Annotated in this window: 47 protein-coding genes (1 of these 47 running past the window's edge); 26 read left to right on the top strand and 21 right to left on the bottom strand. The window is 63.9% G+C overall.

Annotated features, from left to right (window positions below):
• From mgtE to V7116_RS08885, 4 genes are all read left to right on the top strand, one after another.
• Positions 1 to 1070, top strand: the 3' portion of a protein-coding gene (mgtE, locus tag V7116_RS08900) for a magnesium transporter (RefSeq protein ID WP_324391554.1). Its footprint begins 280 nt before the window's first position; the window shows 1070 of its 1350 coding nt (coding positions 281-1350); its start codon lies beyond the left edge, outside the window; its stop codon occupies positions 1068 to 1070.
• A gap of 46 nt (positions 1071 to 1116) precedes the next feature.
• A complete protein-coding gene (locus tag V7116_RS08895; protein WP_324391553.1) occupies positions 1117 to 2145 on the top strand; it encodes a M23 family metallopeptidase in 1029 nt (342 codons plus the stop codon).
• Between the two features lie 115 nt (positions 2146 to 2260).
• On the top strand, positions 2261 to 2575 hold the full coding sequence (locus V7116_RS08890; protein WP_324391552.1) for an isoamylase early set domain-containing protein: 315 nt from the start codon (positions 2261 to 2263) through the stop codon (positions 2573 to 2575).
• Positions 2576 to 2736: 161 nt separating this feature from the next.
• Positions 2737 to 4776: an amylo-alpha-1,6-glucosidase gene (locus tag V7116_RS08885; RefSeq protein ID WP_324391551.1), complete on the top strand. Its 2040-nt coding sequence runs from the start codon at positions 2737 to 2739 to the stop codon at positions 4774 to 4776.
• A 382-nt stretch (positions 4777 to 5158) separates the two neighbouring features.
• On the opposite strand, the gene glgC is transcribed toward V7116_RS08885, so the two are convergent.
• The 5 genes from glgC to V7116_RS08860 form a co-directional block, all read right to left on the bottom strand.
• Positions 5159 to 6424: a glucose-1-phosphate adenylyltransferase gene (glgC, locus tag V7116_RS08880; RefSeq protein ID WP_324391550.1), complete on the bottom strand. Its 1266-nt coding sequence runs from the start codon at positions 6422 to 6424 to the stop codon at positions 5159 to 5161.
• A 159-nt stretch (positions 6425 to 6583) separates the two neighbouring features.
• A complete protein-coding gene (locus V7116_RS08875; RefSeq protein ID WP_324391549.1) occupies positions 6584 to 7102 on the bottom strand; it encodes a hypothetical protein in 519 nt (172 codons plus the stop codon).
• A 35-nt stretch (positions 7103 to 7137) separates the two neighbouring features.
• The gene (locus V7116_RS08870) at positions 7138 to 8613 is read right to left on the bottom strand and encodes a glycogen synthase (protein WP_324391548.1); all 1476 of its coding nucleotides are present in this window, start codon (positions 8611 to 8613) and stop codon (positions 7138 to 7140) included.
• Positions 8614 to 8698: 85 nt separating this feature from the next.
• Entirely contained in the window at positions 8699 to 10849 is a 2151-nt protein-coding gene (locus tag V7116_RS08865; RefSeq protein WP_324391547.1) for a WD40 repeat domain-containing protein, read from the bottom strand.
• Between the two features lie 172 nt (positions 10850 to 11021).
• The gene (locus tag V7116_RS08860; protein ID WP_324391546.1) at positions 11022 to 13046 is read right to left on the bottom strand and encodes a WD40 repeat domain-containing protein; all 2025 of its coding nucleotides are present in this window, start codon (positions 13044 to 13046) and stop codon (positions 11022 to 11024) included.
• Positions 13047 to 13201: 155 nt separating this feature from the next.
• On the opposite strand from V7116_RS08860, the gene V7116_RS08855 reads away from it, so the two are divergent.
• Positions 13202 to 13801, top strand: a complete 600-nt coding sequence (locus V7116_RS08855) for a flavodoxin domain-containing protein (protein ID WP_324391545.1) — start codon at positions 13202 to 13204, stop codon at positions 13799 to 13801.
• Positions 13802 to 13882: 81 nt separating this feature from the next.
• On the opposite strand, the gene V7116_RS08850 is transcribed toward V7116_RS08855, so the two are convergent.
• Positions 13883 to 15781, bottom strand: a complete 1899-nt coding sequence (locus tag V7116_RS08850; RefSeq protein ID WP_324391544.1) for a glycoside hydrolase family 57 protein — start codon at positions 15779 to 15781, stop codon at positions 13883 to 13885.
• Between the two features lie 438 nt (positions 15782 to 16219).
• Here V7116_RS08850 and V7116_RS08845 point away from each other — a divergent pair, with 438 nt between their 5' ends.
• The 8 genes from V7116_RS08845 to V7116_RS08810 all read left to right on the top strand — a co-directional run bounded on the left by V7116_RS08845 (position 16220) and on the right by V7116_RS08810 (position 25634).
• Positions 16220 to 17776 carry a DUF1593 domain-containing protein gene (locus V7116_RS08845; RefSeq protein ID WP_324391543.1) on the top strand — a complete coding sequence of 519 codons (1557 nt, stop codon included), beginning with the start codon at positions 16220 to 16222 and terminating at the stop codon, positions 17774 to 17776.
• 125 nt (positions 17777 to 17901) lie between these two features.
• Positions 17902 to 19485, top strand: a complete 1584-nt coding sequence (locus V7116_RS08840) for a DUF1593 domain-containing protein (RefSeq protein WP_324391542.1) — start codon at positions 17902 to 17904, stop codon at positions 19483 to 19485.
• A gap of 332 nt (positions 19486 to 19817) precedes the next feature.
• On the top strand, positions 19818 to 20768 hold the full coding sequence (locus V7116_RS08835; protein ID WP_324391541.1) for a hypothetical protein: 951 nt from the start codon (positions 19818 to 19820) through the stop codon (positions 20766 to 20768).
• Positions 20769 to 21057: 289 nt separating this feature from the next.
• Complete coding sequence (locus V7116_RS08830) at positions 21058 to 21666, top strand: SH3 domain-containing protein (protein ID WP_324391540.1); 609 nt, start codon at positions 21058 to 21060, stop codon at positions 21664 to 21666.
• Positions 21667 to 21968: 302 nt separating this feature from the next.
• Positions 21969 to 22925 carry an ABC transporter ATP-binding protein gene (locus V7116_RS08825; protein WP_324391539.1) on the top strand — a complete coding sequence of 319 codons (957 nt, stop codon included), beginning with the start codon at positions 21969 to 21971 and terminating at the stop codon, positions 22923 to 22925.
• Positions 22926 to 22929: 4 nt separating this feature from the next.
• Positions 22930 to 24063: an ABC transporter permease gene (locus V7116_RS08820; protein WP_324391538.1), complete on the top strand. Its 1134-nt coding sequence runs from the start codon at positions 22930 to 22932 to the stop codon at positions 24061 to 24063.
• A gap of 18 nt (positions 24064 to 24081) precedes the next feature.
• Positions 24082 to 24291 carry a hypothetical protein gene (locus V7116_RS08815; protein ID WP_324391537.1) on the top strand — a complete coding sequence of 70 codons (210 nt, stop codon included), beginning with the start codon at positions 24082 to 24084 and terminating at the stop codon, positions 24289 to 24291.
• Entirely contained in the window at positions 24288 to 25634 is a 1347-nt protein-coding gene (locus V7116_RS08810; RefSeq protein WP_324391536.1) for an ABC transporter permease, read from the top strand. The genes V7116_RS08815 and V7116_RS08810 overlap by 4 nt, the downstream gene beginning before the upstream one ends.
• A gap of 253 nt (positions 25635 to 25887) precedes the next feature.
• Here V7116_RS08810 and V7116_RS08805 read toward each other — a convergent pair whose 3' ends face one another.
• The 4 genes from V7116_RS08805 to V7116_RS08790 form a co-directional block, all read right to left on the bottom strand.
• Positions 25888 to 28449 carry a hypothetical protein gene (locus V7116_RS08805; protein ID WP_324391535.1) on the bottom strand — a complete coding sequence of 854 codons (2562 nt, stop codon included), beginning with the start codon at positions 28447 to 28449 and terminating at the stop codon, positions 25888 to 25890.
• 139 nt (positions 28450 to 28588) lie between these two features.
• Positions 28589 to 29401, bottom strand: coding sequence for a hypothetical protein (locus V7116_RS08800; RefSeq protein ID WP_324391534.1), 813 nt, complete (start codon positions 29399 to 29401; stop codon positions 28589 to 28591).
• Between the two features lie 271 nt (positions 29402 to 29672).
• The gene (locus tag V7116_RS08795) at positions 29673 to 30455 is read right to left on the bottom strand and encodes a hypothetical protein (protein WP_324391533.1); all 783 of its coding nucleotides are present in this window, start codon (positions 30453 to 30455) and stop codon (positions 29673 to 29675) included.
• 57 nt (positions 30456 to 30512) lie between these two features.
• Positions 30513 to 31016: a hypothetical protein gene (locus tag V7116_RS08790; protein WP_324391532.1), complete on the bottom strand. Its 504-nt coding sequence runs from the start codon at positions 31014 to 31016 to the stop codon at positions 30513 to 30515.
• 624 nt (positions 31017 to 31640) lie between these two features.
• Between V7116_RS08790 and V7116_RS08785 the strand changes: the two genes are divergently transcribed.
• The 4 genes from V7116_RS08785 to V7116_RS08770 all read left to right on the top strand — a co-directional run bounded on the left by V7116_RS08785 (position 31641) and on the right by V7116_RS08770 (position 35539).
• Positions 31641 to 32387, top strand: coding sequence for a helix-turn-helix domain-containing protein (locus tag V7116_RS08785; RefSeq protein ID WP_324391531.1), 747 nt, complete (start codon positions 31641 to 31643; stop codon positions 32385 to 32387).
• Positions 32388 to 32603: 216 nt separating this feature from the next.
• Positions 32604 to 34484, top strand: a complete 1881-nt coding sequence (locus V7116_RS08780; protein ID WP_324391530.1) for a glycosyltransferase family 39 protein — start codon at positions 32604 to 32606, stop codon at positions 34482 to 34484.
• Positions 34485 to 34559: 75 nt separating this feature from the next.
• Positions 34560 to 35195: a hypothetical protein gene (locus V7116_RS08775; protein ID WP_324391529.1), complete on the top strand. Its 636-nt coding sequence runs from the start codon at positions 34560 to 34562 to the stop codon at positions 35193 to 35195.
• 23 nt (positions 35196 to 35218) lie between these two features.
• Entirely contained in the window at positions 35219 to 35539 is a 321-nt protein-coding gene (locus V7116_RS08770) for a nucleotidyltransferase family protein (RefSeq protein ID WP_324391528.1), read from the top strand.
• A gap of 268 nt (positions 35540 to 35807) precedes the next feature.
• Here the strand turns inward: V7116_RS08770 and V7116_RS08765 are convergent, their stop codons facing one another.
• A complete protein-coding gene (locus tag V7116_RS08765) occupies positions 35808 to 36179 on the bottom strand; it encodes a VOC family protein (protein ID WP_324391527.1) in 372 nt (123 codons plus the stop codon).
• Between the two features lie 225 nt (positions 36180 to 36404).
• Between V7116_RS08765 and V7116_RS08760 the strand changes: the two genes are divergently transcribed.
• The 6 genes from V7116_RS08760 to V7116_RS08735 all read left to right on the top strand — a co-directional run bounded on the left by V7116_RS08760 (position 36405) and on the right by V7116_RS08735 (position 42813).
• Positions 36405 to 36983, top strand: coding sequence for a tetratricopeptide repeat protein (locus tag V7116_RS08760; protein WP_324391526.1), 579 nt, complete (start codon positions 36405 to 36407; stop codon positions 36981 to 36983).
• Complete coding sequence (locus V7116_RS08755; protein WP_324391525.1) at positions 36980 to 37738, top strand: alpha/beta hydrolase family protein; 759 nt, start codon at positions 36980 to 36982, stop codon at positions 37736 to 37738. Before V7116_RS08760 ends, V7116_RS08755 begins: the two co-directional genes overlap by 4 nt.
• A 26-nt stretch (positions 37739 to 37764) precedes the next feature.
• Positions 37765 to 39441: a serine/threonine-protein kinase gene (locus V7116_RS08750; RefSeq protein ID WP_324391524.1), complete on the top strand. Its 1677-nt coding sequence runs from the start codon at positions 37765 to 37767 to the stop codon at positions 39439 to 39441.
• A 99-nt stretch (positions 39442 to 39540) separates the two neighbouring features.
• Positions 39541 to 40713, top strand: coding sequence for a serine/threonine-protein kinase (locus tag V7116_RS08745; RefSeq protein WP_324391523.1), 1173 nt, complete (start codon positions 39541 to 39543; stop codon positions 40711 to 40713).
• 193 nt (positions 40714 to 40906) lie between these two features.
• The gene (locus V7116_RS08740) at positions 40907 to 42112 is read left to right on the top strand and encodes a glycosyltransferase (RefSeq protein ID WP_324391522.1); all 1206 of its coding nucleotides are present in this window, start codon (positions 40907 to 40909) and stop codon (positions 42110 to 42112) included.
• On the top strand, positions 42109 to 42813 hold the full coding sequence (locus V7116_RS08735) for a YceI family protein (protein WP_324391521.1): 705 nt from the start codon (positions 42109 to 42111) through the stop codon (positions 42811 to 42813). Before V7116_RS08740 ends, V7116_RS08735 begins: the two co-directional genes overlap by 4 nt.
• Before the next feature lie 140 nt (positions 42814 to 42953).
• On the opposite strand, the gene V7116_RS08730 is transcribed toward V7116_RS08735, so the two are convergent.
• Both V7116_RS08730 and fusA read right to left on the bottom strand, forming a co-directional pair.
• Complete coding sequence (locus V7116_RS08730; RefSeq protein WP_324391520.1) at positions 42954 to 43313, bottom strand: hypothetical protein; 360 nt, start codon at positions 43311 to 43313, stop codon at positions 42954 to 42956.
• 94 nt (positions 43314 to 43407) lie between these two features.
• Positions 43408 to 45480 (bottom strand): elongation factor G, encoded by a 2073-nt coding sequence (gene fusA, locus V7116_RS08725; RefSeq protein WP_324391519.1) that lies wholly within the window; start codon positions 45478 to 45480, stop codon positions 43408 to 43410.
• 214 nt (positions 45481 to 45694) lie between these two features.
• Between fusA and ygfZ the strand changes: the two genes are divergently transcribed.
• Complete coding sequence (gene ygfZ, locus V7116_RS08720; protein ID WP_324391518.1) at positions 45695 to 46678, top strand: CAF17-like 4Fe-4S cluster assembly/insertion protein YgfZ; 984 nt, start codon at positions 45695 to 45697, stop codon at positions 46676 to 46678.
• Positions 46679 to 46944: 266 nt separating this feature from the next.
• The gene (locus V7116_RS08715) at positions 46945 to 47484 is read left to right on the top strand and encodes a hypothetical protein (RefSeq protein WP_324391517.1); all 540 of its coding nucleotides are present in this window, start codon (positions 46945 to 46947) and stop codon (positions 47482 to 47484) included.
• 92 nt (positions 47485 to 47576) lie between these two features.
• Here V7116_RS08715 and erpA read toward each other — a convergent pair whose 3' ends face one another.
• The 8 genes from erpA to V7116_RS08675 form a co-directional block, all read right to left on the bottom strand.
• Positions 47577 to 48011, bottom strand: a complete 435-nt coding sequence (erpA, locus tag V7116_RS08710) for an iron-sulfur cluster insertion protein ErpA (protein WP_324391516.1) — start codon at positions 48009 to 48011, stop codon at positions 47577 to 47579.
• Positions 48012 to 48383: 372 nt separating this feature from the next.
• The gene (locus V7116_RS08705) at positions 48384 to 49535 is read right to left on the bottom strand and encodes an MFS transporter (protein ID WP_442891800.1); all 1152 of its coding nucleotides are present in this window, start codon (positions 49533 to 49535) and stop codon (positions 48384 to 48386) included.
• A gap of 110 nt (positions 49536 to 49645) precedes the next feature.
• The gene (locus V7116_RS08700) at positions 49646 to 50545 is read right to left on the bottom strand and encodes a homoserine kinase (RefSeq protein WP_324391515.1); all 900 of its coding nucleotides are present in this window, start codon (positions 50543 to 50545) and stop codon (positions 49646 to 49648) included.
• A 245-nt stretch (positions 50546 to 50790) separates the two neighbouring features.
• On the bottom strand, positions 50791 to 51834 hold the full coding sequence (locus V7116_RS08695; protein ID WP_324391514.1) for an NAD-dependent epimerase/dehydratase family protein: 1044 nt from the start codon (positions 51832 to 51834) through the stop codon (positions 50791 to 50793).
• 38 nt (positions 51835 to 51872) lie between these two features.
• Positions 51873 to 52640: a class I SAM-dependent methyltransferase gene (locus V7116_RS08690; RefSeq protein WP_324391513.1), complete on the bottom strand. Its 768-nt coding sequence runs from the start codon at positions 52638 to 52640 to the stop codon at positions 51873 to 51875.
• A 172-nt stretch (positions 52641 to 52812) separates the two neighbouring features.
• A complete protein-coding gene (locus V7116_RS08685; protein WP_324391512.1) occupies positions 52813 to 53589 on the bottom strand; it encodes a GNAT family N-acetyltransferase in 777 nt (258 codons plus the stop codon).
• A complete protein-coding gene (locus V7116_RS08680; RefSeq protein ID WP_324391511.1) occupies positions 53586 to 54332 on the bottom strand; it encodes a sensor histidine kinase in 747 nt (248 codons plus the stop codon). Before V7116_RS08680 ends, V7116_RS08685 begins: the two co-directional genes overlap by 4 nt.
• Before the next feature lie 242 nt (positions 54333 to 54574).
• The gene (locus V7116_RS08675; protein ID WP_324391510.1) at positions 54575 to 56497 is read right to left on the bottom strand and encodes a sugar phosphate nucleotidyltransferase; all 1923 of its coding nucleotides are present in this window, start codon (positions 56495 to 56497) and stop codon (positions 54575 to 54577) included.
• A 186-nt stretch (positions 56498 to 56683) separates the two neighbouring features.
• On the opposite strand from V7116_RS08675, the gene V7116_RS08670 reads away from it, so the two are divergent.
• A complete protein-coding gene (locus V7116_RS08670) occupies positions 56684 to 57571 on the top strand; it encodes a TIGR03560 family F420-dependent LLM class oxidoreductase (RefSeq protein ID WP_324391509.1) in 888 nt (295 codons plus the stop codon).
• Positions 57572 to 57671 lie beyond the last annotated feature (100 nt).

The raw sequence follows: 57671 nt of genomic DNA, 5'->3' as shown, positions 1-57671 counted from the left end.
CCGACGAGGCCGCCGACCTGCTGGGCGACATCGATCCCGATCAGGCGCGCGACGTGCTCGCCGTGCTGGACGACAGCGACGAGATCCACCCGCTGATGCTGCACGCCGACGACAGCGCGGGCGGCCTGATGACCTCGGACTTCCTCGCGCTGCGCCGCCGCATGAACGCCGGGGAAGCCCTCCAGGCGATCCGCAACTGGCAGCCCGAAACCGAGTCGATCTATCACCTGTTCGTCGTAGACGCGCAAAACGTGCTCGCGGGCGTGGTCAGCCTGCGCCAGTTGATCCTCGCCGCCCCCGCGACGCCGTTGATCGAGATCATGGACTCCGACGTCATCTCGGTCACGGTCGGCACGGACCAGGAAGAATGCGCCCGCGTCATGTCGCGCTACGACCTCGTCGCGCTGCCCGTCGTGGACGCGCAGCGGAAGCTGGTCGGCGTGGTCACCATCGACGACGTGGTCGACGTGCTGGTCGATGAAGCGACCGAAGACATTCAGCGCATGGGTGGCGCGCAGCCCCTCAACCGCTCCTACCTCGAAAGCAGCGTCTACCGCGTGATGCGCTCGCGTATCACGTGGCTGCTGATGCTGTTCGTGACCGAAAGCCTGACCGGGACCGTGCTGCGTCATTTCGAGAACGAGCTGTCCGAAGTCGTCGCGCTGACCTTTTTTGTGCCCCTGCTGATCGGCACGGGCGGCAACGCCGGATCGCAGACCACCAGCACGATCATCCGCGCGCTGGCTGTGGGCGAACTCAAGTGGAGCGACGCCCTGCACGCGCTCTGGCACGAGCTGCGCGTGGGCATCCTGCTCGGGATCGGCATGGCGATCATCGCCTACCTCCGCGCGCTGACGTGGGGATCGTCGTCCGATCTGGCGCTGACGATCTCGCTCGCCATTTTCACCATCGTCGTCTGGGCCAACGGGCTTGGCTCGGTCCTACCGATGCTCGCCACCCGGCTGCACATCGATCCGACGGTCGTGTCCGGCCCGGTGATGAGCACCCTGGTCGATGCCACGGGGCTGTTTATCTACTTTACAACTGCCCGTATAATCATGGGATTGTAGCGACAGCGCGGCATGGGCCGCGCCAGGAAACATCCCGGGACCGATCATGCCGCCACCCCGCCCACATCCGATCCAACAGCGTCTCGCGATCGCTGTGCTGACCCTGGTCGCGGGCGGGGTGGTGTTCGGTCTGGTGATGTGGGCCGCCGGGTGGCCGCTGGCGCGCGCGCCAAAAACGCGTATTCCGGCGGCGGAAACGTCCCACACCACGCCGCTGCCAACGCCCGTCGCCCTGTACGCCGCCATCGATCCCGCTCTGATGCCCGCCTATGCGGCGGCGCGGCCCGGCAGCCGTGAGATCGGCTTCCTCTCGCGTGAGATCCCGCCGGTCGGTGTTTACCTGCCCGCAGGCGGCGATCAGCAGTTCGAGCTGCCCACGCCCACCCTCACGCCGACGCCGACCCTGACGCCAACGATCACGCCCAGCCCCACCATCACCCCGACGCCGACGTTGACGCCAACCGCCACCCTGACGCATACGCCCACCGTCACGCCCAGTCTGACGCCCACGCCGACGAAGGGGCATAACGTGGTGCTCGCCGTGCCCACCGACATCTCGCCGACGCCGACGCGCACCGTCACGCCCAGCCTGACGCCGACGTTGACCCTTACGCCCCGCCCCACGCGCACGCCGACCGAAACGCCGCTCGCCAGCTTCACGCCCGCCCCGGTCGCGCTGCTCGCGCCGCCGGGGGTACCCTGCGCGCCGACCGGCTGGCCCGTCGCGGGGCTGCTGACGCAGAGCTTTTCGTACTGGCACAGCGGCATCGACATCGCCGTCGATAACGGCACGCCGGTCCGGGTGACACAGAGCGGCAGCGTGATTTTTGCGGGCTGGCGCATCGATGGCTACGGCAATCTCGTAATCATACAAAACGGGCGCTTCATCACCTATTACGGCCACCTACGCGAAATCGCCGTGCGCCAGGGCGAATGGGTCGTGCGCGGCGCGATCATCGGCGCGGCGGGCAGCACCGGCAACAGCAGCGGGCCGCACGTACACTACGAGACGCGCCTGGATGACGTGCCCATCGATCCGCAAACATTCGACCAGCGCGGCTTCACGTCGTGCTGAGGGGCGGGTTTCCCCGCCCGTGCACACCCCAGTTTTTAGGCGTTGCAGCGTCATTTTGCCCGCCGCGAAAACTGCTAAAATAAGATAAGCGATCCGCTCAGACAGGAGAAACTCAATGTTGAAAAAGCGGTACCTGAAGAGTGGCCCGGTAAAAGTGGAATTCGTCCTGCCCGATGTAGTGGCGCAAACGGCAGAAACCGTCTTTTTGGTGGGCGACTTCAACAACTGGGACGAGCAGGCTACCCCGATGAAGCAGCTTAAAGGCGGCTCCTTCAAAGTAACGCTTGACCTGGAGCCAGACCGGGATTACCAGTTCCGTTACCTCGTCAACGGAACCGCGTGGCACAACGATTGGGACGCGGACGCCTATGTCCCGAACCCGTTTAGCGGCGACAACTCTGTCGTCAAGACTCACCACACCGACGCCTGAGCCTGTCGCCGGGCTGCGCGCGGACCGCATCACCGCACATCCAATGAGGGCGCAGCACGCTCGCCCGGTCCGCTTGCGCCGACTTACCGCCCGCCCGTACCATGCCCACCGCACACGTACGGGCGGATGTTTGCTGTTGCACTGAAGGAGATAACCTGCCCATGATCCACTTTGGACGCGAAGTCACCGGCAACCTGGAAACCGTGCTGCACCGCGAATGGCTGGTCACCAACGGCATTGGCGGTTACGCGATGGGCGCGGTCGGCGGTGCGCGCACCCGCCGCTATCACAGCCTGCTCACCGCGTCGCTCCAACCGCCGACCCGGCGCACGGTGATGGTTGGCAGTCTGGATGCATGGGTCGAGATCAACGGGCGGCGCTCGCCGCTCGTCACGCACGAATGGGCCGCCGGGGTCGTCCTGCCCGATGGCTACCGCCACCTGGAAAGTTTTACGCTCGACGGGCTGATTCCCACCTTCGTCTGGACCCTGGGCGATGTGCGCCTCGTGCAGCGGATCTGGATGGCGCACGGCCAGAATACCACCTACATCACCTACACCTATACGCGCGGCACGTCCAACATCCGCCTGCTGCTCAAGCCGCTGTGCACCTACCGCGACCATCACAAGGTCACGAAGGGCGGTTTCCGCATCGACGTGAACGCCGTGACCTCGCCCTGGCCCGATGGCCGCGCGCTGGCCGTGCAGGTCTACCCGGAGCGCGCGCACGGTCCGGCGCAGCCCTTCCGCATCCTGACCAACCAGGGCAGCTTCGAGCCGGAAACGGAATGGTGGTGGTCCTTCCACCTCGCGCGCGAAGAGGAACGCGGCTTGGGCGACCAGGAAGACCTGTTCGCGGCGGGCACGGTCGTGGCCGACGTGCGTCCCGGCGATACGCTGGCGCTCGCCCTCACCGCCGCCGCAACCGATCCGGCCCCGTGGCAGGACGCCTATGAGGCCGAGCGTCAGCGCGAAAAGCGCCTGATCGCCCGCGCCGACGCCGCCGACGCGCCCGACTGGATTCAGCAGTTGGTGCTGGCCGCCGACCAGTTTATCGTCACGCGCGACATCGAAGGCGAGACGGGCACGAGCATTCTGGCGGGCTATCCGTGGTTCAGCGATTGGGGCCGCGACGCGATGATCGCCCTGCCGGGCCTGACGCTCGTCACCGGGCGCTACGAAGACGGCGCGCGCATCCTGCGCACCTTCGCGCGCTACGTGGATCGCGGCATGCTGCCCAACCGCTTTCCCGATGCGGGCGACGCGCCCGAATACAACACGGTCGATGCAGCGCTGTGGTATTTCCTGGCGATTTACGCCTACTATCAGGCGTGCGGCCAGTCGCACCCGCTGATCCGCGAGCTGTACCCGGCCATGCTCGACATTCTCGACTGGTACACCAAAGGCACGCGCTTCAACATCCACCAGGATCCCGACGACGGCCTGCTCCATGCGGGCGAAGCGGGCACACAGCTCACCTGGATGGACGTGAAAATTGACGACTGGGTGGTGACGCCGCGCGTCGGCAAGCCTGTCGAGATCAACGCGCTGTGGTACAACGCCATGCGCATCACCGCCGAGATCGCATCCGCGCTGGGCAATGACGCCGACGCCGCGCGCTTCACGCAAGAAGCGGATCGCGTCTACGCCAGCTTCAACGACCGGTTCTGGTACAGCGGCGGCTACCTCTACGACGTGGTGGACAGCCCTGAAGGGGATGATCCGACGCTGCGCCCCAACCAGATCTTCGCCGTGTCGCTGCCCTTCCCGCTGCTCGAAAGCGAGCACGCCCGCGCTGTGGTGAGCATTTGCGCCCGCGAGCTGGTCACGTCCTACGGGCTGCGCAGCCTGCCGCCCGACGAAAACGACTACGTGGGCCACTACGGCGGCGACCGCGTCCAGCGCGACGTGAGTTACCACCAGGGCACGGTCTGGGGCTGGCTGCTGGGCCCGTTCGCCAGCGCGCACTACCGCGCCTTCGGGGATGCGCGGGCCGCGTTCAGCTACCTGGAGCCGCTGGCCGATCACCTCGCGGATCACGGCCTGGGCAGCATCAGCGAGATTTTCGACGCCGATCCCGCCCACACGCCCAACGGCTGCACCGCGCAGGCGTGGAGCGTGGGCGAGACGCTGCGCGCGTGGCACGCGCTGCGTCCCCTGCTCCAACCGGACTCACCCGGCCATCTCAATGGCTGCGCCTGACAGTCCGGCACGCTCACGCACAAGATCGGTAGGGGCATATTGCAGTATGCCCCCTGTGCACCACATAAACGGATGGTTAGGGAGCAAGTCGCCAGGTCGGATGTGCGTAGGGGTAGGGCTTGCCCTACCCGGCTTTGCTGACAACGGGCGGGGCAAGCCCCGCCCCTACTAAAGACAGAGCCGCCCATCGGGCCTTGCTGTATATAGGGCCGCTCAAAACTGCCCCTACCAGCCTGCCCCAAACGCCTTTTTCCCCCAAACAGAAAAGGGCGAAGCCACATCGCCCCGCCCTTCGCTTTCACTCTCGTGTCATCAACCGTTCGTGAACGGCCCTTGACCTTTACTAAACACTACCAACTAACGACTGGCAACTGCTTCTGCCCTACTGCCGTGTCCTGAACTTCATCTGCTGCCCCGCCGGGATCACGCCCTCCGGGTACTGGTCCAGAATGTCCGCCGCGTCGAGATCCGTGCCCAGCACGGCGCTGCGCTCCACGATGAAGTTCGGCGGGATCGTCGTGTTCTTGCCAACGCACGAGATCGCCAGATCGCCCACGTCGACGGCCTCGCCCACGCGCGCGCCATACCCAACCACCACGCCCTTATCGATCACGGAGCGCTCGATCCGCGCGCCCTTCTCGATGTAGCTGTCGGTCAGGATCACGCTCTCGTACACATACGTGTCCGGACCGATGTACACGCCCGGCGACACCACACTGCGCACCACGTGCGCCCCGGCGGCGATCACCGCGCCGTCGGTGATCATGCTGTCCTCAATGATCGCGCCCTTTTCGATGCGAACCGGCGGGCGTTCCTCACTGCGGGTATGAATGATCCACGAGCGGTCGTTGAGGTCCAGCGAGGGCGGCGCATCGAGCAGATCCATGTGCGCTTCCCAGTACGCGTCGATCGTCCCCACGTCGATCCAGTAGCCGCCGAACGGATACGCGATCACGTTCATGCCCTTGGCGATCATGCTGGGGATGATGTTATAGCCGAAGTCGTGGCGCGAGTCGTCCTTGAGCGCGTCTTCCACCAGCAGGCGGTCGAGCACGTCCGTCTTGAAGACGTACACGCCCATGTTCGCCAGATCGCCGGGCGGATTCGCGGGCTTCTCGACGAAATCCACGATGTGATCGTGCTCGTCCACGGCCATGATGCCGTAGCGCGACGCCTCGTCCATCGGCACGCGGATCACACACACCGTCGCGTCGGCGTTGTTCTCCTCGTGGAAGTCGATCAGCATGTCGTAATCCATCTCGTAGATGTGATCGCCGGAGAGGATCAGCGTGTTGCGCGGATGGCTGCGCCGCACAAAGTTCAGGTTCTGCGTGACAGCGTCCGCCGTGCCCGCGTACCAGTCCGTGTCGAAGCGCCCCTGGTAGGGCTGGAGCAGCTTCACGCCGCCGGTAAATGAGCGGTCCAGGTCCCACGGGCGGCCCAGCGCGATGTGTTCGTTCAGGCTGTGAGGCCGGTACTGGGTCAGGACCAGCACGTCAAAAATACCGGAATTCACGCAGTTGCTGAGGACGAAGTCGATGATGCGGTACTTCCCGGCAAAAGGCACGGCGGGCTTGGCGCGCTTGGCGGTCAGGACCCCCAGGCGGCTGCCTTCGCCTCCGGCCAAAATCACGGCTCTCGATCGCATAGCCAAATGTGCTCCTTGGGATGCAAAATGGTTATAAGTCAGTTTGTTTAATTATCGCAGTATCGAATGCACAAACATAAATCAAGCCTTTAATGGTTTGAGTATAGCATGTTCTGTGTACTGAACGCTTATGTTAAATGCACTGATTTCAATGCGTTTCTACCGCACCTGCCCCGGCGTCACATAGAGCTTACGCCGCACCCACCGGCCCATGTCTTCCGTCGCGCGGCGCAGCGCCCGCCACCGGATCGAGAACACGATCAGCAGCACCAGGAACAGCGGGAGCGAGAACATGAATCCCTCCACGCGCAGCCGCAAAAAAAACAGCGCGGAGATCAAAAAGAACGCGAAAAACAGCAGCATGCCTTCGATCAACACCTGATTGGCCGCGTCGTGCGTCACCGCGCCGTGCACCCACGTTCCACCCGTGTCGGCGTCCCGGTCCAGCTCGCCCACCAGCCGCAGCGGGTGCATCGCACCCGGATAACGCCGCTCGAGGGTAAACGTGCGCACGTCGCCCAGATCGATCTGCTGCTCCATCGGCGCGAGCAGCGTATCCAGCCCGCGCCCCGCCGGATCGGGCCGCGCCCGTTCCAGCCGCTGCACGCATTCCTCCACGGGCAGCGCCGTCACGAAATCCACGCCGTACGACGCCAGCTTACGTTTGTCCTCCGCCATTTTCGAGTCCTATCGGAAGTGCCCTCACCCAACCATCACGCACGCCGGATCGCCAGCGCCTTTTCGTACATCGCCACGTACTCGCGCGCGGGCTTGTCCCAGCTCCAGTCGAGGCGCATCGCGCGCTCCTGCATGCGCTCGAACGCCGCGCGCCGCGTGCGGAACGTGTTCATGGCCCAGCGCAGCGTCCCGCGCACGGCCTGATCTTCTTCCCACAGGAAGGTGAAGCCCGTGCCCCGGTCGGCGCTCCCGCCGTCGTAATTTTCGACCGTGTCGGCCAGCCCGCCCGTTTCGCGCACCACGGGCAGCGCGCCGTAGCGCATCGACATCATCTGCGTCAGGCCACACGGCTCGTAACGGCTGGGCACCAGCACCAGGTCCGCCCCGGCGTAAATGCGCATCGACAGCGCGGGATTGTAGCCGATCATCACGCGCGTCTTCCAGTTGAAGTCCCATTCCAGCGTGCGCAGGTGCGTTTCCAGGTCGAAATCGCCCGATCCCAGCGCGACGAGCTGCGCGTCCGTCTCGGCCAGCACCAGCCGCAGCCCCGGAATGGCGAAATCGAAGCCCTTCTGGTCCACGAGGCGGCTGACGATGCCGATCAGCGGAATCGACTCGTCCGGCTCCAGCCCCAGCGCGCTTTGCAGGGCGCGCTTGTTTTTCATGCGCTCCGTGCGGAAATTGCTCACGTCGTACGGGTGATCGATGGCCGGATCCGCCGCCGGATCGATGCGCTCCATGTCCAGCCCGTTCAGGATCCCCGTAAAGTCGGCATCCCGCACGCGGATCAGCCCTTCCAGCCCTTCCCCGAAGCGCGGATAGTGCAGCTCGGCAGCGTGGCGCGGGCTGACCGTGTTCAGCTTGTCCGCATAGGCGATCCCGATACCAAGCAGGTTGTCGGTCTTGTCCTGGTAAACGAGATTCGGCTCGTGGCGCCCCGGCACGCCCGCCGCCCACAAATAGCCGCCCGCTTCCCAGCCCTGGTAGCCCATGTTGTGAATCGTCAGCACGCTGGCGACGTCCCGCCATTCCGGCGCGCGGCGCGCCTCGTGCAGCAAGAACGGGACCAGCCCCGTATGCCAGTCATGCGCGTGCAGCACGTCCGGAAACCAGCCTTCGCCGCCGTCACGCCCCAGGCCCAACTCCCATGCCAGCGCCATCGCCGCCTGCGAGAAGAACACGAAGCGCTCGCGGTCCCAGTTCAGATCGGTGTAGATGTATTCCCCACCGCTAAAAAACGGCCAGCTTTCGAGGAAGTAGACCGGCACGCCGTCCTGCTTCAGCCCGTACACGTGCACATCTGCCGTGCCGCTGCGCCGTGAAAACTGGTACGTGAACAGGGGGCGCAGATCGTCGCCATAGCGCGCCTTGATCGGGCCGTAGAGCGGGATCACCACGCGGGCGTCGATCCCTTTCGCTTGCAGCGCGCGCGGCAGGCTGCCCGCCACGTCGCCCAGCCCGCCCGTCTTGGCAAACGGGGCCATCTCCGCCGAGACAAACAGCACGTTCATGACTTACCCTTTCCGTTGCGAGACGCCAGGGCACCGCTGAGTCTTTCGTGAGTCTATCTTACGCGATCTGCCGCCTCCCGGCATCCTAGTCCGCCGGAACCGCCCACACGCGGATGCGGTTGTCGGTGGTTATATGCGCGCTCCCATTGTTTACCGCCCAGCTGCCGCTGCCGGAATACAACAGGCGGCCATCGCTGGAAAACGCAAGCGCCCTAACCGACGTGCCATAATCGTCCAGTTCCGCCACGACGTCGCCTGTGCCCAGATCGACAAGCCATATCCCGACGTTCGACGGTGCCCCATTGCTATCCATGTACGCGCCAACGAATGCCATCAAGCGGCTGTCAGGACTGACTGCGAACGCCACAGTTCCGAGAACCATTTCGTTGTGCCCTGCGTCTGCAATCTGCTCAAGCGGCGAGTTGATCCGCATAACTTCCGCGATCGGATCGATCTGCCAGACCTGTGCTTCGGTCTTCCCTATCGCAATGAGATGCTGGTTGTCCGGCGTAAAGTGGACTGAGTATACCGGCGGATCGCTGCCTCGGAAGTCCAGCACAGGCGCCAGATCGTGAAACATGTTGGCGTCCGGCGGCATCGCCAGGAACGTTTCCGTCTCGAACACGAACGGCAGGCTGCCGCCCGGTTCGAGCGCCAGATAGCGGCCATCCGGCGATAGGCCGAAATGCGTATTCTTCACCCCAAAGTCAAGAATCTGCGTCGTCCCGGCGTCGAAGTCCACCACGGCGAGCCTCCAGAAATCCACGGAGGCAAACAACCGGCCCTGCGAATCGAATTCCAGATCGACCGTCTCGTTCAGCGCGTCCACGGCCTCGTTCAAGATGCGCCCCGGTCCAAATCCATCGATCCGCCAGAGGCTCGGCTCCGTGCGTGCGCCGTTAAAATAGTATGCTTCGTCACCCGTCGCCAGCAGTGAGCCGTCGCCATTGAACGCCAGAGGTCCGCCGCTCGGCAGACTCCACAGCGGCTCACCATCGGTCAATGACTCGAGCGTCCAGGCGTTGACGCCGGTTCCGTGCCCGCCGGATATAGCGTCGTGACCGGACAGGATCACCGGGCTGCCCGGTTGGGCCGCCAGGAAAATGACCGGGCCGCCGTACCCGGTCAGCTCGACGTCCGGCAACGGCTGCGTCAGATCGTGCACGATCACCACACGCGCATCCGCAGCCGCCACATAGCGCGCATCCGGGCTGAACGCCATGCTCGTGATGGCCGTGCCCAGCGACAGGGCGAGCGTATCCACCCTGTCGAACACGCCGTCCTTGACGGTAACGACATCCACGCCGTACGCATCGCAGTACCGTTCTTCGCGCTGCAGCGTCCGGCAGCCGCCCACAGCCAGCGCGCTGCCATCCGCGCTAAACACCGGAGTCACTTCGAAGAAGGCAAAATCCGTGGGCAGTATGTTCTGCGGCTCGGTCTCCCCAAGTCGATAGAGCGCCGCCGTGCCAGCGCCCAACCGACACACCGGCGATCCGGCATAAGCGTCCCCGCAGTCAACGACCGCGAGCAAGGCGTGGGCAGGATCGAACGTGAGCCACGTCCTGAGAGCTATCCACGCGTTCTCGCCAAGCTCGATGAAGTACGGTGTTACCGTCCAGCGATCGTCGGAGATCGGGATCGTGTCGGCAACCACGGTATAACTGGTCCCTACGTAATACCCGGCTGCGGCATTCCAGATGACGTACTGGTTCGGCGCAAGTGAAACGACGACATAGATCGCGTCATTCCCACTGTATTCCTGAAGGCCGTAGGCCAGATGGTACCCATAGCCGGCGTTGGGATAGACGCCTTCCCACCCCTCGGAGGGCGGCAGTTCCGGTTGGTGAATCTCCCGTTCCTCGGCGTCATCCCCGCTCATCTGCCACAGCCGCAGCGCGCCGTCGCTGTCGAGCGTCACCAGCCGGTTCTCGCTCGGATGCCACGCCAGATCCATCACTGCACTCATGTACCCAGGCAGCTCGCGCGGCGGCGCATCCCAGTCGCTCGCATCGTACAGGTACACGCCGTTCGAGCTGCCCACCGCCAGCACGCCCCCATCCGGCGACCATGCCACCGCGTTGATCCAGCCGCGCCCCAACTGTCCGATCTGCACCAGTCGATCCGCATTTTCCGGCGTGATGACCGGGTGCTCGCCGTCCCCTTGCGCCCGCACCGGCATCCCCGCCGCCAGCCCTAACATTCCCACGAGCAGAACTATCACGACCCGCCGCATTAGCTGCCCCTTTCCGTCACCGGACCCTGTCCGCATTATAGGCGCATTCCGGCCCCGGAAATACACGCGCCCGCCTCAGCCGAGACGGGCGCGTGTCAATCGTCAGGTAAACGCCGGATTTACCGCGTCGTCCACCAGCGATAGTCGATGCAAAAAACGGAGTTCCGGCATCCTATTCCGCCGGAACCGCCCACACGCGGATGCGGTTGTCGGGGTTTTTTGACGGGCTGTGCCCATCCTCTAGAGCTAGGTCACCGCTGCCGGAATAGAGCAGCCGCCCGTCGTTCGAAAACAGGAGCGACCGGATCGATGCCGTATGCCCCTTTAGATCCGCCACAATCTCGCCGCTTTGCAGATCGACAAGCCAGATCTCGGCGTTCGCAAACGTGAAGGATCCTCCCCAATAGCAGCGCGCGACCGCGATCAATCGGCCATCGGGAGACACGGCCAGCGCCGTGATGTCCGGCGACATCTCCTGATCGTACCGGTCTAAAACGCGCTCAGTAGGAAACTCGATCGTGGCCGTTTTAGCGAGCGGATCGATCTGCCACACCTGCACTTCTGTGGAGCTGTTGGCAACCACGTAGCGTCCATCGGGCGTGAACTGGGCCGCGTCGACGTCGGGCGCAATCTCCCGAAAGTCCAGAACCGGTTCCAGGTCAACAAAGGAAGCCGCGCGAGAATGGCTCGCCAAAAGCGTTTCGGTCTCGAACAGGAGTACAGGGGTATCCCACGCTTCGAGCACGACATACTTGCCATCGGGAGACAGGTCGAATGGCCTGTTTCCCATGCCAACGTCCACGAACTGCACCGTGTTCGCGTCAAAGTCCAGGACTTCCAGAGGACGCGAATAAGCTGATGCAAACAGTCTTCCCTGAGCGTCAAATTCCAGATCGGCCACCTCAAGGAGATTGTCGATCAGCGCCGGATCGATTGTCGATAGCAGCACGTTGTCCTCGCTCCACAGGCGACCCTGTGTATGCGCGCCTTCATAAGTGCCGTAATGGTAGAGCGCGCTGTTCCCAACCGCGAGCAGCGAGCCATCTGCGTTGAACGCAAACGGCCCGTTTCCCGGCTGGCTCCACAGCGGCTGACCATCCGCCAGCGAATCCGCATCCCAGGCGTTGACGCCCGTCGCGTTGCCCGGCAGAGTCGTACCGTGACCGGAAACGATAAATTCACCGCCCGGATCTGCCGCGAGATACTGTATCGGTCCGCCATAGCCCCCCAGCTCAGCCCGCAGCCAGGTGCGATCGAGATCCCAAACGTAGACCATACGCACATCTGCCACCGCAAAATAACGATTGTCGGCGCTAAATGCCATGGCTCTGATCGCGGTGCTCAACTGTGTTGAGAGCGATGACAACGTCTCGAAACGCCTCTCGTTGATCGTGAGGATATCGACGCCGTAGGTATCGCAGACATTTCCCCCGCGTTGGAGCGCGCTGCAACCACCCACCGCCAGAAGCGTCCCGTCGCGGCTAAAAACCGGCGGCGCGCCAAACTTATAGAAGTCGGTATCCAGTGTGCTCAGCGGCAGAGCGTCGCCGCCCCGGTACAGGTTCACCGTGCTGTCATCTTGCCTGCAAAGCGGATCGTTGACACCCGTGTAAAGACAGGGAACCGTGTCCATCACGACCTCGTATTCCGACGCATCAAGATAACGTCCGGCTGTGGCGTCCCACACCAATTGGACACCGCCGGGCAAGTCGAACAAAAGCATGATTGTGCCGTCGGGCGCATACACAACTGAGCGGAACCACCGGTTTTGCGGCGCAGTCGCTTCATACGCGTCGCCTCCCGGTTGGTGAATCTCCCGTTCCTCGGCGTCGTCCTGGCTCACCTGCCACAGCCGAAGCGCGCCGTCGCTGTCGAGCGTCACCAAACGGTTCTCGCTCGGATGCCACGCCAGATCCATCACCGCGCGCGTATAGCCCGGCAGTTCGCGCGCCGGCGCGTCCCAGTCGCTCGCATCGTACAGGTACACCCCGTTCGAGCTGCCGACCGCCAGCACGCTCCCGTCCGGCGACCACTCCACCGCATTGATCCAGCCGCGTCCCAACTGCCCGATCTGCACCAGTCGATCCGCGTTTTCCGGCGTGATGACCGGGTGCTCGCCGTCCCCTTGCGCCCGCACCGGCATCCCCGCCGCCAGCCCCAGCACTCCCACGAGCAGAACTATCACGACCCGCCGCATCGCCCGCTCCTTTCCGTCACCGGACCCACCCCGCATTATAGTTCGGCTGCGCTCGCCACAGAAAGCGTGTCACATCTTGATGCACCCTTTTATTCACCTGCACGTAGAATAGAAATAGTTCGTCAGCATTTGGTCACGGGGGAGAAAATCCGATCATGGCACGCAAAATTCTGGTCACCTATGCAAGCAACGCCGGGTCCACGACCGCTGTCGCGCAGAAAATCGCCGAAGAACTCCAGCGCAGCGGGTTGGACGTCGAGGTTCGCGCAATGGCAGACGTCTCCGATCTCAGCGCGTACAGCGCCGCGATCGTGGGCGCGCCGATGATCCTGGGCTGGCATCGCGGCGCAACAGCTTTCCTCAAGGCGCATCAACAGGCCCTGCAAAAGATGCCCACCGCCTATTTTGTGACGTCGCTCGAACTCACCCGCACGGGAGCCAGCGAGATCGGCGGTGTGCCGCTGTTCATCGATCCCATGCTTGGACACGTCGCCAAAAACAGCAGCAAGTTGAGCTTCAAAGAGAAGCAAACCGCCGATAGAACCTATTTCAAGGGCGTGCTGCACGCTGCGCCCGGCGTCAAGCCTGTGAGTGTCGCGTTCTTTGGCGGCGCGCTGGATTACAGCAAGCTCAAACCGCTGCAAAAGTTGTTCGTCCGCTACGTGATCGGTGCAAAAGCCGGAGACTACCGGAATTGGAGCGCGATCACGGCCTGGGCCGGAGAGATCGGCTCAAGTCTGGGCGCTGCGGCGTAGCAGGCACGCGCCATCGACGGAATCAGACGCGCCCGTCTCGGCTGAGGCGGGCGCGTGAGTATCATCAGGGAAACGCCGGATTTACCGCGTCGTCCACCAGCGGTAATCGATGTCGGGGAAGAGCCGGTCGCGCTCCCACAGTCGCGCCGCGAGCGCGCCGTCGGGGCTGCCGTACTCCACGCTGTCGGCCAGATCGTTGAAGCGCTCGACGTGCTGGCTGAAGCGCTGCACTGCGTACTGCCGCGCCTGCCCGGTCGTCACCAGGAACGGCCAGTCGGAGCTTTCCAGCAGCAGCAGCTCGCGCGCCATCTGGTTCATCACGCCGCGCAGATGCTCGTCGCTGTCGTAGCGATCCGTATACTGATTCGCCAGCCGCTCCATGCGCTGTTCCGCCTCGCGGATCGGCGTCCACATCCAGTGCGTGTCGTTGTTGTCCCAGGTGAAGTGCGTGCCGCCCGCGCCCCAACTGCCTTCCGGCAGGTGGATGATCTGATCCGGCGCGTGCTGCTCGACGTAATCACTGGCCGTGGTCAGGTCCACGATCTCGCTCTTCGCCAGCAGCCGCAGCACCTGCTTGAGCCACTCGACGCCCTCGAACCACCAGTGCCCGAACAGCTCCGTGTCGTAGTTCGACGCGATGATGCCATAGCCCAGGCCGCTTTCCCACTGGCTCTTGACGATCCGCTCCACCAGCCCGGCAAAGTCCTGCGCGTGCATGCGGATCTTGTTTTCGGCCCAGTCGGGGTGGTAAAAATCCTTGCTGCCCAGATCCACTCGCGCGCCGGAGACGCGCCAGTACTGCAAACCGCTGATGCCGTCCTTGCGGTGGAACTCGCGGTAATCGAAGTCGCCGGGGTAACCCCAGTCCGCCGACCAGACCCGCTGGCCTGTCTCGTTGTTGCGCCCGATCACCGCGACGCCGCTGTGGCCTTCGGCGCGCGTCCCGGACGTGCTGTCGCTGACGTAGTATGCGCGGAACGTCGTCAGCGGATCGGTCGGCACGGGCTGTGCGGACATCGGCACGAGGTAGCGGCGCTTGATCTCGCCGTACGGCCCGATCGCCTCGCCCGCCGCCACACCGACCGGCACACCGCCCGTGATCAGGTGCGTCTCGCTGAAGAAGACCTCGATGTCCTTCTGCCCCAGGAAATACTCGATGCCGGGGCGAATGCGGCCATCTTCGGCGTAATACGCGGGCCGGTACGCGCACTCCGGCAGCCAGATCCCGCGCGGATCGCGCCCGAAGAAGCGCCGGTAGCTCTCGATGCCCGTCGTAAGCTGGCCCCAGATCGCGCTGTCGCGCGCCAGGAGCGGCAAATAACCGTGGGTCGCCGCGCTGGTCGTGATCTCGATGTAGCCCTCGTCCTGCAGCAGCTTGAACGCGCCCAGCAGGTCGCGGTTGTACTTGCGGTCGAACGAATCCTTGATGTTCTCGTAGTACGCCTGGTAGAACCCGGCCAGATATTCCAGGTGCTTGTTGCCCACCCACCAGGGCTTTTCGGGCATATCCCCCGTCACGGCGGACCCCATCTGGCGATCCTCGTCCTCGACGGGCAGATCCTCGTCTTCGCTGCCCACCGCCTGATTCGCGCGCTCCAGCGCCTCGCCCACGGCCAACCGGTCCACGGGCGGCAGATCGCCTTCTTTCGCTTCTTCACGCGGCACGGCCAGCGCTTCATCCTCGCCCCGGAAGCGCAGCACGTCCTGTTTGGACCGTGCGATCTTATCTTCCAGGTACTCGTCCAGGTGATTCTTCACGTCTTCGTCGGCGAGCTGTTCGGCCAGCACGGGCGTGATGCCGATCGTGATCTTGTACTTCACGCCCTCCTCCCGCAGTTCATACAGCGCATTCAACAGCGGGATGTACGTTTCGCTGGCAGCCTCGTGAATCCACTCCTCGCCGTGCGGCCACCGTCCCGCCAGCCGCGCATACGGCAGGTGGCTGTGCAAGACAAATGTGAATGCGCCAAGTCCACTCATGCTCTTTCCTCTCGTGTGCAAGCGGGTCGCGTCGATTCGGGTATCGATGGGGATGTGTCAACTTCACCTACATTTTAACGGCAAGCAGCCTCAAACCCCAAACAGCGCCGCAAGACACGCTCGCAGCGCGCTCCCGAAGGGTCAGGATTCACGGTCGCGCGCCGTGCCCAAGGCCCCGCCTCAACCTTAAAACATAGTCGAAATTCTTGACATTAGAGCGTTTTGAGAGTATATTGTAAGTATTGAATTTATATTCTTGATTGAATATTTATTCAATAATTTAAGTGAGTAACAATCTACCGAAAGAGTATTTCGGCGGAGTATAGATGCACGTCATAAGCGGGCGGAAAGGAAGGAGGCATTCAACGTGTCCCGTCGTGCAAAAGGTGCATCCGCCGTTTGGTAAACAATTAGAATAAACAGGAGATTGCGCTACTAATGAAACGTTTCCTCAAGCTGTCAGGCTCCCTCGGCAGCAAAACCGTCATCGCCCTCTTGATCGTTGCCCTCACACTCACTTCTGGAATCGTCTCTTCCCGTCAGGCCCAGGCGCAGGACGATGAAACCGCCAAACCGCGCGTCATCATGACCAGCGACGGCGAGGCCGACGATATCAACTCGTTCATCCGTTTCTTGCTCTACTCCAACGAGTTCGACATTGAAGGATTGGTTTACAGCAGCTCCCAGTGGCACTATGCCGGTGATGGCCTGGGCACGTTGTTCACGTCCGAGATAGAAAGCACCGCCGAACGCTACGGCGAGCGCACCGACCTGCGCTGGGCCGGAACCGAGTGGATCGACTTCTACCTCTACATGTACGCCGACATCTACGACAACCTGATCCAGCACAAGCCGGACTACCCGTCGCCGGAATACCTGCAGAGCCTCGTGAAAGTCGGCAACATCAACTTTGAAGGCGACATGGCGGCACCGAGTGAAGGCTCTGATTGGATCAAAGACATCCTGCTCGATGACGATCCGGGGCCGGTCTACGTCATGATCTGGGGTGGGACCAACACCTTCGCGCGCGCGCTGAAGTCCATCGAAGAAGAATATGCAGGCACGGATGAATGGGATGCCATCTACCAGAAGGTGTCCGAGAAGGCCGTGATCTTCACCATCCTCGACCAGGACGCCACCTATCAGAACTACATCGCGCCCAACTGGCCCGACGTCAAGGTCTACTACGATTCCGCGCAGTTCTGGAGCTTCGCGTATGCCTGGCCTCGCGCCGTGCCTGCCGAGCTGCAAACGTACCTGAACGGGGATTGGTTTGCCGAGCACGTCAAGCTCAATCACGGCGACCTGCTGGCGCACTACTTCACCTGGGGCGATGGTCTGCGTCTCGCTGGCGACACCGAATACACGCGCTGGAACCCGCAGGTGGCGGCAGACAGCGAGCGTATGCGGTATGACTTCGTTTCCGAAGGCGACTCGCCGTCCTTCATGCACCTGCTGGATGTCGGCCTGCGCAATATCGATGACCCGTCCTTCGGGGGCTGGGGTGGCCGCCTGATCCAGTCTGAAGAAAACCCGAATCGTTGGGAAGACGGGGAAGCCGTAGTCGACTTTAATCCCTACACGGGCGAAGCGGACACCTCGTATCCGCTGGTACGCTGGATCGACGCGATCCAGAACGACTTCGCCGCCCGCACGGATTGGGCCGTCATGAGCTACGACGAAGCCAACCACGAGCCAGCCGTGACCATCGACGGCGAGCTTGATCTCACTGCCGCCCCCGGTGGCACCGTGTCCCTGAGCGGCTTGGCCTCCGATCCCGATGGCGACGACGTGAGCCTCACGTGGTGGCAGTACCAGGAAGCCGGGTCCTACGCCGGTGCGGTCGAGCTTTCCGCTACCGACGGCGCGACGACCTCCTTTGTGGTTCCTGAAGACGCCCAGGCGGGCGACACCATTCACATCATCCTGGCTGGCACCGACAGCGGCGAACCGCCTCTGACCCGCTACCAGCGCGTGATCGTGACCGTTGGCTAACTATCACTTACCTCCATCACGATGAACGATTTTATAGAAACGTGTTAAGGAGAAAACCGATGTTCAAGAAACACCTCAACCTCAGACCGGTAACTTTCTTCGGCACAAGGATCGTTTCGGCGGTCTTGCTGCTGTCGATGCTGCTTTCCTTTGGGGTGGCAGTGCAGGGGAACGCCGAAGCACAAGAGAATCAGGACTGCGGCAAGCCGCGTACTGTCGTCTTGCACGACCCGGAACTGGATGACCTCAACACCCTGAGCCGGTACTTGCTTTATAGCAACGATTTCGACACTCAAGGACTGGTCTACCAGAGCAGCGGCGTGCACTGGAAGGGTGACGGCCAGGGTACCGTCTTCACCGGCGAATCCGAACATAGCCGTTTCGGCATCACGGACCCGCTCACGAGCTGGCGGTGGAATGCAGACGAAAGCTTCATTGAGGACACGGTCGAAGTCTACGCCGAGGTCTACGCCAAGCTGTCGGTCCACGCAGAGGGCTACCCTGATCCTGAAGACCTTCGGTCCAAGATCTACGTTGGCAATGTGGCGTTCCCTGGCGACATCTCAGAGGACAGCGCCGGATCGGACCTTATCAAGAGCCTGCTGCTCGACGACAACTCCTGCCCGGTGTGGTTGTTGACGGGCGCTGGCCAGTCGACGATTGGGCGGGCGCTGCTTTCGATTGCGGAAGAATATCAGGGCACAGATGAGTGGTCGGCAATCTATGAAAAGGTTTCCGATAAAGCCATCATCTCGTCGTTTGGTGATCAGGACGGCGTTTATGCCGACTACATCGGGTCCAACTGGCCGGATATCGAATTCCGGCAGATGTCGACGCAAATCTGGGGATACGGAGCGCGCAGCGCCGTGCTGCCCGGAGACGAGCAGTATCTCTCCGCGGCCTGGATACGTGAGAACGTCTCCGAAGTCGGCCCGTTCGGCGCAATCTACCGCGTTTGGGGCGACGGCAAGCAGATGGTGGCTGGCGACATCTCCGATCACTTCGGCTTCTCCGGGCTGAATACGGAGCAGCTCCGTGCGCTCGGTTACGTCGTCTGGACAGCTCCTCAGGAACAGGGCTCTTGGATTTCCGAGGGCGATACGTCGATGTGGATGGATCTCCTCGACAACGGCCTGCGTGGTGACGAAGATCCCACCTGGGGCGGTTGGGGTGGTCGCGTTGGTGAAGACATCAACCCCGACACCAACGCCGTGGATGCGAACTACGATTCCGCGCGTTGGTTCGGAACCGCTCAGCGGGACTTCGCGGCACGGCTTCAGTGGTCGGTAACGCCGGAATATGCGGACGCCAACCACAATCCCGTGGTCGAAGTGCTCAGCCCTGAGAGCACGACCGTTCATCCGGGTGAAGTCGTGACGCTAACCGCCAGGGCTACCGATCCCGATGGCGATCATCTCGTCGGTCATTGGTGGCAGTACGAAGAAGCGGGTACCTATCCGGGTGCGGTGCTGGCCGCTGAGGAGCAGGCGAGCTGGTTCGGCCAGGCCTTCGCTTACCCCGCCCAGGTTGTTCCAGGCGATCCGGCGATTGCTGACGTGATCGAGGACGAGATCGAAGTCACGACACAGTTCACCGTTCCCACCGACGTAGTTGACGGCCAGACTCTGCACTTCATCATTGAAGTCACAGACAACGGCAGCCCGAACCTGACGTCGTACCAGCGCGTCGTGCTGACCATCGAACGGTAGGGGTAGCGACCCTGGCGTAATCGTACCGCCAGACACGCAGCGCGGCCTGAGCGTGTCACCACTCAGGCCGCACCAAGTCCCACAGCACGTTTTTCCGGCAGCCACCGCGCAAACGTGCCGTGTAAACTGAAAAGAATAGACCAGATCGAGAGGCGGGGCCAATATCAGGCTCCGCCTTTGTTTCCCTCAGCCGCCCCCTCACAGGCCGGACGCCGCCGCGCAGCGCACGATCCCGCTTTTGTGGTACAGTAAACGTCCGTGCGCCCGTCGATCCCCTTCTCACTCCTGGCGCACGACGCATATCACGCTCAACCCACAGGACACCTGCTCACATGGATCAAACAACCGAAATCGTCAACCGCGTGCTGCCGATCCTGCTGCTGATCGGCCTGGGCGCCTGGATTCGCTGGCGGCAGTTTTTGCCGGAACACACCATCGACGATCTGCGCAAGATGGTGACCAATTTCGCCCTGCCCGCCGTGCTGTTCCTCTCGTTTCTGAACACCGATCTGCAAACCAAGTACATCGCCATCTTCATCACCATGATCGTCCTGCTGGCCGTGATGCTGGCCTCCTCGCGCGCCGCGCAGCGCCGCTGGTCGATCCCGCACCTCTACTTTCCGTTCCTGATGACCGGCTTTGAGTACGGCATGGTCGGCATCGCGCTGTACGGCAGCGCCTACGGCCTCGATCGCCTCGGTCCGCTGGCCGTCATGGACCTCGGCCACGAGTTATTTATCTGGTTCGTGTTCCTGGCCTTCATGCTCAGCATCCGCGATGGCGCGCAGCGGCCCGCCCAGCTTGCGCGCACGTTTTTCAGCTCGCCCGTCGTGATCGGCATCCTGGCCGGGATCGCGCTCAATCTGCTCGGCGCACAGTCGTTCCTCTACGATCGCCCGGTGATCGGCGCGGGCATGCGTATGCTGGAATACCTGAGCGACCTGCTGATCCCGCTGATTCTGATCATCGTCGGCTACGGCATCAAGCTCGATCGGGCGGGCCTGCGCGACGCCGCGACCGTGATCGCCGTGCGTCTCGCCATCCTGATCCCGCTGGCGCTGATCCTGAGCCGCCTGCTGATCCGCGATCTACTCGACCTCGGTGCGCCGTTCGAGGCCGCGCTGTTTACCATGCTGATCCTGCCGCCGCCGTTCATCATCCCGCTCTACATGCGCACCGACCTCCCCGACGAGCGGCGCTACGTCAACAACGTCCTGACGCTGTACACGCTCGCCTCGGTCGTGGTCTTTTCGATCTATGCCGTCGTCGGGCCGCAGTTCTAGCAGGCACGTTCAGCCAACCCAGCCGCGTAGGGGCCGCGCTTGCTCCTCCCGCTTCGAGAAAATCCGAGTCGGGCAGCCCTACCCCTACCGAATCACCCATGCACGCTTGTCTCCCCTCTCCAACTTGATTGGAGAGGGGCCGGGGGTGAGGTCGCGGTTATGCCTCGCCCTGCCCGCTGCCGCCCACCCACCTATCGACTTTGACCAAACGACTTCGTCCACGACCATTCCAACGCTATAATGAAATCGTGTGCAACTCCCCTACGAACTACTTTTTTGGAGGCGTTCGATGATGCTTTGGCTCCGCCGTTCACCGTGGATGTGGCTGGCAGTCGCGGTCGCGGCCTTTTTGTTGGGTTTGGCGGTGCAGCCGGATCGCGCCACCCTGGCCGACAATCACCGTGACGGGTTTCAGAACCGCGTGCTGGAAGTCACCGCCAGCGGGGCCGGGCTGAACGTGCGCGCCCAGCCCGGGCAGTCCGCCGCGGTCATTGATACGCTCTACTGGGGCGATCGCATTTTATGGACCGGGCGGTCCTCCGACGCCGAAGGGTTCCGCTGGCTGAAGGTTGGCCTCGGCAGCGGGCAAACCGGCTGGGTCGTGGACAATGACGGCTGGCTGATCGAGATGGACCCGATCTACACCACGCCCGGCATGGGGTTGAATGCCGTCGTGCAGATCACGCAAATGGGTGACGAATCGCACTGCCGCGCCGTGCCCTCCGCCGAATCCGTCGAAGCGCAGACCATGCAGGCGGGCGATCAGGCCCTGGTGATCGGCGGACCCTATCAGGCCGAATACTGGGTCTGGTGGCAGTACGAGCTGGCGAACGGGTACCAGTGCTGGATCGTGGACATTCCCGGCTGGTTCAACGTCAGCACGGCAGGCACGTTTTAGACGCGATCGAGCCGTTTTTCTCCTGGCTGCCGCGTGCACCAGGGCTTGAAATCGCACGGTAGATAACACGTTCCGGGCCGGTTTTGGCGCGTCAAAATTACGGCGTGCAGCGGGACAGATCAGGCGTCAGCCTGCTAGAGTCTAAGGTAGGGTCGGACATCGCCAAACGGGGGGCGATTTTACGGCGTTTTTGCAACCTCGGCTCGCGCGGCTGCGTATAATGATGTGGTGTACGCGCTATTCTTTCCACGCCTATCCCCGGTTTCTCAGTCGATACAAGGCGTTACTTGAAGGAGCAAGACATGGCTGCCCCTGGTTCGAACTATGCGGTCTCCGTGCGCTCGGTGACGAAGCGTTACGGAAATTTCACCGCGGTAGATGACCTCACCTTTGACGTGCACAGTGGCGAGATCTTCGCGGTGCTTGGACCAAATGGCGCAGGTAAGACGACGACGATCCGTATGATCCTCGACATCCTTAAGCCCGACACCGGCAGAATTGAAGTTCTGGGCGGCCCGATCTCGGACCGGACCAAAGAACGTATCGGCTATCTGCCCGAAGAGCGTGGACTCTACCGCAACGTGCCGGTCATCGACATCCTGACCTACCTTGGCCAGCTCAAGGGCATGTCGCGCAGCGATGCGCAGACGCGCGCCACAAGCATGCTCGAACAGGTCGATCTGGGCGAGAACATCAAGAGCAAGGTCAGCGAGTTGAGTAAAGGTATGCAGCAGAAGGTCCAGATCATCGCCACCGTGCTGCATCACCCGGATCTGATCATCATCGACGAACCGTTTTCGGGCCTGGACCCCGTCAACACGCAGGTGATCAAGGACCTGCTCTACAGCCTGAACAGCGACGGTGTGACGATCATGATGTCCACCCACCAGATGCAGCAGATCGAAGAAATGGCGGACCGCCTGCTGATGGTCGATCACGGTCACCGCGTGCTGTACGGCAGCGTGCAGGAAGTACGCGATCGTTTCGCGGAGAACGCCGTCATCGTCGAAGGCGAAGGCAACTGGAACGCGCTGCCCGGCGTCGCGTCGGTGGAAAACGCCGAAAATGGGCGCGAAGTCCTGCTGCACCTGGCGAGCGGCATCACGCCCGACGCCATCATGCAGGAAATGGCCACCAGCCAGAACTATCGCGTGCGCCGCTTCGAGCTGGCCGTGCCCAGCCTGAACGAGATCTTCATCCAGGTGGCGGGCGGGAACCACAACCACACACAGCCCAGCGAACTGCCGGTACGGAGCTAATCTCATGGCCTGGAATAAAGTGAAGCTCGTGCTCCAGCGCGAGTACTTCTTCAACTTCAAACGGCCCAGCTTTCTGTTCACGGCGTTTGGCGTTCCGGCGATCACGTTCGTCGCCATGTTCCTGATCATTCAGGTCACGGCCAACCGCGAAACCAACACCGACGCCTTCCAGAAGGTGGGCTATATCGACCGTGCGGGCATCATCACCGAAACCGTGCCGGGCTACGATACCTTCGCCCCGGTCACCGATGTGGACGTGTCCGCCCCCGCCGACGGCGCGAGTCCTGACGACCTCGCGGCCTATTACGACAAGCTGCAAGAGCGTGCCGCAGGACAGTTGGACAGCGGCGTGCTCGATGCCTACTTCGTCGTGCCCGACAACTATGTCATGACCGGGCTGGTAGATCTCTACGCGGCGCAGAATATCCCTTCGGCGCTGCAAAGCGACGTGGAAGACTTCATGCGCACCCAGATTGCGGCCCGCGCACCGGGCGATCTGCCCGTCTCTAGCGACCGTCTCGCCGCGCCTGTGGACGTGATCCTGCGCGACGCGGATACCGGCGACGAGCTGGGCGAGTTTGCCATAGTCGGGCGCATCTTGCTGCCGTTCCTGTTCGCGTTCCTGTACTTCATGGCGACCAACACCACCGCGCAGTTCCTCATGAACGGCGTCGTGGAAGAAAAAGAAAATCGCCTGATGGAGATCCTGGCGACCAGTCTGCGGCCCATCGAGCTGCTCTGGGGCAAGCTGCTGGGCCTGGGCGCGCTCGCCCTGACCCAGATCGTGCTGTGGGCCGTCGCGGGCATCGCGATCGCCAGCCAGTTCGAAGAAGCGCGCGATTTCATCAGCGGCGGCGCGGTCGATATCCCGATGCTGCTGCTGTTCCTGGTGGTGTTCGTGCTCAACTTCGCGCTGTTTTCGGCCATCATGCTGGGCATCGGCGCGGCGGTCACCGCCGAGGCGGAAAGCCGCCAGCTTGCCAGCGTCGTGACCCTGGTCAACGTCCTGCCGATCGCGCTGCTATCCGTGTACTTCACCAATCCTGACGGCGCGATGCCGGTGTTCTTCATGTTCTTCCCGCTGACGGCGGGCATCGGCCTGATCATGCGCATCGGCCTGACTGATATCCCCATGTAGCAGATCGGCATCAGCCTCGTGATCCAGGTGGTCACGACCATCGTGGTCGTGTGGCTGGCGGCGAAGGTCTTCCGGCTGGGCATGTTGATGTATGGCAAGCGCCTTACCCCGCGCACATTGTGGGAGGCTCTGCGCGCAGGCAGCGTCACGCTGACCACCGCGACGCAGGAAATGGATGCGCTCCCCGCGCGGAAGCAAAAGCAGAAAAGGAGCCTGTTCGGGCGATGACTCACTGGTTTGATGTCTTTCTATACGAGGTGCGGCAGCAGGTTCGCCGTAAGTCGTATCTCTTCGTCACGTTTGGGTTTCCGCTGCTGGCGGCAGTGGCCTTCATGGGTTACCAGGCGTACCAGGAAACCCGCGACTCTGGCGACGAAACCGACCAGCCGTCTTCGTCCATCACCGAGGAGATCAACGGGACCAGTCAGGTGATCGGCCTCGTGGACCTGACGCCGGATCATCTGTTCCCGCCGCCGCAAAGCTACGACGTCACGGCGGACACCTGCGACGCGTCGAACGTGGCCGCGCTGTCTCCGGCCATCGTCAAGCAGCTCACGTCGCCGGGCTGCATGCGCAGCCTCATCCACGGCTATCCGACCGTCGAAGCGGGCAAGGATGCGCTCGAAGCGAACGAAATCGACGTGCTGTACGTCATCGAGCCGGACTATACCGAAACGGGTCAGGTCTCTGAATACATGACCGGCTTCAGCATGGACACGGCCAACACCGACCAGTACGTCGAGAATTTCGTGCTCGCCACGCTGCTCCAGCGCGCCGACGCGGATACGTACCAGACGCTGTTCTTCCGGCTGCGCGCTCCGGCCACCGTGCAGGAGCACCGCGTTGACTCGGCAGCAACGACCAAAGCCGAAAACGAAAATCAGAGTTTCGTGCTGGTCTACGCCTTCGGCATCATCCTGGCGATGTCGATCTTCTGGGGCGGCGGGTACGTGATGCAGAGCGTCGTGCAGGAGAAGGAATCGCGCATCATCGAGATCATGCTCTCCTCGGTGCGCCCCCTGCCCCTGCTGGTCGGCAAGGTGCTGGCAATGGGCACGCTCTCGCTGATCCAGGTGGGAACGCTCGCGGGGACCTTCATGCTGATCGGTGGCCGTGCGGGCAGCGTCTTCGAGAGCCTGGGCGACCTCAGCGTGACGCCCTCGGCGCTGGCCCTGCTGATCGTCTACTTCGTGCTCGGCTACCTGCTGTTCGGCTCCGCGATGGCGGCCATCGGCGCGATGAGCACCACCGCACGCGAAAGTCAGAATTATGTGACGTTCGTGACGTTCCCGGCGATGATCCCGTTCTTCGCCATGTCGATCATCGTGGAAGAGCCGAACGGCACGCTGGCGAAGGTGCTCTCGATGATCCCCTTCACCGCGCCGATGTCGATGGGCATGCGCGTCGCCGTGATCGATGTGCCGGTAGGTGAACTCCTGTCGAGCATGGTACTGCTGATCGTCTCGGTGATCTTCATGTTCTGGGCGGCCTCGCGCATCTTCCGCGTGAACGTGCTGCTGATGGGCACCATGCCCAAGCTGCGCGACATCCCCAAGCTGATTCGCGGCTAATCCGCGCACACCGAACGGGGCGGGCCTGCATAGACCCGCCCCGTTTTTTGTTGCCCCAATCCGCTCGTAGGGGCGTATTGCGATACGCCCTACCTAATCCGACCCGTCCTTGTCGCCCACGGACGGAGCAAGCCCCGCCCCTACGGATCGCCCCATTCACCTGCTTGTCTCCCCTCTCCAACCCAGATTGGAGAGGGGCCGGGGGTGAGGTCTGCCTTTCGCTTTGTTCTTGCCCTTGACTAACCACTAAAAACTATCGACTTATAACTCCCACTTCAACCATCCCCAACCGTTCCCCCGTCTCCGGCACGAACCACCCGGCATTGATCGCGGCGGTCCCCTCCGGCACGTCACGCAGATCGATCGTCACGTCCGACTGCCAACGCGTGCCCGCCGCCCACGAGTCCGTCGGCAGCACGGGAAACCCGGTGAACTGCGCCAGCGGCTCACCCGTTTGCGGATCGGCAACGTGCACGAACAGCGCGTAATTCTCGTCGAGCGGCTTCGACGCCGCCCAATACAGCCGCAGGCGAAGCGCATCCGCCGTCTGATCCAGCGTATATGCCCGCAGCGTCAATCCGCCGCCCACCGCCGCGTCGAGCGTGACCGGGGGCGAGTAGTCCGGTTCCCAGGTCGGCGCGCCAAACGCCGCGCTGATGCACACCGGTGGTTCCAGCGGCGCGCACGACGGCGCAAGCGCCGTCTCGTTCAGGCACGCGAGATCGAACGCATAGGTCGTGCAGCCGTCCAACGCACGCAGCCGCAGCGTATGGAAGCCCGCGTCCAGCCACAGCGGGACGCGCACCGCCCCGGCTTCGACCGTCACCGCGTCGATCAGGTCGCCGCCCAGCCACACGCCGATCGGCCCCGCCGCGCCGTAGGACGCCGCCGGGAACACCAGATCGCCCGCCTGCGCCTGCCCCGCCACCAGCGACAGATCGCCGTCCGCCGCCAGCCAGCGCCCGTCGAAGCCATCCACCGGAACGGCAGCGCTCCACCCATCCGTGCCTTCCGTCACGGCCAGCGTGAAGCCCTCCGGCGGATCGGGCACGCGCGGCACGACGAACACCGCGATTCCGTCATCCTCATACGCCGCCCCGCCGAAGATCGAGCGCAGCCGGTCCAGCGTGGCGGCGGGATCGCTCAAAAACGGCTTTTGCACCACGCCCGCCGATGACAGCACATACGCGACATCCTGGCGGCGCAGCGTCGTCAGCGGATCGGCCTCGTCGCCCAGCGCCGCCGCGTCGATCAGGCGCAGCACCGCCGGGTCCTGCGGCGTCCGGCGCGAAATGTGCCCGGCGATGATCGGCTTGCCGTGCGCCGTCTGTTCGTAGAGCGCCGCCTTCTGCACCAGCGGATTATCCAGCGGCACGTCGGCCACCGCGCGCACGTCGTCTTCCGCCGCCAGTCGATCGAAATAGACAGGCATCCGCGCGTCCACGGTCAGGAACGGCCAGAACAACTGGTATTCGAGCACGATCGCCGCACCCACCGCGCCCACCAGCGCGATCCGTAGCGGGAGCCGCCGCATCCGGCCCAGCAGCACGCCTGCGCCCAGGCTCACCAGCGCGCTCAGCGCCAGCCCCGTCACGAGGTTGAACCGCCCCGGCGTGCGCGTCGCGTCGATCACGGGCAGATCCTGCACGAACGCCCACGGCAGCGTGATCGCCGTCTCGAAGTTCTCGAAGTGCAGCGTTACCGGCTGGTCGCGCCACTTCAGCAGCGGCCCCAGCGAGAGCGCCATCGCCACCAATCCGAGCGCCAGCCAGGGCCGCGCGGCTTTGCGCGTCGCCAGCGCCACCGCCGCCAGCGCCACCGCCGCGATGCCCAGGTAGGCCGAGCCTTCGGCGGAGTTCGTGCCGAGCACGTCGCGCGTATAGGCGGGCACGGCGTCCTCAAAGAGCCCGAACGGCGACGGACTGACGAACGCCAGCAGATCCGCGCTGTAGGCCACGCGTCCCGGCTCGCTGAGTCCCTCGACCTCCGCCCGCCCGGCCTCGGTCAGCAGCGGCCCGAAAAACGGCAGAAGCAGCACGCCGCCCAGCACGATCATCGCCGCCGCCCGCGCCCAGGGCTGATCGCGCAGCGGTGCGCCGCGCACGACGATACGATCCCGCGCGAACAGCAAAAAGTACAGACCGAACACGGCGACCAGCGGCATCAGGCCGTAAATGATCTGCGACACCATACCCAGCGCCGCCAGCGCGAAGCAGACCGCCCCGCCGATCACCGTGCGCCAGCCCGCACTGTCGCACAAAATGCGCCACAGGCACAGCGCCGTCAGCGCCAGCGGCCACAGCGTCAGAATCTCGACGTGACCCGCGCTGGCGTGGCCCTGCATCGCCGGAAACGCCAGAAACACCAGCCCGCCCAGCAGCGCCGCCAGCGGTTGCCCGCTGAGATCCAGCCCCAGCCGGTACGCCGCGAACCCGTTCAGCGCCAGCGTGATCAGCACCACGAGGTTGTACGCAGCCAGCGGCGCGACCACGAACGCCAGCAGCGCAGTCGGCCCGAAGCGCAGCGGGTAGGCCCACATCAGCGTGCTGGTGAAGCCGTTCGGATAGGCCAGCAGCGTTTGCCGGAACGGATTTTCGCCGTGCAGCACGGCCTCTTTGATCCACCAGCCGTGCCGGATGATCTCGTCGGCGTCGGCGTACCCCGCGCCCGCCGCGTGCGTGCCGATCTGCGTGACCAGCGGCCACGTGATCAACGCCGCCAGCGCGGCATAGATCGCCAGCGGCAGCACCCACGCGATCAAGATCCGGCGCGTGCGGTCGTTCGGATGCAGCTCAGGGGAAGGAATCGTCGTCATACGCGGAAGTGTACCACAGGACCGCCCGCGCGTTGAGAAGCAGTCGGCGGCGCGATCCCACCGCCCCGCACACGATAAGCGCCCCGGTCGAGCGATCGGGACGCTGAAATCTGCCGCAGTACGGTAATACGGGGCAGAGCTACTCGGCGTAGTGATACAGGTCGCCCGCGCCCTTGGCCCAAATGATGATGTACGACTTGCCGTCGGGATACGTCGTGATCAGACTGAACTCACCCGTCGTCAGGCGGTAAAGCTGCACCGTCTGCCCGTTGCTCAGCACGCCCTCGCCCAGCAGCACGTTTTCGCCCGTGGGCACGCCCGCGTTCACGATCTGGCCATAGCTGACCGCCAGCACCGGCACACCAGTGCCTGCCGCCGGATCGTAGATCTCGTAGCCGCCGCGCTTCTCAAACACGGCCACCGGCGCGGCGCAGTCCTGGCCGGGATCGGCGTTGATGCGGCCATCCTGCACCGCCGCGCAGGTCGGACCCCAGGCAGCAGCGTTAGACACCACCGCGCCGTCGCATTCATACGTGACCGAAATAGTTGCTGTCGTGTCCTGCGCCGCAGCGAGCAGGCCCACCATGAGCTGACCGACCCCAGGCAGCGGTATCGGAATCAATGCCCCAGTACTTGGTCCTGCGACAATAAAATGCCCTGACAGACCGAAGGCTGAGATCGTTTCGTGCAGCAGGATCTGGCTGTCCGCCACATATTGAGCAGCAAACAGTGCCTCTGCATCGGCGGTCAGTTCGTAATGAACAACGGTCCCGGCGGGGAGATCCAGAGTAAGCGTTTCTGTGTGGCTGCCGCCAAAAGGAACCACACCGGTCCAGTGCAGCAGTTCGCACGATCCGCTCGCCGCCAAAGCACGCGGCGCTCCGGGCGCGAACACGCCCAACATCAGCACTACGATCGAGACAGCCAGCAGTAACTTGAAACGACTGGGCATTGTTCTTCTCCTGAAAAAATGACATGCGGAGCGCCATAAATGGTGGAAAGATGGACGGCACCCTTAAGAGGACATATTTCCATCTTAAGCTGGTTTTTCAAGTAAAACATTCTGTAATTTCCAATTTTTTATGAATATTCTCTTTGCAATAAGAAGCCTAAACCCGATTGAAGCCTACTAACACATCCTTGCAGACCGGGTTAGCGCAAAAAAACGCGCCCCGGTGATGAGCCGGGGCGCTGTGGAGGGAGTACCTTAAAACCGGTGGCTGCTAGCTCGCGTCGTGATGCACGCCGCCAGCCGTGTTCCACACGACGATGTACGACTTGCCGTCGGGATACGTCGTGATCAGACTGAACTCGCCCGTCGTCAGGCGGTAAAGCTGCACCGTCCGCCCATCGCCCAACACACTCTCGCCCAGCAGCACGTTTTCACCGGTGGGCACGCCCGCGTTGGCGATCTGCCGCGCCGTCACAACCAACACCGGGCCGCTCGACGACGCCGGATCGTAAATCTCATAGCCGCCGCGCTTGGGGAACACCGCGACCGGCGCCGCGCAGTCCTGGGCCGGATCGGCGTTGACGCGCCCGTCCAACACCGCCGGACAGGCCGGACCCCACGCGGAAGCGCTGACCACGGCGTCAGGCTCGCCGCACTCATAAGTCACTGAGATCGTAAACGTGCTGTCGGCAGACGGCAGCAGCCCGGCCATCATTTGATAGGTACCGGTCGCGGAAATAACGATCGTGCCCAACATACTGGTATCCGCTAACCGCTGTTCTATCGTTCCGCTCAGGCCCGTCATACTGGCGCTCTGAAAAACGAGGAGCGAGGCAACGGAAGCGCTCACCTCGTAATGGACAATGGTTCCTTCCTGCAAAACCACCGTGGCGTATTCAATGGGGGGCGTACTGGGGGATGCCGTGCCACTCTGGCTAATAATCGGGCATAGGGAAACTGCCGCGTGTGCGCGCGGCGCCCCGAAGGCAAAACCGCCGCTCAATACGAGCATCAGAATCAAGGGCAGCAGCAGGAACTTCGCAACCTTCGACATTCTCAATCTCCTGAGAAGATAAATCGGATGCAGAAAAAAACCGGGACGGCAAGGCCGTTATCCGGCGGCGTGATACAGGTCCGCCGCGCCCGTCGCCCACACGATGACGTACGGTTTGCCATCGGGGTACGTCGTGATCAGGCTGAATTCCCCGGTCGTCAGGTAATACAACTGCACGGACTGCCCGCTGCTCAACACGCCCTCGGCCAGCAGCACGTTCCCATCCGTCGATGCGCCTGCACTGGCGATCTGGCCCGCACTGATCGACAACACCGGCGCGCCCCCGGCCCCCGGCTCGTAAATGTCGAAGCCGCCATTCACCGCAAACACGGCAATAGGCGCAGCGCAGTCCAACGTCGCGTCGGCATTGATCCGCCCGTCCAGCACCGCCGGGCAGATCGATCCACCCGCAGACACTGCGGCGGCACTTTCCACGCCACATTCATAGCTGACGGAGAGCGTCAACTCATACGTGGGAGCCGTAGCGCCCAACGCCCCTGCCGCCAGTTGGTATTCCCCGTCAGCAGAGATGGTCGTGACGCCCGACAGTTGCGTTCCCAAATGTACAGTCTGAAACGCTATGGTCATCGCAGCGTCTTGCAGCGCGAATATCAGCAAAGCAGGCCCGGACGACGTAAGGTCGTAATGCACGACGGTTCCCGCAGGTAGAGTCTTGAGAATAAGTTGATAGACGGGAGCCGCACTTGAAGCCGCACCGCTCCAGTCGATGATGGGGCATAAGCCGCTTGCCGCCTGTGCATGGGGCGTCCCCACAACTCCCCCGCTCCATGCAACCATCAGGATCGGGATAACCAGCAATATCTTGAGGCGTCTAAGCATGATCGTTCTCCTGAGAGCCGATACACGAGGTCACTGTGATGAATGATGTGGGGGCAGGGAAGTGCTCGTAGAAGGATATATCGTTATCTTATGGTGAATTCTGTGAAAAGAATCCGATCAATTTCTAAATTTTTATGAATATTCTCTTTGCGGCGAATTACTGAGATCGAAGCAGCTCAAATTAACCGTTTCCCCCGTCAGAATCGCCGCGGCGACCGGCGCCGCTGACGATGCGCTGAGCATGCCCGCAGCGCTTCCGCATCGTCAGCGGCGCATTGCATCCCACCCCGGCGCGTGTATAATGCAACCATACGAACGGACCCGCAGTCCTGGGAGGAACGGGCTATGAGTTTCAGCGATTTTGCCGCACGCCTGCGCCACAAGTCTACGAACCGCGCCGAACCGGCCCGCGAGCCGCAGAATTTCGATGATCTCTATCTGCTGCGCGCGCGCATCCTGGGAGTGCTGATCCGCGACGCGCGCCAGACCGCCCGGCTCTCGCTGGACGAATGCGCGGCCCAGGTCGGTGTAGATACCGACACGCTGCTGCGCTGGGAATTCGGCCAGGCGATGCCCAGTCTGCCCCAGGTCGAGCTGTTGGCCTACGCGCTCGACGTGCCGGTCAGCCATTTTTGGGGCACCAAGACGCTGGCCGAACAGACCTCCCGCCGCGCCGTGGATCACGATCAATACGTGCTGCTGCGCAACCGGCTGATCGGCGCGATGGTGCGCGCCGCCCGGCAGCAGCGCGGTCTCTCCGTCGAGCAGGTTGCCGAGGACACCGGGCTGACGGTCGATCAGCTTACGGCCTACGAGCTGGGCTACCAGCCGATCCCTCTACCCGTGCTGGTCACACTGGCCCACGCCTGCCAGATGAACCTGTCCGCGCTCGTGGACGGCAACAGCCGCGTTGGGGCGGCCCTGACCCAGCGCCAGGACGCCGAGCGTTTCCAGACCCTGCCCGACGAGGTGCGCCACTTCGCCGCCCAGCCGATCAACGAGTCGTACCTGGATCTGGCGATGCGCCTCTCGCAGATGTCCACCTCGGAGCTGCGCGGCATCGCGGAAGCGATCCTGAACATCACGCTGTAAACCGCAGCCGTCAGCGCTCAGCGATTAGCAAGGGGCCAAAAAGCAACGATCAAGCGATAGGTTGCGCCCGGTAGGCTCGTAGGGGCGGGGCTTGCTCCGCCCGTTTTGTCGCATTCCGACTGCTGACGTTCCTTCCCATCGCACCGGCTGCTTGCTTCTCGGCTAACCGCCAATTGCTAGCCGCTAACGGCTGCTCCTGTGGTACAATTCCCCCTCATGACCACACGCACACACACCCACTCACGATCGCGCTGGATGCTGTGGGCCATGCTCGGCGTCCTGCTGCTGGCCTCCTACCTGCGCATTCACGACCTCAACGACCAGGGCCTTTGGGGCGACGAAGGCTGGTCGCTGTGGCTGGCACGCGGCGACAGCGTCCAGGACCTCACCTGGACGATGGTGCACGATCACCACGGCCCGGAGTATTCGATCATGCTGCGCGCCTGGGAAGCGGTCGTGGGCGGCACGGTGGTCGCGCTGCGCATGGAAGCGGTGCTGTTCAGCATCGCCAGCATCGCGCTGCTCTATCGTGTCGGGCGGGTCCTGTTCACGCCGGAAGCGGGCGTGCTGGCCGCGCTGGTTTTTACCCTGCTCGATAAACAGGTCGTGCTGACGCAGGAAGTCCGCGACTATCCGATGGTCTTTTTCGTGATGATGACCACCGCCTACTGTTACATCGAGTGGCGGCGGCATCCCCGGCGCGGCTGGGCCTTCGGCTACGTCCTGAGCACCGTCCTCGGCCTGTACCTGCACTACTACACCTACATGGTCAACGTCGCCATCGTCTTGCACGCGCTGATCACGCTGCGCGGGCGCGAGCCGTGGCGCAACTTCGTCGCCATCAACGCGGCGGCGGTGATCGCTTTCGCCCCGTGGATTCCCGTCGTGGTCTACCAGTTCACCAACACGCCGGTCAACGTGGAAGTGCTCACCATCCACGGCATGCCGACCAACTGGCACACGCTCAAATATCTCGCGGTCGAGTCGTTCGGCACGCCCGTCGCGCTGAACGGCATGCTGCTGTTCACCGGGGCGCTCGCGCCGCTGCTGGCGCGCACCCCCGGCGTGATGTCCCGCATCCCGCGCGACAGGCGCCTGTCGGATACGCTGCTGGCCGTGTTGTGGTTCGCCGTCCCGATCTTCTTTACGGTCGGCATGGCGCCCTACTTCCCCATGCTGACCGATCGCAACGTCTCGGTGATCATGGTCCCGATCGCGCTGCTGGCCGGGTACGGCCTGACCGCGTTTGGACGTTTCGGGCGCGGCTGGCTGGTGGCCTTCATGGTCATCAACGGGGTGTTCACCACCTCGTCCTACTTCGTGCACCCGCCCTCGCGCGCCATGGCGACCGATATCGCCGCGCGCTACGCCGCCGACGATCCCGTGCTGATGGACGTCGAAGGCGAGCACGCCGCGCTGTGGTATCACCTCAAGCTGGCGCTGCCCGCCGGGGCCGAAGACCAGATCGTCTCGCTCTACGACTACCGCAAACGCTACGGCTACGACTTCCTCGCCTACGTCAAGGCGCACCTCGACCAGACCGACGGCCTCTGGATGCCCTACTGGGGCGAGGAATGGAAGAAGCACGACGTGATCGATCTGCTCGCACAGGAAGGCTTCGTGCGCACCGGCACGCTGACGTACTATCACGCGGGCGCGCCGATCTACGTCTTCCGCTACGACCGCGCCTCGGTGCTGGACCAGCAGATCACGCAGTACGGCGAGCACATCACGCTGCACAAGGCCGTCGCCCGCGACGGCGTTAACCAGGGCGACACGCTGCCCGTACAGTTATGGTGGAGCACCGACGCGCCGCTGGAGGCCGATTACAGCGTGTCCGTCTTCCTGCTCGATTCGTCCGGCGTGCTGCGTGCCCAGCATGACAGCTATCCCGCCACCGGGAACGCGCCGACCTCCGGCTGGGAACCGGGCGCGCTGGTCTTCGATCCGCACCCGCTCGCCCTGCCCGGCGATCTGCCGCCCGGCGAGTACACAGTCGGCGTGAAGGTATACACGTACTACGACGGCGCGATCCTGCCCACCACCGACGGCGCGGACTACCAGACCATCGGCACGGTGACGGTCGTGCAGAAATGACATATTCCCATTAGTCTTTGCCAGGGGTATAATAGCGCGTCGTTCGTTGGTTAATCTGGGGGGAACCCAAACACTATGGCCGGTCCAAAGCTGTGCCCCAAGGTGATCCTTGAGGGTACGCGGCTGACCTTCAAAACCGATATCGCCTTCGCGCTCAACGAGCACCCTCGCATCGTGGGGCCGCGTAAGTACCGTTACCATTCGCCGCTCATCTCCGGCGAGTGGTGTGCTTTCACCAACTTCCCGTGGGGACGCGGACTGATCAACTTCGAGCCGCAAGAAGAAGCGCTCGCCATGGAGACGTACCAGACCTGGGCGCGCCTCTTCGAGCTTCAGCGCTACTACTCGTGGATCGTGGACCGTTTCCACCTGTCCACGCGCATGTACCAGCTTCGCACCTACGGCACGGATTACCCGTTCCGCTGGCTGGAACAGCGGCTGCTGCCGCTCGGCTTCCGGCTGGTGTACGTGTCACGCTCCCCGGATTCCTTCGCCGCGGCCCGCGCCGAACGGCTCAAGGTATCCGGCAATCCCTCGCAGTACGATGATTTGCAGGTCTTCGTGGAGGAACAGCAGTTGATGGACCGCCTCGTGGATGAGTCCTGCCTGCCGACCCTCAAACTCGACATCTCTGACAACAACGTGCCCGCCGCGGTCGAACGCATTGCCGATTGGCTCGAATCGACCGGCGGCTTGTACGCAACCTGCTAATGCGGAGGATTCCAACGGTCGCTGTGGCTACCACACTCCAACCGCCGCGCTGGACGGCGGATCAAATTCTGTGCATCCTGCGCGCCCACCGTACCGAGCTGCGCCAGATGGGCGTGCGCCGGATTGGGCTGTTCGGCTCCTTCCGGCACGATCACTCCGACGAGGAGAGTGACATCGATCTGCTGGTGAAGCTCGCGCACCCGTCGTTCGACCGGTACATGGCCGTGCGCTTTTACCTGGAAGATCTGCTGGGGCGCGACGTCGATCTCGTGCTCGAAAACGGCCTGACGCCGGAGGCGCTCGGCACCATCCTGCCCGACGCGATGGTGATCGACTCGATCTGACCCCGCGCTCGGCGCACACATCGAAATTTCATCAGGGCGGGTCCGTATATACGGACCCGCCCGTTTTTTGTCTTGTGCCCGGATACAAAACGGGGCGGGTTCATAACCCGCCCCGTAAAATCGCCGGAGAATTCGCTTGTCTCCCCTCTCCAGCGACGACTGGAGAGAAGGGCTGGGGGTGAGGTCGCGTTTGTCTTTGATCTTGCCGCCCACAAGCAGCTGTTTTCCCGGAACCAGAGCGCGATCTCGCCGGTCGCCCCCCGCCGTCCTACTCCGCCGAATACAGCCCGATCAGGTTGCCCTCGCTGTCGAGCACGGACGCGTAGTAGCCCGCGTCCTCCATATACGTCTTCTCGGTGAGCACCTTGCCGCCCGCCGCCTCCACCCGGCCCATCGGCGCGACCAGATCCTCGCCGCAGTCCAGGTACACGTACACGCCATGATCGCTCGGCTCGAAATTCGCGGTCTGGTTCAGCGAGATCCCCGGCTTATCCGTCCCGTGCTCGTAGGCCAGGACCACCGTGCGGCGCACGCCGTCGTCCGCGACCTCGCTGGCGGTCAGCCCAAACACCGTGTTATAGAACTTCAACGCGCGGTCGAGGTCTTTCACAGGAATTTCGACCCAAACTACCTTGAGCATAGTTGTTTCTCCTTGAATGGCGCGAGAAAGAAACTGCGGTTGTCGTATACTGAGTGCAGGAGCCAAGTGAAGAATTAGAACATTTGTTCAGTATACCATAGCCCTGTCCGGGTGTCAATTGGCGCGCGACTCAATGACCCTCGGCCTATATCCCACGCCATGCGCGTTGCGTTAAGATACAGTAAACTTATCGTCAGGCTCTTATCTTCATGAGGTGATCATCCAATGCCAACCGCAAACGACCTGAAAGAACTGGGTATCAAACAGTTCATGGAACAAGACTACGAAGAGGCCGCCGAGACGTTCCGTAAGGCCATCGCCGCCTACGAAGCCGACGGTGTGGCCGATATGGCCGCCGAGATGAAAGTCAACCTGGGGCTGGCCCTGCACTCCAACGGCGATTCCGAAGCCGCGCTGGAACCGATGGGCGACGCCTACGACACGTTCAGCGAGATTCAGGACAAGCACCGTCTGGCGCAGGTGCTCGGCAACATGGCCCGCATCTATGCCAAGCTCGACAACTCCGAGCAGGCGCTGACCAACTACCGCGAAGCCTCGGCCATGTTCCAGGAAGTCGGCGACGAAGAAAACTACGGCCAGACGCTGCTCGCCATCGCGGACCTGCATATGCGCAGCGGCAATGCCATGCTCGCCGCCTCAGTGTTCGAGATGGGCCTGGAGCACATCAAGCACCCCACCGCGCGCCAGAAGATGATGAAGCAGCTCATGAAAGTGCGGGGCCGCATCGAAGGCCGCGCCTCGGATGATTCGGACAAGATCATCGACGGAGAAGCCAAGGAATGAGCCGCATCGACCCGGTCGAGATTACCGGTCGGCTGGGAACGCTGCGCGGGCTGCTGCACCGGCCAGATGCGGCAGCCGCCGCGCCGGTTGTGGTGATGCTGCATGGCTTCACCGGGCAGCACGTCGAGCAGGATCGCCTGTTCGTGCAGGCGGCGCGTGTCTTCGCGCAGGCGGGCCTCGCGGTGCTCCGCTTCGACTTTTACGGATCGGGCGACAGCGACGGCGACTTTGAGGAGTTCACGGTCCAGACCGAACTGGACGACGCGGTGACCGCGCTCGACTGGATTAGCGCCCAGCCGGGCATCGATCCGGCGCGTCTCGGCGTGCTGGGCCTGAGCCTGGGCGGCTGCGTGGCCTCGCTGCTGGCCGGGCAGGATCCGCGCGTCAAGGCGCTGGTGCTGTGGAACGCGGTCAGCATTCCGTCGCTGCACTTCGGGGAGATCCCGACCGAAGGCCCGGACGCCTTGATCCTGGGCGGGCAGCGCATCAGCATCGAGTTTCTGTCGGATTTCTACGGGCTGGATGTCACCGGTACGCTGCAAAACTATGCAGGGCCGGGTCTCGTCGTGCGCGGCACGGCGGACGATGTGGTCCCCCTGCCCGAAGCCGAAGCGCTCGCAGCCACGTTGGGCGATCGCGGCGAGCTGTTCCTGGTGAAAGACGCCGGGCACACTTTCCAGCATCCCGACTGGCGCGCGCTCGTATTCCAGAAATCAACGGATTGGCTCTGCGCCCACCTGGGCGGCAGCGCGTGATCCGCGCCTGACGGAAGGCGTCAGCCATGCCGCCCGCGCACGGTGGTCCCCTGCCCGAGTCCATCGGGCCTTATAAGGTGCTGGGCAAAATCGGCGCAGGCGGCATGGCGAGCATCTATCGCGCCGTCCACCCCAAAGACGGGCGCGAGGTCGCGCTCAAGGTGCTGGCGATGCACCTCGCGTCCAAGAGCGCCACCCGCCGCCGCTTCCAGCGCGAAGCGGATACGCTGCTGCGGCTCCAACACCCGCACATTCTGCCCGTCTACGACATCGGCGAGGCGGATGGCACGCCCTACTTCGCCATGCGCCTGCTCAGCGGGCATACCCTCGAAAACCGCATGCACGACTCGCTGCTGACGGCCAACGATGCCGCATACATCCTGCGCCAGATCGCCGGGGCGCTCGATTTTGCGCACGAGCAGGGTGTTATCCACCGCGACGTGAAACCCGGCAACATCCTGTTCGACGACGACGGCGAGCCGTATCTGGCCGATTTTGGCGTGGCGCGCATCATGGGGGCGGACGTGCGCACCAGCATGACCGGCGACTTCATTGGCACGGCGACCTATGCCTCCCCCGAACAGTGCCGCAGCGAGGGCATCACCCCGGCCAGCGACATTTACAGCCTGGGCGTAGTCTCCTATGAGATGCTGACCGGCACGCCGCCCTTCAGCGGCGCGAACATCCTCGCGCTGATCAAACAGCACCTCGACGCTCCCGTGCCCGACCCGTGCGACTTCGACCCGACGCTGCCGCCCGACACGGCGGGCGTGCTGGCGAAAGCGCTCGCCAAGCGTCCCGCCGACCGCTACTCGACCGCGACGGTTCTCAGTCAGGCGATCGATCGCGCGCTCGGCCTTGAACAACGCCCGGACGGCGTCGAGGATGCCGAGTGGTTGTACGAAGGCCGCCCGCTGCCCCCGCGCCCGCCGGAAGGCGCGCCCGCGCCGGAACCCCCGCCCGTCTCCGGCGAGCCGGATACCGCCCCACACGACGCGGAGCCGGACGACATTCACGAAATTGACGAGGACAGCGATGCCAACGAAGACGAACCGCCCGCCAACCGCGTGCTGGCCGCCGCGCCCGCCCCACACCTGCCGCGCTGGGCGCGCCCAGGCGTGTATGCCTCGCTGGTCGTTTCGATCGTGGGGCTGCTCGTCGCCGGGACCGTGCTCGGCACGCGCCTGTTCGCCTCCGGCCCATCGCTCGACGCGACCACCCGCGACCAGCAGTTGGGCATCACGATCAAACACCCCGGCGGCTGGAGCGCCGCCTCGACGCATGGCGCGCTCCTGTTCGCGTCACGCGGATCGTCGCTCGTGCTGTCCGATCGCGCCGTGCCGCCCGAAGGCCCCTACACCAACGCCTCCCTGGTGATCGTCGTGCAGCGCCTCGATCCGGTGAGCGTGTTCGGCGTGCCCGAAGCCTGCCGGGCGGAAATCGAGCGCAATCCGGCGGCGGCGTTCGACTGCGCGTCGGCGCGCGGCGCAGTCACGCCCACCTACGACGACTTCCCGTCCGCCTACGGCCACGGCGTCCGGCTGGACGGCACGCTGCCCCCCACTCGCGCCACCTACCCGATCATTCTGCTCCCCGGCGAGGGTGACCGGTGGCTGGCCGTGATCGTCGCGCACTGGGACGGTTATCCCGGCACGCGCGACCTGTTCGACCACATCGCGCAGTCGATCCGCGCCTCCACCTGACGCCTCTACGTCTTCTATCAATTCCTAGCATATCCTTTACAAGTCACCTGAGCGCCATATGATACACTAGGGTCAGCGCGCATCTCAGGTAATTCCATCATGCAAACACAACTCGCGGTCCGCAGTCAGATTGGCCCCTACCGCCTTTACAACCTTCTCGGAACTGGCGGCATGGGCAGTGTGTACCGTGCTTACGACGAACAGCACGGGCGCCAGATCGCCGTCAAAGTCCTGCCCGCGCATCTGGCCGCGAACCGTGCCGTCCGCCAGCGCTTCCTGCGCGAAGCACAGCTTGCCGCCAGCCTGCGCCACAAGCACATTCTGCCGGTCTACGACTTCGGGGAATATGACGGCACGCCCTTTATGGCGATGAAGCTGCTCGACGGCGGCACGCTCGACGACGCCCTCAAGGTCGGGCGGCTGCCGCTGCACGTCATCGCTCGCGTGCTCGAACAGATCGCCCTGGCCCTCGACTACGCACACGAGCAGGGCGTCATCCACCGCGACCTGAAGCCCGGCAACATCCTGTTCGATAACGATGGCCGCGCCTATCTGGCCGACTTCGGCATCGCGCACCACAACAAAGGTATCGATCCGCTGGCCGGAAGCGGCACGTTTATGGGCACGGCAGCCTACGCCTCGCCGGAACAGTGCCGGGGCGAAGAAGCCACGCCCGCCTCAGACATTTACTCCCTGGGCGTCGTGCTGTTCGAACTGCTGACGGGCACGCTGCCGTTTCGCGGCGCGACCTCCCTGGCGACCCTGCACCAGCACATCAGCGACCCCGTGCCGAATCCGCTCGGCCTGCGCTCCGATCTGCCACTCGGCACGCACGAAGTGATGGAAGTCGCGCTGGCGAAGTCGCCCGCGCTGCGCTACCCGACCGCGGGCGCGCTGAGCACCGCCTTCAACGACGTGCTGCGCCGCGAGATCGGCCCCATCGTGCGCGCGCTGATCGATACGCCCGCGCCCGGCCCCAACCCGATCTTCGAACAGGCCACCGAGCCGATTACCCCCATCCTGCCCGACGATCTGCTGCCCGATCTGGCCCTGGCCGGGGATGCCCGCCCCGCACGCGCGCCGCTGGCTCCGCCGCCCACCCATCTGCTGGTCTATGGCGATGGCAGCTTCACCCCGCGCCGTCCCACGCCGCACACTGCGCGCCGCGCACCCGATCCCGCCCACACCGAGCGCATCATTTGCGTGCTGCTGCTCACAGTGCTGGCCGCCCTTGCTATAATCTTCCTGGCGATCGTCATCACCAGTCTGTAGTGATCAGCGTTCATTTTCGGCCAACATGTGAGCGGTCGATCGAGGCGAGAACCGCCCCTCTCTGCCCCTTTTGCGGGGACGTAAGGGCGTTCAGTTCCCCTCCTTTGGCTCGTCCGGCGAACGCCCGCCGCGCGCCCTGACCGCTGGCGGCCCGCCGCCTGTTGCCGCTTCATGACATAAGTGAGAGTGCTGCATGTCCCAGCGAGTGCGCTATGCCATCCAGTCGATCCTGGTCAACGCACTGATCCTGTCGTCGCTGTACCACATCCTCATCTACCTGGCGAACCGGCGGTTCTGGCGGCAGCTTCCCCCGCCCCCGCCCGATACCGCGCCCTCGGTCAGCGTGATCGTGCCGCTGTTCGGCAAAACGCTCGATACGCTCTCGCTGCTGCACCTGCTGGGCACGCACCGCCCCACCGACCATTACGAAGCGCTGATGGTTCTCGAATCGGAAGAATCGCCCGCTTACGTCACCGCGCGTGAAGCCGCTAACGACTATCCCGGCGTGCTGCGCGTCGTGATCGGCGGTCCGGCAGGCGACCACGTGCCCGCGATTCACGCGCTGTGGGCCGGGTACGAAGCGGCGCAGGGCGACCTGATCGCCTTCATCGAACCGGACGCGCAAATCACGCCGGAGCTGTGGAACGCAGCCCTGGCGACCCTGGCCGATCCGGCCATCGCGGCAGCCTTCGCGCCTCCGCTGGTGCAGGAGCCGGAGCGCCGTGAATCTGTCCCCGCGCCGACGGGCGGCGAAACGCTCGCCGCCCTGCACGCCAATCACGTCCGGTCCGCCGCGCTGCCGGTGGCGGCGCTCGCTAACCGCGTGCTGGCGATGGCGAACGGTTTCATAATCGTGCGCCGCAGCGCCCTCCAGCAGTGCGGGGGGCTGATCAGCCTGCTCGATCAGGCCGATCCCGGCGCGGCGTTGGGCCGCCTCCTGCGCGAGAACGGTCAGCGCATCGCCGTACTGCCGGTCCCGGTGCAGATCGTGCCCAGCCGCACAACCACCGACGAGGCCACGCAGCAGATCGTGCAGACGCTCGCCTTGTCGCGCGCCTACAATCCGCGCGTGTTCCTGGCCGGGCCGCTCACCAACCCGCTGACGGTCGGCGTGCTGCTAGGCTGGATCACCGAGCGCGAGGGGCGTTGGTGGGGCCGCCGGACGTGGTGGGGCTTTGCCGCGTTTCGCCTGATGATCGCCTACGGGCTGGACCGCGTGCGCTTCGGGCAAGCGTTCAATCTCGCCGCCTATCCGCAGTTGTTTATGCTCGACACGTTCATATCGCCCGCGCTCTGGCTGCGCGCGCTGGTCCGCCGGACTGTGCGCTTCGAGGGCCGCGCCTACCGTCTGCATCAGGGCGGCCAGACCGAGCCGGAGCCAGTAAAGGATGCCCTATGACGACTACTCCCCAGCCCCGCGCGCGGCGTTGGCCGGTGAAATCCCTGCTGGCGCTGCTGCTGCTCATCACTGCTGCCGCTGTTTTGGCTTGGGTCTGGACGGGGCGTGACGTTACGCCGCAAAGTTCTGTGTTGGCAACCCACACGCCGCAGCCCGAAGCGCGCCGCTACACGGTCGATATTGACGCCTCATCGCTGAAGGTGGTCGTGGATACGCGCATCGGCAAAGTGAACGGCTCGTTTGAGCTGACGGGGGGCACGGTCGAGCTGGTGCAGGAGTCGGGTGGCTGGCGGCTGTACACCAACTTCACCCTCGATGGCCGCTCGCTGGATGTAGGCAACAGCCTTGTGAATACCACCATCCGCCGCGCGCTGGAACTGGACGCCTACCCGGAGGGCGTGTACATCGCCAAAAGTGACAATCTGCTGCCCAATCCGCCTGCGTCCGGTACGCTGTCCCTGGCCGGACAGGTCGAACTGCACGGCGTCGTGCAGACGTACACCGTGCCCGCCACGGTCGAACTCAACGGCGACACGATCACGCTCTCGACCTCCATGCCCATCGACGTCACCGCGTTCGACGTCAGCGTGCCGTCGCTGCTGGCCAGCAACGAGCTGCAAACGGATCTGGAAGTCGTCGCGCGCGAAGGCGCTCCGGTACAGTCCGCCGATGCCACCGCGACCGCAGACGCAGCACCGTAGGGGCGACAGGCAGCGTCCAACGGGGTTTTGTAGGGGCGGGTTTGTAACCCGCCCAGCCTTTGTTCTTACCTCAAAAACGCCCCCATGCCCGCTGCTGCCGTTGATGCCAATACACGACTCTACGGGCGAATTCCGCCCCGTCACCCCAACACGCGCCGGGCCGCGAACACCACCGCCATCCCCACGCCCCATGCCGCATAGCCCACGACCAGCAGCCGCCCCAGCGACCACCCCATCTTCGCGCCCTGCCACGTCACGATCATGAAGATCAGCGTGGGCACGATGTTCACCAGCAGCACGCCGTTGAACTCGGTCATGCTCTGCTGTTTGTTCTCCGCCCCGGCGTACACGATCCACATGCCCAGCGGGATATTCAGCGGCATGACCGCCGCAATCGCCGCGAACCCGCGCGAATAGTTCCTCAGCGCCGCGACTGCAAGAATGATCAGGATCGAGACGACGACCGGCAGCATTTTGGCGACATCGATGTGAATGGACATTCCGATCTCCATGAGGTGTGGAGCCAACCCAGGTATGCAAAAACGGGGCGACAGTTGTGTCGCCCCGTCAGGGAAGTCGAACCTTGAAGCGTGGTTACGCTTCTTCCTTCTGCTTTTCGGCCTTGGCGATGATGTCCGCCTGGATGTTGCCGGGCACGCGCTCGTACCGGGCAAATTCCATCGTGAACACGCCGCGACCCGCCGTCATCGAACGCAGGTCGTTGCTGTAGCGCTGAATTTCGGCCAGCGGCACTTCGGCGGTCACCACGCTGCGGCCCGCTTCCGTTTCCATACCCATCACGCGCCCACGCCGGGTGTTCATGTCGCCCATGATGTCGCCCATGTTTTCTTCCGGCACGACGACGCGCACGGTCATGATCGGTTCCAGCAGCGCGGGACCCGCCTGCTCGAACGCATCACGGAACGCGCCGCGCCCGGCGATCTGGAACGCGATGTCCTTCGAGTCGACCGGGTGCATCTTGCCGTCGAACACGATCGCCTTCACGAACTTCACCGGGAAGCCCGCCACGACGCCGCCTTCGAGCGCCTGCCGCACGCCCTTTTCGGTCGAGGAGACGAACTGCTGGCTGATCGCGCCGCCGACGACTTCGTTGGCGAACTCGAACTCGCCCGTGTCCAGCGGCTCGACGCGCAGGTGCACTTCACCGAACTGCCCCGCGCCGCCCGTCTGCTTCTTGTGACGGTAAACCGCGCTGGCCGTGCGGGTGATCGTTTCCTGGTAGGGGACTTTCGGCAGACTCGTGTCCAGCCCGACGCCCATACGCTCGGCGCGGCTGATCGCCACGTCGATGTGCGTGCCGCCCATACCTTCGAGGATCGTTTCCTTGGTGGCCGGGTCCTGCCGCCACTTCAGGGTCGGATCGGCGTTGCTAATGCCGGTGAGGACTTCACCCATCTTCGCGCCGTCGCTCTGGGTGCGGGGCATCAGCGCCACCGCGTAAACCGGCATCGGGAACTGCGGCGGGATCACGAGCTTGGCCGTGCCCTTCGCCAGCGTATCGCCGGTGTGCGTGCCGCGCAGCTTCGACACCACGGCGATATCGCCCGCGTGAACCACGTCCAGCGTTTCGGAATTCTCGCCGCGCATCGTCGCCAGACCGCCCATACGCTCGTCTTCGCCCGAGATCAGGTTCTTGAGCGAATCGTTGGTCTTGATCGAGCCGCTGAACAGGCGGAAATAGGTCTGCGTGCCGTACTTGTCGGTGTAGCTGTGGAAGACGTACGCCAGCACCGGGCCACTGTCACTCAGGGGCGGGCCCATCACTTCGATCTCGGCGTCGGGCGCATCCTGAACCATCACGCCGCGATCGCTCGGTGGCACGACGTACACGGTCAGCGCTTCGAGCAGCGGCAGCACGCCGATGTTGTGCGTGGCGCTGGTCACGAAGACCGGCACGACGCGCATATCCGCGCTGCGGGCGGCTTTACGCAGGCCCATACGGACTTCGTCGTCCGACAGTTCTTCGGTCTCGAAATACTTCTCAAGCAGCGCGTCGTCAGCTTCGGCGGCGGCCTCGGTCATTTCGATACGCGCTTCCGCGATCTCGTCCGCCATATCGCCGGGCACGTCGCCGGTCTTGCTGCCATCGCCCAGGAACGCCTTCTGCGTCAGGACGTTCACGACGCCCTTGAAATCCGCCTGGGAGCCGATCGGCAGCACGATGGGCACGAAACGGTTATTGGGGAACCGCGTGCGCAGGCCGTTGAGCGCGTTGTGGAAGTTCGCGTTTTCGCGGTCCATCTTGTTGATGACCACGATCACCGGCAGGCGGAATTCGTGCGCGTAATCGAACGCCAGCTCGGTCCCGACTTCGGGGCCGGAAACCGCATCGACCACCACGAGGACCGCGTCCGCCACGCGAACCGCATTTTTCGCCTCGCCCATGAAGTCTACGAAGCCGGGCGCGTCCAGCACATTAATTTTGCAGCCCTGGTGCTCCAGCGCGACCAGCGCCGAGTAAATCGACATCGTACGCTGGTGTTCTTCTTCGTCAAAGTCCGCAACGGTGTTCCGTTCTTCGACTTTACCCATACGAGTCGTGGCGCCGGTGGCGAACAGCATACTCTCGACGAGGCTGGTCTTACCGGCGCCCTGGTGTCCCGCCAGGGCAACATTCCTCAAGTTTTCTGTCGTATATTCCTTCATTCAGCTAAAGCCTCCGAAACAAAGCGGTGGATTGAACCATCAAACGAGAATTTACAACGACGGGAAAAACCGCCGAGAGGGACTCGTTCGTAAATTAAAGTTGGCCTGGATTTTACATGGTGCACAGGCAAAAATCAAAGGATCGTGCAGAAGCTGGACATGGCGCGCCCCACTCGTTAAGATCGGCATGATGAATGCTCAGGAGGCAGAGACAATGCAGACGGCACAGCAGCAGTTAGCGGGGTACGATGCGGCGCACCGTGGCGCGGCCTTCCGGCGCGTGCCGGAACCGGGCATAGTGGTCGTGCGCGGCCAGGACCCGCAGGGCTTCATCCAGCGCCAGACGACCAACGACGCGCGCATGCTCGCCCCGGATCGCTCGGTGGTGACGGTGCTCACGTCCGGCACGGCGCGCATTCTCGACGTATGGCGGCTCGTGCCCGAGCCGGACGGCACCGGCATCCTCACGCTGCCGGGACGCGGCGCGCTCACGGCGCGCTACTTGCAGGGCCGCATCTTTTTTATGGATAAGGTCACGGTCAGCGACGACAGCGCCGCCTGGGCGCAGATCGAGCTGATCGGGCCGGAGACCGCCCGCGTGTTGGCCGCGTTCGGGCTTGCGCAAGCCCCCGCCCCCGACCAGATCCTTACCGCCGCGCTCGGTGACGTGTCGCTGCGCATCGTTGGGCAGGACGGCAGCACCGGCCAGGGCTGTTTGCTGCTCGTGCCCGCCGCTCATGCGGAGGCCGCGATCACGGCGCTGGCGCAGAATGGCGCGGTCGAGATGGCACCGGACGCCTACGCGGTGTTCCGCGTCGAACAGGGGCTGCCCGGCCCCGATCACGAGCTGACCGAATCCTACACGCCGCTCGAAGTGCGGTTGGACGGCACGGTCTCGTTGGACAAAGGATGTTACACCGGGCAGGAAGTGCTCGCGCGGCAGGTCAATTACGACAAGATCACGCGGCGGCTGGCCGGGCTGCGCCTGGACGCGGAAGTCCCGGTTGGTGCGGCGGTCCTCGCGGACGAGCGCACCGTGGGCGAAGTGACCTCCATTGCGCACTCCCCGCGCCTGGGCTGGCTGGCGCTGGCCGTGATCAAGCGCCCGCACTTCGAGCCGGGCGTAGCGGTCGCGGTGCGCGCCGAAGGGGGCGACATTCCGACGGTAACCAGCGCGCTGCCCTTCCCCACCGAGTAACCTTCACGCATGACGCCCTACGCGGCTCCGCACCTACCAACACGCGGAGCCGCGTCTGTTTTTGGCACGCTCACACTCCACGCATTCCACACGTCAGTAAACTCCGCAATAATTGAGAATGTCTCGCAGCAGCCGCGACACCTTAATGATTTACGGTCTTCACTTTGGTTAAAATCAATCAGAACATTAACTAAAACTTGACAAAAGCCCCTCACCTCAATCAAAATTAAGGTATTGAGTGACCTCACCGAAGGAGTATTATTTAGATGGCCCGTTACAGTTCCGACACGAAGGTGCTCGGCGCAGTTGCCCTCTCCATTTTAGGAACTAGCCGTCTCAGCGATCTCGAGCACTATTTCAACAAATACGGCATCTATAACTACGATGAAAACGCGTATTACCCTGTCGAGCCGCTGATCGCCATGATGAACGACATCGTTAGCGATCACCAGGGACTCGACAGCACCTTTGACCTCGTCAGCCTCGGGATCGCCAATGGCCGCACCATTGCGCTCCCGCCCGAAGTCAATACGCTCGAAAAATGGCTGGACATCTGGTCGGCCCGCCACCCCATGCTCTACCACGGCACGGATATCGGCTACATCATCACCGAAAAACTGAGCGAAACGAACTTCGTCGTGCATATTCGCTGGCCGTGGGCGGATGACGTCGCGTACGGCACGATCTACGGGATGTGCCTGCGCTTCCTGCCCTCGACCGCCGAGTTCGCCGTGTACTACGACGAAAATCTGTCGCGCGCCGACTTCGGAGCCGAAGAAACAGTGATCCACATCGAGTGGCATTAAACGCTGGCGCGCACGACGGGCCAGCTAAATAACACAAAAAAGGCCGGGTGAATGCCCGGCCTCTTTTTTTCGTAACGTGTGATACAGTGGGCTTAGTGCCCGCCGCAGCTGCACCCGCCGCCGCTGTAGTCGTCGGCTTCGCTGCCCGAGGTGCGGAACGAATGCCCGCAGCCGCACGAGGACACGGCGTTCGGGTTAGTGATCGCAAACCCGCCGCCCATCAGGCTGTCCACGTAGTCGATCTCGGCGCCGCGCAGGTATTCCAGGCTCATGGGGTCCACGACGAGCTTGATGCCGCCCGCTTCGACCACGTTGTCCTGGGGGTAAAACTGGTTTTCGAACGCCATACCATAGGACAGGCCCGAGCAGCCGCCGCCCTGAACGAACACGCGCAGGGCGTGGTCGGCCAGATCGCGCGCGGCCAGAAGTTCTTGAATTTTATCCATGGCCGCCGGGGTAACGGTCAGGATGGGGGTTTCCACTCCTACCGAGACGTTCTCCAGATCCGTCTGAGCCACTTCCGCCATGATGTGCTCCTCTAAAGTGTAGCGATGCTGCTGAACGATGATTGTAGAGTAGTGTAACAGATCTGAATGATCGCGTCAATTTATATGATGGATATTAAGTAAATAGGTGAGATTCGGCAGGTGTAAGGTGCCGATTGTCACGTTAAAGGCTTCCCGCCAGCAGGGGTGTGTAGGGGCGAATCTATCACTCACCCCCGCCCCGCCGCCGCCAGAAACGATCGAGATTTCCGCACATCGTAGGGGCGTATCGCAATACGCCCCGTGTGCACCAACTTAACCGCGTCGTGCTTTTCGTAGGGGCGATGCTTGCATCGCCCGTTGTCAGCAAAGCCGCGTAGAGCAAGCCCCCAACAAAACGCTGTTGGACTACGCTCACTCCATAACGTCGCCCTCCCCCCGCCCGCGCGGCAGCCCGATCAGCAGCGCCAGCGGACCCGCCAGCAGCAGCCACATCGTCGCGCCAAGCCCCGCCGCCTGCGCGGCGAGGCCCAGCCCTAGCGGGATCAGCCCACCCACCAGCCCGGCGAAGTTGCCCACCGCCAGCGCGGTCCCGCTGCGACCCGGCAGCGCGTCGTACAGCTTCGCCTGCAAGATCGCGTACCAGCCCGCGTTGAGCACGCCCATCAGGCCGAGCAGCACGATCTTCACCGGCACGGACGGGATCACCAGAAACGCGGGATACGCCGCCGCCATCAGCAGCGCGCTGATGCGCAGGATGCTCAGGCCGCGCACGTGGTCCAGCACCGGGATGATCAGCGCGTCGCTGACCAATCCCGCCCCGGTCCACACCGCGACGGCCAGCCCGGCCTGCTCGCCCGACACGCCGACCACGTCCACGAAGTACAGCGCCAGCAGGCTGTAGAGGATGTCCAGCATCAGGTCCGAGGCCTGGAGCAGCACCAGCCAGCGCGCCACTTCGCGCTGTTTGAGCGCGCGCAGCGCCAGCCACAGACCCTCGCGCAGTCCGGCGGGCGCATCATCTTCGTCGTCGCCATTGCGCTGCGCCGGGAAGCGTACGCGCCCCGCCGCCAGCACCAGGATCAGCGCGACCACCGCGAAGCCCACGAACAGCCCGCGCCATCCCGCGCCAGCGGCCACCGCCGCGCCGAGCACCAGCGGCCCGCCGACCATGCCGAGCGATCCGGCGAGAGTCCAGCGCGCCATGTTTTGCTCGCGCCGCTCCGGTTCGGCGTCCATCAGCGCCGCTTGCGACAGGCTGACGAACGCGCCCGACGCCGGATACAGCAGCAGGAACGCGACCAGCAGCGGCACGAAGCTCCCGCTGACCGCCGCCAGCAGCAGCGATCCGCCAAACGCCACGCCGCCGCCCAGGATCAGGACACGCCGCCGCCACAGGTCGCTCAGAATGCCGAGCGCCGGTTCAACGATGTTGCTGAACAGGTTGGGGGCGCTGAGCAGCACACCGATTTGCAGGTACGACAGGGAAAAGTCCGCGCGGATCAGAGGCCAGGCGGTTTCACGCGCGCCAAAGACCAGCTCGTCGAGGAACTCGATTAAAAGCAGGATGAGGAGGAACTGGGAGAAACGATGCAGGAAGGGTCAACGGTGACGGTCGCGCATGAGAGCGTTCCTTTCGGGTGCGCCGGGTCACGCCCGGTCAATCAACGATGGCGTTATTGTACCACACTGATCACGACGCCTTGCATGTCCACGTTGAGCGTCCACGTCCGCGCCGGGACGCCCGCCTGCCGGAAGGCCACCTGCACCGCCCGCGCGATCTCCGCGTGGCCGTAATCCGCAAAAATCAGCAATGCCGGACCCGCCCCGCACAGCGTCACGCCGATCGCCCCCAGGCGGCACGCGGCATTCTCGACCCGGTCATAGCCGGGGATCAGCGCGCGGCGGTACGGCACGTGCAGCCGGTCGTCCAGCGCCTCGCGCAGCAGGTCGAGATCCTCGGTTTGCAGCGCCTCGACCAGCAGCGCCGAATGCGCCACCGCGTGCACCACGTCGTCCAGGCTCGGATCGGGCAGCGGCTCGCGGTGCGGATCGTACTCGTCGATCAGCGGCACGGCGACCACGACCCGCAGCGGCGCGACTTCGAGCGAGCGGTACACCGGGTCGCCGCCGCGCGCCCAGATTCCCAGCCCGCCGTTGAGCGCCGTCGCGGTCGCTTCCGGGTGATCCGAGAGGCGCGCCGCCAACTCGATCAGCGCCTCTCGCGGCAGCGGCCCGCCCAGCAGGTTGTTCGCCCCGACCAGCCCCGCGACGGTCATCGCCGCGCGGGAACTCAGGCCCACGCGCAGCGGGATCCGGTTGTTGCACACGATGCTCAGGCCGGGCGGCGCTTCCTCGACTTCCTGAAACAGCCGGGTCGCCGCCACCGCGACGGGATGGTAAAAGTTCGCGGGCAGTGCGTCCGCGCCCTCCCCTTGCGACACGATGCGCAGTTGATCGTCGCCGGTCAGGCTCATCTCGACCACGGTGCGCAGATTCAGCGCCAGCCCCAGGACGTGATAGCCGGATCCCAGGTTGGTGCAGACGGCGGGAACGGAAACGCTGACTTTGGTCATGCGGGCGTGCCTTGCCTCGAAGTGCAGCGCCGGGGCGATCCCCGGCGGGCGGCGTCACTCCCGTTATGGTAGGCGCACCGGCCCACGCGCGCAAGCGGGAAATGTAGGGAATAGGGATTAGGGAACTGGATCGGTACGAGGGCGGACTCCCCATGCATGATCCGCTTGCCTCCCCTCTCCAACTTGATTGGAGAGGGGCCGGGGGTGAGGTGTTTTTGCCTCTGCTAACCGCTAACGGCTACCAGCTATTCGCTGCTCCTAATCCGTTCCAGCACCGCGTCCTCCGCCTCGTAATCGAAATCGGCGGGATTCACCTGTGCGGGCGGATGCGCGCGCTCCCATTCGACCGTGCGCGCCATCGCCGTTTCCAGCGGGACCACCTCGCGGTAGCCCAGTTCACGCCGGATGCGCGTCGTCTCGGCGACGAGATCCTGCGCCAGCGCGTCGTCGCGCATATCTTCGGGAAGCAGATCGTTCGCCACGACCTCGATCTCACCCTGCCAGCCCGCCGCCTGCCCGATCGTGCGCACCCACGCCGCCATCGACAGCAGCGGCTGGTCGCCCACGTTATAGATCCGCCCCGCCGCGCGCGGATCGGTGATCGCCAGCATCACCGCCTCGGCCACGTTTTCGACATACGCGCGCGTCCAGTGCCAGTCTGCCGCCGTCTCGCTGAGCAGGATCGCCGGGCGGCCATCGTCCATACGCTTGAGGTAAGGAAACAGCCGGTGCTGGTAGTCGCCCGGCCCGTAAACCATCGGCAGGCGTAGCACCGTGCCCGGCAGGTCGGGATCGCCCATCACGCGCCGTTCAACCAGGATCTTGTCGTAATCGTCCGCCCAGCGCATCGGATCGTCCGCCGCGCGCGGCGTCTCGCCCCGGTACGGGTACAGCTTCTCGCGCAGCGCATCGTCTTCATCGAACGGGATGCGCACCGAGTCGCCCGGCTCCGTGCCGTTGATGCGCCCGTACGCGAGGTACACGTCCTGGCTGCTGATCGCCACCACGCGCCCCGCCGCACCCTTGAACGTCTCCATCACCTGCTGCGCGTCGGCCTCGCCCAGCGCGATCATGTCCAGCACCACGTCCGGCCCGAACGCACGCAGACGCGGCGCGAGGTCCGCCCAGTCCGCGCGGCGGTCGCCGTAGACGTGCGTGATGCCGGAGGGCAGCGTCGCGCCAATGCCCGGCGTACGGTGCAGCAGCATAATCTCGTGGCCCTGCGCGTGCAGCCGGTCGACGATCGGCGGGCCGATGAAGCGCGTGCCGCCAATAACGAGGACTCGCATGGGAATCGATCCTTTCGGCTGGAAGAGTGTCTTGCCGGTTATACGCGCCGCGCGGTGACGATCGGCTGGTAGTAGCCCGTATCCTGCGGCATGTGCCAGCGCACGTCCGCGAACCCCTCGCCCTCCAGAATCGCGGACAGCTCGCCGCGCAGCAGGGCGCGATAGGTCGTGCTGTACGCATCCGTGCGCCAGCCGTCCGCCGCCTGCCGCACGATGAACATGCTCAGCGCGTACTGGCTGCCGTCCTCGGCCCAGTCCCACACCTGGAATACGATGCGCCGCCCGCCGGGATCGTCGAACACCTGCGGCGGCGTGGCGCGCGGGCGGTTGAGCGTCAGATCGTCGTAGTCGCGCATGCTGATCAGCAGCAGCCCGCCGGGGCGCAGCTTGGCGGCCATGTTTTGCGCCGCCCGGCGCAGATCGTCGTCGGTCAGCAAATGCGGCAGCGCGTTGTCGCACGACAGCACCACGTCGAACGTCCCCGCGACCTGATCGGCCAGCGTGCGGAAGTCCGCGACCCCGGTTGTGAGGGCCAGCCCGCGTGCTTCCGCTTCCCGCGCAGCGCGTTCCACCGCCGCCTCGCTGAGATCCGTCGCGTGCACGGCGTAGCCCCGTGCCGCCAGCCCCAGCGCCTGCGTCCCGATCCCGCACGAGCAGTCGAGCAGATCCAGCGGCGGCTCGCCGCCAAACACCCGGATCAGCCGGTCCAGCGCCGCGCCCTGCCGTGCGATGGACGCATCCCAATCGGCAAAAATCAGGTGATAGTCGTGCGCAAGCTGGTCGTAGAAATCGTGTGTGGATGACATATGGACAGTTCTTAGTCGATAGTGATTCGTTTTGAGTGAAGACAGGCCCAACCATACCGCATGTTGCCGTTCCAGGACAGATCCGCACACCTTGCAGGTCGGGCTGAATCCCCCCGTCCTCGCACGCAGTCTGCCTTTACTAACAACTACCAACTAAAAACTTACGACTGTTCTAGTACCTTCTTGGCGGGCCCATGTACGACGTCGTGCCGATGATGTGGTAGCCGAGCCGCTCGTACAGCGGTTGGCCGCTGGGCGACGCCATGAGCATCGTCGTCGTGCAGCCGCTCGCGCGCAGATCGTCCAGCAGCGCCAGCATGATCGTCGTCGCGTAGCGCTTGTGGCGGAAGCGCGGCACGGTCCCCACGTTCCAGATCCCCGCCCAATCCCCCGACCGCGCCACCGTCGCGCAGGCCGCGGGCAGGCCGCCATCGTAGATTAAGTAATGCGACACGGCGGGATGGTCGAGCATTTCGGGCCGCGCGATGCGCTGGTTGGTGGCGCGGTCGGTCAGAAACGCGTCGGACATCACCCGCGCCACGTCGTGCAGGTGGTGCAGTGTCGTGGCGCGCAGCGGAGTGACCAGACGGTTCGGCGCGAGCGGGCGCGGCAGCCCATCGAGCACCATCAGCGGCGACGACCATCGCCGGTAGAATCCGCATGCGATCAGCACGTCGCGTGCGGCGGGCATGTACGTATCGGTATACACCACGCTCCACGCCGCCTGATACGCCGCGAAGAACTCGTGCGCGGCATCGATCGCTTCCAGCGTCACGGCGTCGGGCGTGCCCGGCCACAGGTGATTCGCTCCCGTCAGGCGCGTATCGCCGCTGTAGCTGAGCGTGGCGCGACCCTGCACACGGGTGACGGCGGTCGGCCAGCTTCGGAACATAATCGCGTAAAAGTCGTCCACGCAGCGCAGAGCCGCCGGAAGATAGGAGTTTGTCATGCCTGAGATGTGCTTTCTCCGGGAGGAAATGTAAGCGTCATGGTGGTGCCCCGGTCGGGCATGCTCTCCAAACACAGATCGCCGCCGTGCCGCAGCATGACGGTGCGCGCCAGCGACAAACCCAGCCCGCCGCCGGGAACCGCCTGCACGCGCGGATCGGTCGAGCGCCAGTAGCGATCCCATACGTAGTTCTGGTCGCTCTCAGGGATGCCGATGCCTTCGTCGCGCACGGCGCACCGAACGCTGCCCGCTTCGGCCCAGGTGCGCACGCTGACCGTCGTGCCCGACGCGCTGTACCGCAGACCGTTTTCGATCAGCACGATCAGCGTCTGCTCGATCCACGCCGGATCGCCCTGCACCGGGGGCAGATCCCCGGCCAGATCGACTACCAGCGCGATCTCGCGCCCCTGCGCCTCGACCCCACACGCGGTCACCGCGCCCCGCACCACCGCGCCCAGGTCGAACGGCACGCGCACCATCGGCAGTCCGGCGTCCAACCATGCCACGTCCAGCATATCGTCCGCGGCTTCAGCCAGCTTGTCGATCAACTGCCGGATGCGTCCCAGCCATTTGGCCTGTCCGGGGTTCAGGTCGCCCGCGCGCACGGTCAGATCCGTGTAGCCCGCCAGCGCGTTGAGCCGGTTGCGCAGGTCGTGACGGATCTCGCGGGCCAATGCGCGGCGCTGCTCGTCCAGCGAGCCGGGCGCATCGAGGGGGGCGGTTTGATGCGGGTCAGTTGGCATGTCGTGATTTTAGCAGCGTGCACCGCCAGGAGGGTATGCCCGTGGAGAAAATCGCAGCCCGTCGCTGCACATCGTTTGTCACACGCGTGTCGCGCGTGAACGAAAACCGGGCAGAGCAGGGTTTTCTCCCCTCTCCAATCAAGTTGGAGAGGGGTCGGGGGTGAGGTCGCGGTGATGACTGGATTATTTGTAAATGTCCACCCCCACCCCTACCCGCACGGACCGCAGCCGGTCCCGCCAGTCTAACCGTACCGGAAATCCTGAAGCGTTTGCAGATAGTAATCCGGCTGGCCGATGTCGAAACGCTGGCCCTCCACGATCACGCCCAGGAACCCGTCTTCCTGGCGCAGCCGGTCCAGCGCCGACGTGAGCTGGAACTCGCCGCGCTCGCGCACGTTGTGCTCGATGTGTTCTTCCAGATAGTTGAACAGCGCGGGCTTGATGATGTACTGCCCGAACACGGTCAGGTATTCGTCGTCGCCCAGCCCCGGCATGCGCAGGTTCGTCCGCGCGTAATCGACCGTCGGCTTTTCAGCGAACTCGGTGACGTTCAGCAGCGTGTCCGGCTCCAGCCAGATCCCGGTCGCCGTGCCGAAGCTGGCGAGCATCTCCGCCGGGGTGCGGCGCAGGCCCAGCGTGCTGATGCCGTGCTGCTGGTACACGTCGATCAGTTGCCGCGCGCACGAACGCTCCGAATCCGAGCGGTAAATGTGGTCGCCCAGCATCAGCAGGAACGGCTCGTCGCCGATGATCTCCCGCGTCGCATAGACCGCGTGCCCCAGCCCTTCCTGGTTGCGCTGGATCACGAACCGCACGTGCTTGCCGATGTCCAGCAGCCGCTTGGAATAGGCCTGAAAGTGCGGCGGCAGCTTGTTGTAGTTTTCGATCGACACCTGCTGGTTGAAGAACGACTCGAACTCGTCCAGGTCTTCTTCCTGCACGATGATGATCACTTCGTCGATGCCCGCGTCCAGCGCTTCTTCCACGATCAGCAAAATCGCGGGCTTGGCGATCCCGTCGCGGTCCACCACGGGGAACAGTTCCTTTTTGGTCGCTTTCGACGCCGGGAACAGCCGCGTGCCGAATCCCGCCGCCGGGATGACCGCCTTACGCACCTTCGGCCCGGTGCTCAGCGTCAGCGCGAGGCACGACAGTTCCAGGTCGCGCTCGATGATCTCGATCACGGCCTGCTGGTCGTCCGCGCTGCGCGCGAGGAACTGCGCCGTGCCGTCCCCCTGCGATCCCACGCCCTTGCCGCCCCAGATGTGCGGCTTCAGCGCTTCGTAGCTCAGCACGCGGTGCAGCACCGGCGCGGTCAGTTCTTCGGGACACGCGGGCGTGGCGTAGCGGTCGAAGAACTCCTGCGCCTCGACCATCAATTCGCCCAGGCGCGGCCCGTCGCCCGCCTCCAGCGCCTCGATCGCCTGGTGCACGATGCGCCGGTTGATTGGCCCCAGCAGCTTCTGCACGTCTTCTTCGATCTCGTTGCGCGGGAACGGGTAGCTGCGATTGAGCTGCGACAGGATCTTCATGGTGTCTTTTTGCGCCTGAAGGTCCACGATCACGAAGTGCAGATCCTTGCCCACCTGGACCTCGTCCGTGTCCAGGCGCTCGCCGTCGAAGGTCATCAGCACCGGGCGGCTGCCAAACGCACAGCCCTGGTCCATGCGCCCGCAGCGCGACGGCGTGGTGATCTCGCCCTGGTACGCCATTTCCATTTCGCCGCGTACGGTCATCTTCAGGTCGTACACGCGGTTGAAGGCGCGCGCCGTCAGCACGGAGATCGCCGCGCTCGACGACAGCCCCTTTTTTATCGGCAGGTCGGTCTGGTAGTTGTTGATCACCAGCCCGCGCACACGGTAGTGCGTCAAAATCTGGTACGCGACGCCCGCCGCGTAGCTCCAATAGCTGCCGCTTTCGGCCTCGGCCAGCAGCGCCTTGGGGTTCATCGGGATCTCGTACGGGCCATGCCTGACGCCGTCCGGCGTGGTGGAGGTCAGCACCAGCGCGCTGGGGTGCGCTTCGACCTCGGCATGGATGCCCTGGTTGGTCCCCGTGATCAGGGCATACCCTTTTTCGATATCGGCATTGATGCGGCGGTAGCCTCCGGCCCAGTCGGAGTGTTCGCCAAGCAAACAGATGCGGCCCGGAACGAAGATTTTCAAGGCGCGGCTCCTTGTCCGTACGTACGTTGGGAAGGTCTAAATAATCATACAGCGGGCCATTGTACTTGATCGGCGGCGGATAGGCTACGCCCGTCCTGCCCGCTTGACTTAGAGTGCGCTCTAAGGTGTAGCATGGAAGAAAACCCCGTTGGCCCACGGCCAGCACAAGTTCATGGAGCATACAACATGCACATCGGCTTACAGATCCCCTCGTTCAAATATCCGGGCGGGACAGCAGCCATCCGCCCGACGCTGAAAAACATCGCCGCCACCGCCGAAGAGGCCGGATTCTACAGCCTGTGGGTGATGGACCATTACTACCAGATCCAGAACCTGTTCGGGGAAAACTACACCGATCCGATGATGGAAGCCTACACCACGCTCGGCTACGTGGCCGGGCTGACCGATACGCCAGCGCTCGGCGTGCTGGTGACGGGCGTCATCTACCGTCACCCGGCGGTGCTGCTGAAGATGGTCAACACGCTCGATATTCTGTCCGGCGGGCGCGCCTACCTGGGCATCGGGGCGGCGTGGTATCAGGGCGAGGCGGAAGGCTTCGGCATCCCCTATCCGACCACCAGCGAGCGTTACGAATGGCTCGAAGACGCGCTGCAATACGCACACACGCTGTGGAGCGGCGACGAGGTCAGCTTCGAGGGCAAACACTTCACCGCGCCGAAGGCCACCAACAATCCGCGCCCGCTCAGCCAGCCGCACCCGCGCATCATGATCGGCGGCATGGGGCCGACTAAAACGCTGCGCATGGTGGCGCAGTATGCGGACGCGTGCAACTTCTTCGAGCGCACCGGCCCGGAGCAGCTTCAGCAGTCGCTGGACACGCTCAAAGCGCACTGTGAGCGGCTGGGCCGCGACTACGACACGATCGAAAAGACGGCGCTGTGCACGGTGCACCTCGCGCCGGGCCACGACACTGTGAGCGGCACGCTGGACCGCTTCAAGGCGCTGGCGGACCTGGGCTTCACGCACGCCATCTGCAACATGCCCAACGTCTACGAGATCGCGCCGCTGGAAACGTTCGGCAAGGAGATCGTCCCCGCCGCCGCGACCCTCTAGAGGCTGTTATGCACTTTTCGAGGGAGAAAACTGGTTCCTCACGCGCTCGTGACTCTGCGAACTGTAGGGGCGGGTTTGATGCTCTTTAACTTTTAAATCC

Source organism: Aggregatilinea sp. (genome assembly GCF_036822615.1).
Taxonomy (GTDB): domain Bacteria; phylum Chloroflexota; class Anaerolineae; order Aggregatilineales; family Aggregatilineaceae; genus Aggregatilinea.
The sequence above is the reverse complement of the archived record's forward strand: the minus strand, read 5'-3'. Positions and strand labels throughout refer to the sequence as shown.

Bases quoted from the DNA above. Each gene is read 5' to 3' on its own strand.
- V7116_RS08895 (WP_324391553.1), top strand. From the start codon at position 1,117: ATGCCGCCACCCCGCCCACATCCGATCCAACAGCGTCTCGCGATCGCT.
- V7116_RS08890 (WP_324391552.1), top strand. From the start codon at position 2,261: ATGTTGAAAAAGCGGTACCTGAAGAGTGGCCCGGTAAAAGTGGAATTC.
- V7116_RS08885 (WP_324391551.1), top strand. From the start codon at position 2,737: ATGATCCACTTTGGACGCGAAGTCACCGGCAACCTGGAAACCGTGCTG.
- glgC (WP_324391550.1), bottom strand. From the start codon at position 6,424: ATGCGATCGAGAGCCGTGATTTTGGCCGGAGGCGAAGGCAGCCGCCTG.
- V7116_RS08875 (WP_324391549.1), bottom strand. From the start codon at position 7,102: ATGGCGGAGGACAAACGTAAGCTGGCGTCGTACGGCGTGGATTTCGTG.
- V7116_RS08870 (WP_324391548.1), bottom strand. From the start codon at position 8,613: ATGAACGTGCTGTTTGTCTCGGCGGAGATGGCCCCGTTTGCCAAGACG.
- V7116_RS08865 (WP_324391547.1), bottom strand. From the start codon at position 10,849: ATGCGGCGGGTCGTGATAGTTCTGCTCGTGGGAATGTTAGGGCTGGCG.
- V7116_RS08860 (WP_324391546.1), bottom strand. From the start codon at position 13,046: ATGCGGCGGGTCGTGATAGTTCTGCTCGTGGGAGTGCTGGGGCTGGCG.
- V7116_RS08855 (WP_324391545.1), top strand. From the start codon at position 13,202: ATGGCACGCAAAATTCTGGTCACCTATGCAAGCAACGCCGGGTCCACG.
- V7116_RS08850 (WP_324391544.1), bottom strand. From the start codon at position 15,781: ATGAGTGGACTTGGCGCATTCACATTTGTCTTGCACAGCCACCTGCCG.
- V7116_RS08845 (WP_324391543.1), top strand. From the start codon at position 16,220: ATGAAACGTTTCCTCAAGCTGTCAGGCTCCCTCGGCAGCAAAACCGTC.
- V7116_RS08835 (WP_324391541.1), top strand. From the start codon at position 19,818: ATGGATCAAACAACCGAAATCGTCAACCGCGTGCTGCCGATCCTGCTG.
- V7116_RS08830 (WP_324391540.1), top strand. From the start codon at position 21,058: ATGATGCTTTGGCTCCGCCGTTCACCGTGGATGTGGCTGGCAGTCGCG.
- V7116_RS08825 (WP_324391539.1), top strand. From the start codon at position 21,969: ATGGCTGCCCCTGGTTCGAACTATGCGGTCTCCGTGCGCTCGGTGACG.
- V7116_RS08820 (WP_324391538.1), top strand. From the start codon at position 22,930: ATGGCCTGGAATAAAGTGAAGCTCGTGCTCCAGCGCGAGTACTTCTTC.
- V7116_RS08810 (WP_324391536.1), top strand. From the start codon at position 24,288: ATGACTCACTGGTTTGATGTCTTTCTATACGAGGTGCGGCAGCAGGTT.
- V7116_RS08805 (WP_324391535.1), bottom strand. From the start codon at position 28,449: ATGACGACGATTCCTTCCCCTGAGCTGCATCCGAACGACCGCACGCGC.
- V7116_RS08800 (WP_324391534.1), bottom strand. From the start codon at position 29,401: ATGCCCAGTCGTTTCAAGTTACTGCTGGCTGTCTCGATCGTAGTGCTG.
- V7116_RS08795 (WP_324391533.1), bottom strand. From the start codon at position 30,455: ATGTCGAAGGTTGCGAAGTTCCTGCTGCTGCCCTTGATTCTGATGCTC.
- V7116_RS08785 (WP_324391531.1), top strand. From the start codon at position 31,641: ATGAGTTTCAGCGATTTTGCCGCACGCCTGCGCCACAAGTCTACGAAC.
- V7116_RS08780 (WP_324391530.1), top strand. From the start codon at position 32,604: ATGACCACACGCACACACACCCACTCACGATCGCGCTGGATGCTGTGG.
- V7116_RS08775 (WP_324391529.1), top strand. From the start codon at position 34,560: ATGGCCGGTCCAAAGCTGTGCCCCAAGGTGATCCTTGAGGGTACGCGG.
- V7116_RS08765 (WP_324391527.1), bottom strand. From the start codon at position 36,179: ATGCTCAAGGTAGTTTGGGTCGAAATTCCTGTGAAAGACCTCGACCGC.
- V7116_RS08760 (WP_324391526.1), top strand. From the start codon at position 36,405: ATGCCAACCGCAAACGACCTGAAAGAACTGGGTATCAAACAGTTCATG.
- V7116_RS08755 (WP_324391525.1), top strand. From the start codon at position 36,980: ATGAGCCGCATCGACCCGGTCGAGATTACCGGTCGGCTGGGAACGCTG.
- V7116_RS08750 (WP_324391524.1), top strand. From the start codon at position 37,765: ATGCCGCCCGCGCACGGTGGTCCCCTGCCCGAGTCCATCGGGCCTTAT.
- V7116_RS08745 (WP_324391523.1), top strand. From the start codon at position 39,541: ATGCAAACACAACTCGCGGTCCGCAGTCAGATTGGCCCCTACCGCCTT.
- V7116_RS08740 (WP_324391522.1), top strand. From the start codon at position 40,907: ATGTCCCAGCGAGTGCGCTATGCCATCCAGTCGATCCTGGTCAACGCA.
- V7116_RS08735 (WP_324391521.1), top strand. From the start codon at position 42,109: ATGACGACTACTCCCCAGCCCCGCGCGCGGCGTTGGCCGGTGAAATCC.
- V7116_RS08730 (WP_324391520.1), bottom strand. From the start codon at position 43,313: ATGTCCATTCACATCGATGTCGCCAAAATGCTGCCGGTCGTCGTCTCG.
- fusA (WP_324391519.1), bottom strand. From the start codon at position 45,480: ATGAAGGAATATACGACAGAAAACTTGAGGAATGTTGCCCTGGCGGGA.
- ygfZ (WP_324391518.1), top strand. From the start codon at position 45,695: ATGCAGACGGCACAGCAGCAGTTAGCGGGGTACGATGCGGCGCACCGT.
- V7116_RS08715 (WP_324391517.1), top strand. From the start codon at position 46,945: ATGGCCCGTTACAGTTCCGACACGAAGGTGCTCGGCGCAGTTGCCCTC.
- erpA (WP_324391516.1), bottom strand. From the start codon at position 48,011: ATGGCGGAAGTGGCTCAGACGGATCTGGAGAACGTCTCGGTAGGAGTG.
- V7116_RS08700 (WP_324391515.1), bottom strand. From the start codon at position 50,545: ATGACCAAAGTCAGCGTTTCCGTTCCCGCCGTCTGCACCAACCTGGGA.
- V7116_RS08695 (WP_324391514.1), bottom strand. From the start codon at position 51,834: ATGCGAGTCCTCGTTATTGGCGGCACGCGCTTCATCGGCCCGCCGATC.
- V7116_RS08690 (WP_324391513.1), bottom strand. From the start codon at position 52,640: ATGTCATCCACACACGATTTCTACGACCAGCTTGCGCACGACTATCAC.
- V7116_RS08685 (WP_324391512.1), bottom strand. From the start codon at position 53,589: ATGACAAACTCCTATCTTCCGGCGGCTCTGCGCTGCGTGGACGACTTT.
- V7116_RS08680 (WP_324391511.1), bottom strand. From the start codon at position 54,332: ATGCCAACTGACCCGCATCAAACCGCCCCCCTCGATGCGCCCGGCTCG.
- V7116_RS08670 (WP_324391509.1), top strand. From the start codon at position 56,684: ATGCACATCGGCTTACAGATCCCCTCGTTCAAATATCCGGGCGGGACA.